General features: G+C 68.3%; 47 protein-coding genes and 2 pseudogenes (2 of these 49 only partly in view). 18 read left to right on the top strand and 31 right to left on the bottom strand.

Annotated features, from left to right (window positions below):
* The 9 genes from BKK81_RS23340 to BKK81_RS23300 form a co-directional block, all read right to left on the bottom strand.
* Window positions 1-1,064, bottom strand: partial view of an MFS transporter gene (locus BKK81_RS23340; protein ID WP_071018094.1) — the 5' portion only. Its footprint begins 262 nt before the window's first position; only the first 1,064 of its 1,326 coding nucleotides appear in the window; the start codon lies at window positions 1,062-1,064; its stop codon lies beyond the left edge, outside the window.
* Window positions 1,065-1,167: 103 nt separating this feature from the next.
* The gene (locus tag BKK81_RS23335) at window positions 1,168-2,181 is read right to left on the bottom strand and encodes an amidohydrolase family protein (protein WP_071018093.1); all 1,014 of its coding nucleotides are present in this window, start codon (window positions 2,179-2,181) and stop codon (window positions 1,168-1,170) included.
* The gene (gene nbaC / locus BKK81_RS23330; protein ID WP_071018091.1) at window positions 2,178-2,756 is read right to left on the bottom strand and encodes a 3-hydroxyanthranilate 3,4-dioxygenase; all 579 of its coding nucleotides are present in this window, start codon (window positions 2,754-2,756) and stop codon (window positions 2,178-2,180) included. Before nbaC ends, BKK81_RS23335 begins: the two co-directional genes overlap by 4 nt.
* Window position 2,757: 1 nt before the next feature.
* A complete protein-coding gene (locus BKK81_RS23325; protein WP_071018089.1) occupies window positions 2,758-3,189 on the bottom strand; it encodes a RidA family protein in 432 nt (143 codons plus the stop codon).
* A 47-nt stretch (window positions 3,190-3,236) separates the two neighbouring features.
* The gene (locus tag BKK81_RS23320; protein WP_071018087.1) at window positions 3,237-4,025 is read right to left on the bottom strand and encodes a 2-keto-4-pentenoate hydratase; all 789 of its coding nucleotides are present in this window, start codon (window positions 4,023-4,025) and stop codon (window positions 3,237-3,239) included.
* Between the two features lie 46 nt (window positions 4,026-4,071).
* Window positions 4,072-4,881 (bottom strand): 2-keto-4-pentenoate hydratase, encoded by an 810-nt coding sequence (locus tag BKK81_RS23315; RefSeq protein WP_071022127.1) that lies wholly within the window; start codon window positions 4,879-4,881, stop codon window positions 4,072-4,074.
* 14 nt (window positions 4,882-4,895) lie between these two features.
* The gene (locus BKK81_RS23310; protein ID WP_071018085.1) at window positions 4,896-5,294 is read right to left on the bottom strand and encodes a RidA family protein; all 399 of its coding nucleotides are present in this window, start codon (window positions 5,292-5,294) and stop codon (window positions 4,896-4,898) included.
* A gap of 6 nt (window positions 5,295-5,300) precedes the next feature.
* Window positions 5,301-6,782 carry a 2-hydroxymuconic semialdehyde dehydrogenase gene (locus tag BKK81_RS23305; RefSeq protein WP_231908203.1) on the bottom strand — a complete coding sequence of 494 codons (1,482 nt, stop codon included), beginning with the start codon at window positions 6,780-6,782 and terminating at the stop codon, window positions 5,301-5,303.
* 183 nt (window positions 6,783-6,965) lie between these two features.
* Window positions 6,966-7,895: a LysR substrate-binding domain-containing protein gene (locus BKK81_RS23300; protein ID WP_071018083.1), complete on the bottom strand. Its 930-nt coding sequence runs from the start codon at window positions 7,893-7,895 to the stop codon at window positions 6,966-6,968.
* 302 nt (window positions 7,896-8,197) lie between these two features.
* Between BKK81_RS23300 and BKK81_RS23295 the strand changes: the two genes are divergently transcribed.
* From BKK81_RS23295 to BKK81_RS23265, 7 genes are all read left to right on the top strand, one after another.
* Window positions 8,198-9,136, top strand: coding sequence for a dioxygenase family protein (locus tag BKK81_RS23295; protein ID WP_071018081.1), 939 nt, complete (start codon window positions 8,198-8,200; stop codon window positions 9,134-9,136).
* Between the two features lie 57 nt (window positions 9,137-9,193).
* On the top strand, window positions 9,194-9,943 hold the full coding sequence (locus BKK81_RS23290) for an SDR family NAD(P)-dependent oxidoreductase (protein ID WP_071018079.1): 750 nt from the start codon (window positions 9,194-9,196) through the stop codon (window positions 9,941-9,943).
* Between the two features lie 38 nt (window positions 9,944-9,981).
* The gene (locus tag BKK81_RS23285) at window positions 9,982-10,866 is read left to right on the top strand and encodes a 3-keto-5-aminohexanoate cleavage protein (protein ID WP_071018078.1); all 885 of its coding nucleotides are present in this window, start codon (window positions 9,982-9,984) and stop codon (window positions 10,864-10,866) included.
* A 61-nt stretch (window positions 10,867-10,927) separates the two neighbouring features.
* Entirely contained in the window at window positions 10,928-11,905 is a 978-nt protein-coding gene (locus BKK81_RS23280; RefSeq protein WP_071018077.1) for a quinone oxidoreductase family protein, read from the top strand.
* Window positions 11,902-12,237, top strand: a complete 336-nt coding sequence (locus BKK81_RS23275; RefSeq protein WP_071018076.1) for a cupin domain-containing protein — start codon at window positions 11,902-11,904, stop codon at window positions 12,235-12,237. The genes BKK81_RS23280 and BKK81_RS23275 overlap by 4 nt, the downstream gene beginning before the upstream one ends.
* Window positions 12,238-12,331: 94 nt before the next feature.
* On the top strand, window positions 12,332-13,375 hold the full coding sequence (locus tag BKK81_RS23270; protein WP_083384377.1) for a tripartite tricarboxylate transporter substrate binding protein: 1,044 nt from the start codon (window positions 12,332-12,334) through the stop codon (window positions 13,373-13,375).
* Window positions 13,376-13,511: 136 nt separating this feature from the next.
* Window positions 13,512-14,546: a LacI family DNA-binding transcriptional regulator gene (locus BKK81_RS23265; RefSeq protein WP_071018075.1), complete on the top strand. Its 1,035-nt coding sequence runs from the start codon at window positions 13,512-13,514 to the stop codon at window positions 14,544-14,546.
* Between the two features lie 12 nt (window positions 14,547-14,558).
* Here the strand turns inward: BKK81_RS23265 and BKK81_RS23260 are convergent.
* From BKK81_RS23260 to BKK81_RS23235, 7 genes and pseudogenes are all read right to left on the bottom strand, one after another.
* A pseudogene (locus BKK81_RS23260) lies at window positions 14,559-15,239 on the bottom strand (LysR substrate-binding domain-containing protein); the annotation flags it as partial.
* Between the two features lie 308 nt (window positions 15,240-15,547).
* A complete protein-coding gene (locus tag BKK81_RS23255; protein ID WP_071018074.1) occupies window positions 15,548-16,567 on the bottom strand; it encodes an IS30 family transposase in 1,020 nt (339 codons plus the stop codon).
* A 389-nt stretch (window positions 16,568-16,956) separates the two neighbouring features.
* Window positions 16,957-17,286 (bottom strand): hypothetical protein, encoded by a 330-nt coding sequence (locus BKK81_RS34590; RefSeq protein WP_083384375.1) that lies wholly within the window; start codon window positions 17,284-17,286, stop codon window positions 16,957-16,959.
* Window positions 17,283-21,983, bottom strand: a complete 4,701-nt coding sequence (locus BKK81_RS23250) for an RHS repeat-associated core domain-containing protein (protein ID WP_071018073.1) — start codon at window positions 21,981-21,983, stop codon at window positions 17,283-17,285. Before BKK81_RS23250 ends, BKK81_RS34590 begins: the two co-directional genes overlap by 4 nt.
* An 82-nt stretch (window positions 21,984-22,065) precedes the next feature.
* The gene (locus BKK81_RS23245; RefSeq protein WP_197524046.1) at window positions 22,066-22,497 is read right to left on the bottom strand and encodes a hypothetical protein; all 432 of its coding nucleotides are present in this window, start codon (window positions 22,495-22,497) and stop codon (window positions 22,066-22,068) included.
* Window positions 22,494-25,526 (bottom strand): type VI secretion system Vgr family protein, encoded by a 3,033-nt coding sequence (locus BKK81_RS36120; protein WP_083384374.1) that lies wholly within the window; start codon window positions 25,524-25,526, stop codon window positions 22,494-22,496. Before BKK81_RS36120 ends, BKK81_RS23245 begins: the two co-directional genes overlap by 4 nt.
* 346 nt (window positions 25,527-25,872) lie before the next feature.
* On the bottom strand, window positions 25,873-26,676 hold the full coding sequence (locus tag BKK81_RS23235) for a tyrosine-type recombinase/integrase (RefSeq protein WP_231908202.1): 804 nt from the start codon (window positions 26,674-26,676) through the stop codon (window positions 25,873-25,875).
* 209 nt (window positions 26,677-26,885) lie between these two features.
* On the opposite strand from BKK81_RS23235, the pseudogene BKK81_RS23230 reads away from it, so the two are divergent.
* Window positions 26,886-27,140 (top strand): annotated as a pseudogene (locus tag BKK81_RS23230) (NAD(P)H-dependent oxidoreductase); the annotation flags it as partial.
* A 260-nt stretch (window positions 27,141-27,400) separates the two neighbouring features.
* Window positions 27,401-28,339, top strand: coding sequence for a LysR family transcriptional regulator (locus tag BKK81_RS23225; protein ID WP_071018067.1), 939 nt, complete (start codon window positions 27,401-27,403; stop codon window positions 28,337-28,339).
* A 105-nt stretch (window positions 28,340-28,444) separates the two neighbouring features.
* Here BKK81_RS23225 and benD read toward each other — a convergent pair whose 3' ends face one another.
* The 7 genes from benD to BKK81_RS23190 all read right to left on the bottom strand — a co-directional run bounded on the left by benD (window position 28,445) and on the right by BKK81_RS23190 (window position 35,866).
* On the bottom strand, window positions 28,445-29,224 hold the full coding sequence (gene benD, locus BKK81_RS23220; RefSeq protein WP_071018065.1) for a benzoate diol dehydrogenase BenD: 780 nt from the start codon (window positions 29,222-29,224) through the stop codon (window positions 28,445-28,447).
* A 2-nt stretch (window positions 29,225-29,226) separates the two neighbouring features.
* Window positions 29,227-30,261: a benzoate 1,2-dioxygenase electron transfer component BenC gene (benC, locus tag BKK81_RS23215; protein WP_071018064.1), complete on the bottom strand. Its 1,035-nt coding sequence runs from the start codon at window positions 30,259-30,261 to the stop codon at window positions 29,227-29,229.
* Window positions 30,262-30,302: 41 nt separating this feature from the next.
* Window positions 30,303-30,791, bottom strand: a complete 489-nt coding sequence (gene benB, locus BKK81_RS23210; protein ID WP_071018062.1) for a benzoate 1,2-dioxygenase small subunit — start codon at window positions 30,789-30,791, stop codon at window positions 30,303-30,305.
* A complete protein-coding gene (locus BKK81_RS23205; protein WP_071018061.1) occupies window positions 30,788-32,146 on the bottom strand; it encodes a Rieske 2Fe-2S domain-containing protein in 1,359 nt (452 codons plus the stop codon). The genes benB and BKK81_RS23205 overlap by 4 nt, the downstream gene beginning before the upstream one ends.
* A 150-nt stretch (window positions 32,147-32,296) precedes the next feature.
* A complete protein-coding gene (catA, locus tag BKK81_RS23200) occupies window positions 32,297-33,232 on the bottom strand; it encodes a catechol 1,2-dioxygenase (RefSeq protein WP_071018059.1) in 936 nt (311 codons plus the stop codon).
* A 155-nt stretch (window positions 33,233-33,387) separates the two neighbouring features.
* Complete coding sequence (locus BKK81_RS23195) at window positions 33,388-34,524, bottom strand: muconate/chloromuconate family cycloisomerase (protein ID WP_071018057.1); 1,137 nt, start codon at window positions 34,522-34,524, stop codon at window positions 33,388-33,390.
* Window positions 34,525-34,942: 418 nt separating this feature from the next.
* Window positions 34,943-35,866 (bottom strand): LysR family transcriptional regulator, encoded by a 924-nt coding sequence (locus BKK81_RS23190; protein WP_071018055.1) that lies wholly within the window; start codon window positions 35,864-35,866, stop codon window positions 34,943-34,945.
* Window positions 35,867-36,054: 188 nt separating this feature from the next.
* On the opposite strand from BKK81_RS23190, the gene BKK81_RS23185 reads away from it, so the two are divergent.
* The 3 genes from BKK81_RS23185 (at window position 36,055) to BKK81_RS23175 (ending at window position 41,221) form a co-directional block, all read left to right on the top strand.
* The gene (locus tag BKK81_RS23185; protein WP_071018053.1) at window positions 36,055-36,798 is read left to right on the top strand and encodes an SDR family oxidoreductase; all 744 of its coding nucleotides are present in this window, start codon (window positions 36,055-36,057) and stop codon (window positions 36,796-36,798) included.
* 121 nt (window positions 36,799-36,919) lie between these two features.
* On the top strand, window positions 36,920-38,824 hold the full coding sequence (locus BKK81_RS23180) for a bifunctional metallophosphatase/5'-nucleotidase (RefSeq protein WP_071018051.1): 1,905 nt from the start codon (window positions 36,920-36,922) through the stop codon (window positions 38,822-38,824).
* Window positions 38,825-39,070: 246 nt separating this feature from the next.
* Entirely contained in the window at window positions 39,071-41,221 is a 2,151-nt protein-coding gene (locus BKK81_RS23175; protein WP_083384373.1) for a LamG-like jellyroll fold domain-containing protein, read from the top strand.
* 116 nt (window positions 41,222-41,337) lie between these two features.
* Here BKK81_RS23175 and BKK81_RS23170 read toward each other — a convergent pair whose 3' ends face one another.
* Entirely contained in the window at window positions 41,338-41,958 is a 621-nt protein-coding gene (locus tag BKK81_RS23170) for a c-type cytochrome (RefSeq protein WP_071018049.1), read from the bottom strand.
* Between the two features lie 42 nt (window positions 41,959-42,000).
* Entirely contained in the window at window positions 42,001-43,230 is a 1,230-nt protein-coding gene (locus tag BKK81_RS23165; RefSeq protein ID WP_156811540.1) for a cytochrome C, read from the bottom strand.
* A 655-nt stretch (window positions 43,231-43,885) separates the two neighbouring features.
* Here BKK81_RS23165 and BKK81_RS23155 point away from each other — a divergent pair.
* The 4 genes from BKK81_RS23155 (at window position 43,886) to BKK81_RS23145 (ending at window position 49,768) form a co-directional block, all read left to right on the top strand.
* Window positions 43,886-44,644: a DeoR/GlpR family DNA-binding transcription regulator gene (locus BKK81_RS23155; RefSeq protein WP_071018044.1), complete on the top strand. Its 759-nt coding sequence runs from the start codon at window positions 43,886-43,888 to the stop codon at window positions 44,642-44,644.
* Window positions 44,645-44,938: 294 nt separating this feature from the next.
* Window positions 44,939-45,094 (top strand): hypothetical protein, encoded by a 156-nt coding sequence (locus tag BKK81_RS36115; RefSeq protein ID WP_167366700.1) that lies wholly within the window; start codon window positions 44,939-44,941, stop codon window positions 45,092-45,094.
* Window positions 45,095-45,143: 49 nt separating this feature from the next.
* Window positions 45,144-47,405, top strand: coding sequence for a phosphocholine-specific phospholipase C (locus tag BKK81_RS23150; protein WP_071018042.1), 2,262 nt, complete (start codon window positions 45,144-45,146; stop codon window positions 47,403-47,405).
* 104 nt (window positions 47,406-47,509) lie between these two features.
* Window positions 47,510-49,768 carry an alkaline phosphatase family protein gene (locus BKK81_RS23145; RefSeq protein ID WP_156811427.1) on the top strand — a complete coding sequence of 753 codons (2,259 nt, stop codon included), beginning with the start codon at window positions 47,510-47,512 and terminating at the stop codon, window positions 49,766-49,768.
* A 61-nt stretch (window positions 49,769-49,829) separates the two neighbouring features.
* Here the strand turns inward: BKK81_RS23145 and BKK81_RS23140 are convergent, their stop codons facing one another.
* The 4 genes from BKK81_RS23140 to BKK81_RS23125 all read right to left on the bottom strand — a co-directional run bounded on the left by BKK81_RS23140 (window position 49,830) and on the right by BKK81_RS23125 (window position 54,806).
* Window positions 49,830-51,530, bottom strand: a complete 1,701-nt coding sequence (locus tag BKK81_RS23140; RefSeq protein WP_071018040.1) for a SulP family inorganic anion transporter — start codon at window positions 51,528-51,530, stop codon at window positions 49,830-49,832.
* A 176-nt stretch (window positions 51,531-51,706) separates the two neighbouring features.
* Window positions 51,707-52,441: a hypothetical protein gene (locus BKK81_RS23135; RefSeq protein WP_071022114.1), complete on the bottom strand. Its 735-nt coding sequence runs from the start codon at window positions 52,439-52,441 to the stop codon at window positions 51,707-51,709.
* A 271-nt stretch (window positions 52,442-52,712) separates the two neighbouring features.
* Window positions 52,713-53,615: a hypothetical protein gene (locus BKK81_RS23130; protein WP_071018038.1), complete on the bottom strand. Its 903-nt coding sequence runs from the start codon at window positions 53,613-53,615 to the stop codon at window positions 52,713-52,715.
* Window positions 53,616-53,918: 303 nt separating this feature from the next.
* Window positions 53,919-54,806: a formyltransferase family protein gene (locus BKK81_RS23125; RefSeq protein WP_231908201.1), complete on the bottom strand. Its 888-nt coding sequence runs from the start codon at window positions 54,804-54,806 to the stop codon at window positions 53,919-53,921.
* A 377-nt stretch (window positions 54,807-55,183) separates the two neighbouring features.
* Here BKK81_RS23125 and alr point away from each other — a divergent pair, with 377 nt between their 5' ends.
* On the top strand, window positions 55,184-56,329 hold the full coding sequence (gene alr, locus BKK81_RS23120; RefSeq protein WP_071018036.1) for an alanine racemase: 1,146 nt from the start codon (window positions 55,184-55,186) through the stop codon (window positions 56,327-56,329).
* 54 nt (window positions 56,330-56,383) lie between these two features.
* On the opposite strand, the gene BKK81_RS23115 is transcribed toward alr, so the two are convergent.
* On the bottom strand, window positions 56,384-56,875 hold the full coding sequence (locus BKK81_RS23115) for a flavodoxin family protein (protein ID WP_071018034.1): 492 nt from the start codon (window positions 56,873-56,875) through the stop codon (window positions 56,384-56,386).
* Window positions 56,876-57,049: 174 nt separating this feature from the next.
* Here BKK81_RS23115 and BKK81_RS23110 point away from each other — a divergent pair, with 174 nt between their 5' ends.
* Window positions 57,050-57,604, top strand: coding sequence for a lipocalin family protein (locus tag BKK81_RS23110; protein ID WP_071018033.1), 555 nt, complete (start codon window positions 57,050-57,052; stop codon window positions 57,602-57,604).
* Between the two features lie 34 nt (window positions 57,605-57,638).
* Here the strand turns inward: BKK81_RS23110 and BKK81_RS23105 are convergent, their stop codons facing one another.
* A protein-coding gene (locus tag BKK81_RS23105) for a GlxA family transcriptional regulator (protein ID WP_071018031.1) crosses the window boundary here: on the bottom strand, window positions 57,639-57,671 show its 3' end. 948 nt of this gene lie beyond the right edge of the window; 33 of the gene's 981 nt are visible here — the last part of the coding sequence; its start codon lies off the right edge, out of view — the gene reads right to left on this strand; its stop codon occupies window positions 57,639-57,641.

The following is a 57,671-nucleotide window of genomic DNA, read 5'->3' as shown; positions in this document are numbered from 1 at the left end:
GTGCAGGCGCCGGCCACGCCGACCAGCACGAACAGGACCCAGGTCGGCATGCCGTGGCCCAGCAGCGCGATCGACACCGCCGCCAGCAGGAACATCGGCACCAGCACGCCCTTGATGTGCAGGCGGTCGGCCAGCCAGCCGCCGCCGATGGCGCCGGCCGTGGCGCCGAGGTTCAGCACCAGCACGAAGGCCAGGGCCGATCCCAGGCTGTAGCCGGCCGAGGCCATCAGCTTGACCAGCCAGGCATTGAGCGCGTACACCATGAACAGGGACATGAAGCAGGTCACCCAGAACATCACGGTGCTGAAGCCTCGCCCCTCGGCGAACAGGGTGCGCAGCGGCGCCTCCTGCGGCTTGTCCTGGCTCGCCACCACGAAGACGTCGTCCGCCTGCGGCGCATACTGCGGCGCCAGGCGCGCGAGGATGGCCTGCAGTTCGCTGGTGCGGCCGCGCTTGTGCAGGAAGGCCATCGACTCGGGCATCTGCCGCCAGATCCATGGCAGCAGCACAGCCGGCGCCGCCGCCGCGAGGAACACGCCCTGCCAGCCGTAGGATTCGATCAGGCCGCGCCCCACCAGCGCCGCCACGATGCCACCCACCGAGTAGCCGGAGAACATCACCGTGATCAGCGTGCTGCGCATGCGCCGCGGCGCGTACTCGGACATCTGCGCGATCACGTTCGGCATGACCCCGCCCATGCCCAGCCCGGCGAGGAAGCGCATCACGCTGAAGGCCACCGGCTCGTGCATCATGCCGGCCGCCGCCGTGCACAGGCTGAACAGCGCGATGCACAGCACGATCACCGCGCGCCGCCCGATGCGGTCGGCGAGCGCGCCGAAGACGATATTGCCGAACATCATGCCGAACAGCGCCGAGCTGACCATGAAGCCGGCCTGGGTCGCGTCCACGCCCATCTCCTTCATGATCGCCGGCAGCGCGATGCCTGCCACGGCGAGGTCGTAGCCGTCGAAGACGATGGCCAGCGCGCACCAGACGAGCACGGTGGCGTGGAAGCGGTTGAAGCTGGCGTCGTCCGCCAGTCGGTTGGCATCGATCTGCCGCATGGTGGTCTCCTCCTTGCCGCGCGCGCCGGCCTCCGGCTCTGTGCGCCCGCCGCGGGTTCTGCTGCTTGATGGTAGATGGCAGGTGACTGGCCGCCGTCGGCCTTCACGCTGCCGGCGCGGCCGCATCCAGCCCGAAGAAGGCGCTTGCGTTGTCGCCCAGGATGCCGCGCCGCTGCGCGGCGTCCAGGCAGGGCGCGCGGCGCACCAGGGCACCGACCTCCTGCTCGCCGAGCGGGAAGGGATAGTCTGACCCCAGCATCACGCGCTCGGCCCCCATCACGTCGACCAGCAGGCGCAGCGCGCCTTCGTCGAACACGATGCTGTCCACGTGCAGGCGCCGCGCATACTCGGACGGCGGCCGCGGGCAGTCCTTGCGCACGATGTCGCGGTGCTTCCACGCGTTGTCGGCACGCCCGAGCTGGAAGGCGAAACTGCCGCCGCCATGGGCGAAGCAGATGCGCAGCGATGCGGGAATCCGTTCCAGCGCGCCCGACAGGATCAGCGACAGCATGCCGAGTTGCGTCTCCGCGGCCATCGCCACCAGCCAGGGCAGCATCCAGCGCTTCATGCGCTGCCCGCCGCCCATCATGTCCCAGGGGTGGACCAGCACCGGGATGCCGTGCTCGGCGCAGTAGACGAGAAAGTCGACCAGGTCCGGATGGTCGAGGTCCTTGTCTCCCACGTGATTGCCGATCTGCACGCCGACGCAACCCGCGGCGAGCGCGCGCGAGGCTTCCGCGCAGGCCAGCCGCGTATCCTGCAGCGGCACTTGCGCCAGCGCCTTGAGCCTGTGGGGATGGCGCGCGCAGAAGCCGATCGCCTTGTCGTTCATGCGCGCCGCCCAGTCGGCGGTGCGGGCGGCCTCCCAGGCATAGCCGAACATCACCGGCGTGGCGCACACCAGCTGCGTGTCGATGCCCTGCGCATCGAGCTCGGCGACACGGAAGTCGGCGTCCCACAGCGCCCGGTAGACCGGGCGGAAGGGCGCGTCCGCGATCATGATCTGGCCGGCCTCGCCACCGGCATCGACGGCCAGCCAGGGCGCGCGCTGCGCATCGACCGCGCTTGCCTCCGCGCGGCTGATGGGGGGCAGGAAATGGGAGTGGATGTCGATCATGGCAAGGCGGGAAAGTGCTCGGCCAGGGTACGGTGCCAGGCCTGGAAATCGCGCCCGGGATGGATCTCGCCGCAGCCGGGGCAGCGGCGCGCCTGCTCCGGGCTCGCGTAGAAGGATTCGTACAAGGGCGGCAGGTCGGCGACGATGCTGCGCAGCGTCACTTCATGCCGCTGCACCGCCGTGCCGCAGGCCGCGCAGCTCCACTGGAAGGCGTCGTTCTCGCCGGCCGGGCGCTGGCGCTCGACCACCAGGCAGCGGCTGCCCGCTTCCGGGCGCTGGGGCGAATGCAGGGTATGCGGCGGCAGCAGGAACATGTCGCCCTCGCGCAGGTCGACGCGCTCGTAGCGGCCGCGCTCCCACAGCAACAGGTAGGCATTGCCCTGGAACTGATAGAACAGTTCCTCCACCGGGTCATCGTGGAAGTCGCTGCGCTCGTTCGGCCCGCCGACCACGGTGACCATGAAGTCGCTGTCCTGCCAGATCTGCTGGTTGCCGACCGGCGGCTTGAGCTGTTGCGCGTGTTCGTCGAGCCAGCGCTGGAAGTTGAGCGGCCGGCCGTATTTCAAGGGAAACATGTCAGTCCTCCTGCGTGGCCAGCGGCTTGTAGGCGGTGGCCTTGATCTCAATCAGCAGGTGCGGGTGCGGCAGCTGGTGCACCGCCACGGTGGTGCGGGTGGGGCCGTCGTAGTCGAAGTACTCGGCCCAGACCTCGTTGAAGCCGCCGAAGTCGTTCATGCTGACGAGAAAGACCTGGGTTTCGACCAGGTCCGACAGGCCCGCGCCCGCGCTGGCCAGGATGTCGCGGATATTGTCGAGCACGGCGCGTGTCTGTGCGCGGATATCGAGCGTGGTGACGCCCATCTCGTCGGCCTGCGCGCCGGCGAAGCTGTGGTCCGGGCGGCGTGAACTGGTGCCCGAGACGAAGAGGAAGTCGCCGGCCCGCTTGCAGTGCGGGAAGCGGCCGCGCGGCCGCGCCTTGCCGGCGACCAGGTGCGCTTCTGAGGTCATGGCTGGAGTCTCCTGTTGTCGTGGATGCCTGTACGGCCGCGCCGCGCTCAATGCCCGCCCGGCTGCGTGGTGAAGGCCACGCAGCCCAGCGCGCTGTCGCCGCAGCCGATGCTGCAGCTCACGTGCAGACCCGGCCGTAACGCCTCGGCCGCGGTGGCGGCGCCGGCCATGATCAGCGAGCCGGCAGGAAGGCTGGCCTGCGCCGCGTGCAGCAGGCGCGCGGCCTGCACCACCGAGCGCAGCGGGTGGCCGAGGATGGCGCCGGTCGAGCCGACCTGCACGTCGCGGCCGTCGAACTGCATGCGCACGCCCTGGTTGCCGAGGCCGTCGAAGCGGCGCGACCAGGCGCCCACCACCAGGCCGGCGGAGGAGCAGTTGTCCGCCACCACGTCCTCGAGACTGAAGCGGAAATCGCGGTAGCGCGAGTCGATGATCTCCATCGCCGGCGCCACCGCCTCGAGATAGTCGGCGGCTTCCAGCGCGGTCAGCGGCGCGTCGATGGTGCGGCGCGTGACAAAGCAGACTTCAGGCTCGACGCGCGGGTGGATGTAGCGCCCGAGATCGACCGGACCGCCATCCTCTTCGATCATGGCGTCGGTCAGGTAGCCCCAGATCAGGCTGTCCACGCCCATCTGCACCATCTTCGCGCGGCTGGTGAAGCCGAGCTTGATGCCCTTGAGGCGCTCGCCCCGTTCGAAGCGGCGGGCGATCGAGGCGTGCTGGATGGCGTAGGCCGCGGGCAGGTCGAAGCTGCCCGGCGCGAACTGGGGAATGGCTTGCGCCTGGCTGGCGGCCGCATCGAGTGCGAGCGCGGCGTCGGCGAGGATCTGGCTCATGTCGGTTCCTGTGCAGGGGTTTCGTGGTGCGGCGGATCGCGCGGCTTCAGTCGCGCCCGCCGAAGACGGCCCGCACCGAGCCCAGCCCTTCGATGCGCGCCTGGAACACATCGCCGGGCGCGGCCGCCACCATCGGCCCCAGCGCCCCCGTCAGCAGCACGTCGCCGGCGCGCAGCGGCGCGCCCAGCCGGGCCATGGTGTCGGCCAGCCATACCGCCGCGTTGAGCGGATTGCCCAGGCAGGCCGCGCCCACGCCGCTCGAGACCGGCTCACCGCGGCGCTCCATCACCATGCCGCAGTCGACCAGGTCGAGCCGGTCCAGCGTGACCGGCCGCGTGCCCAGCACGAACAGGCCGGACGAGGCGTTGTCGGCCACGGTGTCGGCCAGCCGGATGTCCCAGTCGGCGATGCGGCTGCCCACCACTTCCAGCGCAGGCAGCGCGTAGGCCGTGGCGGAAATCACGTCGGCCACCGTATGCGACAGGTGCGGCAGGTCGCGCTGCAGCACCAGCGCGATCTCGGCCTCGACCCTGGGCTGCAGGGTGCGCGACCAGGCGATCTCCTCGCCGTCGCCGGCCGCCATGGTGGCGAACAGCGCGCCGAAGTCGGGCGCGTCGACGCCGAGCTGGCGCTGCACGGCCTTCGACGTCAGGCCGATCTTGCGGCCGACCAGGCGCTCGCCACCGGCCAGGCGGCGCTCGCTCAGCACTTGCTGCACCTGGTAGGCCATCGTCAGCACGTCGCCGCCAGGTCCGGCCGCGGCGGCCAGTTCTTCGCGCACGGGCGGGGTGGGCTGGCGCAGTTCGGCTGCGCGCCAAAGACGCTGCGCCACCTGCTGGACGACTTCATCGATCATGGCTTCCCTCGGCATCATGGGCGCTCCGCTGTGGAGCAGGCAAAGGTGAACTCGATCTCCACCGCGGCGCCCAGCGGCAGCGCGGCGACACCGAGCGTGGTACGGGCCGGCAGCGGCCGGCCGGCGAAGACCGACTCCCAGGCGTGGTTGAATTCGGCGAAGGTGGAGAAATCGCTGAGGTAGGCGCGCGCCAGGCACAGGGCATCGAGATCGAGGCCATAGTCCGGCAGCGCCAGTTGCAGGTTGTCGAAGATGCGCCGGGTCTGCGCGGCCACGCCGCCGTCGACCAGGCAGCCGCTGTCGGGGTCCAGCGCCACCATGCCGGCCACGTAGGCGGTGGCGCCGTGGCGCACGCACGGCGAATAGGCGAACTTCGGCGCGGCCACGCGCGTCGAGAGGATTCTCTGCAGCATGGCGCCTCAGATCTTGATGCTGACGTTGGTGGTCTCGGAGTAGAAGTCCAGCGAGTAGCGGCCTCCCTCGCGCCCCATGCCCGACAGCTTGCTGCCACCGAACGGTGTGCGCAGGTCGCGCGAGAACCAGGTATTGACCCAGGCGATGCCCACGTGCAGGCGCGCCGTCACGCGGTGCGCGCGCGACAGGTTGGTGGTCCACACGCTGCTCGCCAGGCCATAGGCGCTGTCGTTGGCGCGGCGGATCGCCTCGTCCTCGCTGTCGAACGGCGCCAGGTGGCAGACCGGGCCGAACACTTCCTCGCGCATGCAGCGCGCGTCGTCCGCCAGGCCGGTCCAGATGGTCGGCAGCACGAAGGCGCCGTCGTCGCGCGCGTCGCCGAACTGCGGCACACGGCCGCCGGCGACGACGGTGGCGCCCTCCTGCACGGCGAGGTCGAAATAGGACAGCACCTTGTCGCGGTGGCCGTGCGAGATCAAGGAGCCCATGAAGACCCCGGGCTGGTCGGGCCAGCCCACCTGCAGCGCCTCGGTGCGCGCCTTGAGCGCGGCGACGAAGCGCTCGAAGAGGGGACGCTCGACGTAGACGCGCTCCGTGCACAGGCACACCTGGCCGGCGTTGGTGAAGCTGGAGCGCACGATGCCCTCCACGGCGGCATCGAAGTCGGCGTCGGCGAACACGATGGCGGCATTCTTGCCACCCAGCTCGAACGACACCTCCTTCACGCCGTCGGCGACCGCCTTCATGATGTCGGCACCGGTGCGCGACTCGCCGGTGAACGTCACCGCGTCGACACCCCCATGCGTGGTCAGCGCCTCGCCGGCCGAGCCGGGGCCGAAGCCATGGACCACGTTGAACACGCCGGCCGGCGCGCCGGCCTCGTGGAACGCCTCGGCCACCAGCGTGGCGGTCGACGGCGTCTCCTCGGACGGCTTGCAGACGATGGCATTGCCGCAGATCAGCGCCGGCGCCGCCTTCCAGGTCAGCGACAGGATCGGCAGGTTCCACGGCGAGATGCTGGCGACCACGCCGAGCGGCTTGCGCTTGGTGTAGTTGATCAGTTCGGTGCCGTCGCCCAGCCGGGTCTCGAAGAAGTCGGTATGGGCCAGCTTGCCGAGGTCGGCGAAGGTGCGGAAGTTGTGGATGCCGCGGTAGATGTCGAGCTGGCGTGCCTGGCCGAGCGGGCGGCCGGTATCGGCCACCTCGGCGGCAAGGAAGTCCTCGAAGCGGCGCTCGATGATGTCGGCCACGCGATGCAGCAGGCGCGCGCGCTCCTCGACATGGGAGCGGCCCCAGGGCCCTGCCATGGCCGCGCGCGCGCTGCGCACGGCGCGGTCGACCAGCGCGGCGTCGGCTTCGTGCACCTGGGCCAGCTCATGGCCATCCACCGGGCACAGGTTGCTGAAGGTCCGCCCGGTTTCGACGAACTCGCCGCCCACATAGTTGCGCGTCGGCCGCAGCGACGCCGGTAGATTGAATCGCGACAAGATGGTCTCCTCCGATGGCGCCGTCCACGATGGCCGCGCCGGCCTCGCGCGGCCGGGGGCTCCGGCTGACGGGCACGGAAGGATTCTAGGGAGCGGGCCGCGCGCCGGATAATGAAATCCTCGCGCGTTCGTATAAGGAGCAGGAATACCAGCGCTGCGGCGCGCCGGCACGACCCGGCCCGGCTACGGCTCGGCGGCCTCGCGCAGCGCCTGCAGCAGGCGCTCGGCCGCCGGCGACGGCTCGCGCCCCTTGCACAGGGTATAGCCGATGGTGCCGAAGACGCTGCCATGGCCCAGCGGCAGCACGCTCAGCAAGCCACCCTGGACGAACTGCCGGGCCACCGAGAACGGCATCACCCCGATCATCTCGGACTGGATCAGCAGACCGAGATTGGTCAGGATCGAAACCGACTCGATCACCCGCACCGGCCGCTTCATGCCCAACGCCTCGAAGAAGCGCAATGCCGCCGGCATCGCGTCGGACTCCGGTGTCGGCAGGATCCAGTCGTAGTGCTCGAGCTGCGCCAGCGCCGGCGCCACCTCGCTGGCGAGCGGATGGTGGCGCCCCACCACCGCACACAGCTTCTCCTCGAAGAGCGGCACGTGCTCCAGCGCCGGATCGCCCGGCTGCGCCGGCAGCAGGCCCACCATCACGTCCAGCTCGCCGCGCACCAGCGCCTCGAACATCGCCTCGTTGCCGCCCACGCGCACCTCCACCACCACATCCGGCGCCAGCGCGCGCAGCCGCACCAGCGCCTTGGGCAGCAGGCGCGCCGAGGCCACCAGCAGCGAACCGACGATGACCTGCCCCGATACCCCGGCCTTCCAGGCATTGAGGTCGTCGGCCAGCAGGCGCACCCCCGCCAGCAGCGAACGGCAGTGCCCGTGCATCATGCGGCCGAAATCGGTCAGCTCCACGCCGCGCCGGGTGCGCACGAACAGCGCCTGCTCCATGTGTTCCTCCAGTTCCTGCACCGCCTTGGTCAGCGCCGGCTGGGTCATATGCAGCTCGCGCGACGCCGCCAGCAGCGAGCCGGTGGCGACCACGGTGTCGAAGATGGCGAGTTGCTGCAGGCGCAGGCGGCGGGCCAGCGAGAGTTTGGAGAAGGACATGGGAGCTCGCAGGGATCGGGCGCGGCACGGCTTCAGCGGCCGCCGGCGCCGCAGATATTACCGCAAGGCACGCCGGCGGCCTGCCCGCCGTGCCCGCCGATCCTGGCAACGGCCATGCGCCACCCTCCGCTTCCGGCGGGTATCAAGCACACGCCCGCAGATGCGGTAATGGCTTGTTTTCATTGGATTTCCGCGGCTCCTGCCGCAGCCTGCACGGTGCCACGGCACAAGTTTCCCTTGACCATTGCGATTCCCCGGCTATGATTGCAAACGTTTGCAGCAAACGTTTGCAAGGAGCAGTGATGGAGACAGCAGTTCACGACAAGACATCCCGCGCCGACGAAGCGCTCGCGCTGATCGAGGACGAGTTTTCGGTGACGCCCATCGTCGAGGCCGCCATGGCAGGCACGTCCGACCCGCGCCTGCGCTTCGTGATGGCGTCGCTGGTGCGGCACCTGCACGACTTCCTGCGCGAGGTCCGGCCCACCGACGAGGAGTTCGAGCGGGGCCTGGAATTCGTCGCCGCGCTCGGCCATGCCACCCATGCCACCAATAACGAAGTGGTGCTGGCGGCGGACGTGCTGGGGCTGTCGACCCTGGTCACGGTGATGAACAACAGCACCCGCGACGGCCGCACGCCCGGCGCGCTGCTGGGACCGTTCTACCGCGCCAACGCGCCGGCCTACGACTGCGGCGACTGCGTGGTGCAGGACGATGCGCCCGGCCTGCCGCTGTTCGTCAGCGGCACGGTGCGCGCCACCGACGGCACGCCGCTGGCCGGTGCCCTGGTGGAGGTCTGGCAGGCATCGCCGGTGGGCCTGTACGACAACCAGGACCCGTCGCAGCCCGACCGCAACCTGCGCGGGCGCTTCCACACCGATGCCCACGGCCGCTACCACTTCCGCACCGTGCGCCCGGCCGGCTATCCGGTACCGACCGGCGGCCCGGTGGGCACGCTGCTGGCGGCGCAGCAGCGCCATCCGTACCGCCCCGCCCACATCCACTTCATCGTCGCCGCGCCGGGCTACCGCACCCTGGTCACCCAGGTCTTCGCCGACGAGGCGCCGGCGCTGGAAGGCGATGTGACCTTCGGCGTGCACCGTCAGCTGGTGGGCCGGCTCGACCATGTGGAGCAGGGCCGCAGCCCCTGGGGCGAGCTGCCCGCGCCCTACGACACGCTGGACTTCGACTTCGCGCTCGAACCCGGCACGCCGACCTTCCCCAAGCCGCCGATCGACTGAACGGCCGCTGCACGCTTGCCATCCCTTCCCATCCACCCTGTCATCGCGCACCACACCATGAGCCTCTCTCCTCTTTCCGGCAAGGTCGCCGTCATCCTCGGCGGCACCGGCGGCATCGGCTTCGCCGCCGGCGACGCGCTGGCCCGCCTCGGCGCCAGCATCGTGCTGGCCGGGCGCAACCACGACGGCGCGACCAGCGCGGCGGCGGCGCTGCCGGCCGGCAACCACCTGGCCGCCAGCGCCGAGATCCGCGACAGCGCCTCGCTGCGCGAACTGGCCGCCTCGGTCCTGCACCACTACGGCCGCATCGACATCCTGGTCAATGCCGCCGGCTTCACGCGCGCCGTCCCGCATGCCGACCTGGACGCCCTCGACGACGACCTGATCGACGAACTGTTCGCGGTCAACTGGCGCGGCCAGTTCGCCGCCATCCGCGCCTTCGCGCCGCACCTGCGCGCCGGCGGCGACGGACTGGTCGTCAACGTGGGCTCGATCGCCGGCCGCAACGGCCAGGGCAGCAACGTGGCCTACTGCGCCGCCAAGGCCGGGCTCGACGCCATGGCCATGTCGCTGGGCCGGGCGCTGGCACCGGAGATCCGCGTGCTCAACGTCTCGCCCGGCGTGGTCGACACCGATTTCGTGCCGGGCCGCGACGCCGCCTTCAACGAACGCGCGGCCAAGACCACGCCGCTCAAGCGCATCGGCCGCGCCCAGGACGTGGCCGAGGCCATCGCCGCCTGCGCCACCACGCTGCGCTTCGCCACCGGCACCACCCTGGTGATCGACGGCGGCCGCCTGCTCGGCTGAACGCCCCCCGCTCCCCGGACATCACGCACCCACGCCCCATGCATGCACGCAAAACCCTGATCACCTGCGCCGTGACCGGCAACATCGTCACGCCCGAGCAGCACCCCGGCCTGCCGGTCACGCCGGCACAGATCGCCGACGCGGCGCTGGAAGCCGCCGAGGCCGGCGCCGCCGCCGCGCACATCCACGTGCGCGACCCCGAGACCGGCCGGCCCTCGATGTCGCTCGACTACTACGCCGACGTCATCGACCGCATCCGCCGCCGCCACCGCACGCTCATCATCAACCTCACCACCGGCCCCGGCGGACGCTTCGTGCCGAGCGAGGACGAGCCGCGCGTGGCCGCGCCCGGCACCACGCTGCTGCACCCGGCCAAGCGTGTCGAGCACATCGCGGCGCTGCGCCCCGACGTCTGCTCGCTCGACCTGAACACCATGAACTCGGGCGGCGACGTCGTCATCAACACCCCGGCCAACGTCCGCAAGATGGCCAAGGTGATCCGCGCAGCCGGCGTGATGCCCGAGCTGGAGATCTTCGATTCCGGCGACCTCAACCTGGCGCTGGACCTGCAGCGCGAAGGGGTGCTCGACGGCCCCGGCCTGTGGACCTTCGTGCTGGGCGTCAAGTACGGCTTCGCCGCCACGCCGGAGACCGTCTTCTACGCGCGCAACATGCTGCCGCCGGGCGCCCACTGGTCCGCCTTCGGCATCGGCCGCGCCGAGTTCCCGATGGTGGCCCAGGCCTGGCTCGCCGGCGGCCATGTGCGGGTCGGGCTGGAAGACAACCTCTACCTCGAGAAGGGCGTGCTGGCACCCGACAACGCGGCCTTGGTGGCCAAGGCGCGCGGCATCGTCGAATCGCTCGGCGGCGAGATCGCCTCGCCCGCCGAAGCCCGCCGCACCCTCGGCCTGCGCGACGCCTGAAGCGCGCCGCACGCACGCATACGGCACCCACACCCTAAACCCAAGTCCGACAGGAAAGCCCGTGAACACCATCCAAGTCAGCCGCAAGGCTTCCGATATCGACTCCCTGCAGCTCGACCTGCTCGACCTGCCCCGCCCGGCCGCCCAGCACGGCCAGTGCGTGATCGAAGTGGCCAGCGCCGGCGTCAACCCGAGCGACGTCAAGGCCACGCTCGGCCTGATGCCGCACGCGGTGTGGCCGCGCACGCCCGGACGCGACTTCGCCGGCACCGTGGTCGAGGGTCCCGCCGCGCTGCTCGGCCGCGCGGTCTGGGGCAGCGGCGGCGAGCTCGGCATCCGCCGCGACGGCAGCCATGCGCGCTACCTGCGCCTGCCGGTGGAGTCGGTGCGCGAGAAGCCGTCGACGCTCTCGCTGCTGGAGGCCGGCGCCGTCGGCGTGCCCTTCATCACCGCCTACGAGGGGCTGCGCCGTGCCGGCATGCCGGGCGCGGGCAGCACCGTGCTGGTCTGCGGCGGCAATGGCAAGGTCGGCCAGGCAGCGATCCAGATCGCCACCGCGCTGGGCGCGCGCGTGTTCGCCGTCGAGCGCACCGCCGAGGCCTATCGCGGCCATGCCAGCGGGCCGGTGCGGATGATCGACGCCAGCCGCGAGCGCATCGCCGAAGTGGTGCGCGACGAGACCGGCGGCCATGGCGCCGACATCGTCTACAACACAGTCGGCAGCCCCTACTTCGAGCAGGCCAACCAGGCCATGGCGATCGGTGCCGCCCAGGTCTTCATCTCCACCATCGAGCGCGCGGTGCCGTTCGACATCTTCGCCTTCTACCGCGGCCAGCACACCTATGCCGGCGTCGACACGCTGGCGCTGGACAGCGCCGCCGGCGCCTGCATCCTCGACCAGCTGGCGCCGATGTTCGCCAGCGGGGCGTTGCGTCCCTTCCCGGTGCTGCAGGACTACACCTTCGCGCTCGGGCAGGCCAAGGACGCCTATCGCGCGGTGCTGCAGGGCGCGCCCGAACGCGTGGTGCTCAAGCCATGAACGTCACCCGCTTCGCCGAAGCACCGGCCTACTTCCCGCCGCACCACACCGGCATGCACTGCCTGCGCCTGCAGGGGCACGAGGCGGGCCGCTCCGACGCCCTGTGGATGGGCGTGTCGGTGCTGCTGCCGGGCGGGCACACCGCCCTGGACGCCTCTCCCCTGGAGAAGCACTACGTCGTGCTGGAGGGCGAGGTGCGCCTGCGCACGCCGGACGAGACCGTCACGCTGCATCAGTACGACTCGGTGCGGCTGGCGCCGGGCGAGGCACGCGAAGTCTCGAACCCGTGCAACCGGCCCGCCCTGCTGCTGCTGGCCATGCCCTATCCGTGAGGCGGCCGGAGCCCGGCGCAGACCGGGCCCGGCCCTCGCCGGCGCGTCCGCCACCGCGGACGCGCCGCGCCCCACCCCACCAAGGAGACAAGAGATGCTGCAATACCTGTTCCCCAGGCTGCGCGCCGCCGGCACCGCCCTGACCTCGACCCTGACCCTGACCCTGACCCTGACCCTGACCCTGGCCGCGGCCACGACCGCGCTGCTGGCGCCGGCCCCCGCCGCGCGCGCACAGGGCACCTACCCCAACAAACCCATCCGGCTGGTGGTACCGTTCTCGGCCGGCAGCGCCACCGACATCCTGGCCCGCATCCTCAGCAGCAAGATCGGCGAGGGCGGCGGCTACACCGTCATCGTCGAGAACCGGCCCGGCGCCGGCGGCACGCTGGGCGCCGCCATCGTCGCCAAGTCGGCCCCCGACGGCTACACGCTGGCGCTGGTGTCGATCGGCCACGCCATCAATGCCACGCTTTACCCGCGCCTGTCCTACGACACCTTGAAGGACTTCGCCCCGGTATCGATGGTGGCGACGGTGCCCAATGTCCTGGTCGTGAACGCCACCGGCCCCTACCACTCGGTACGCGACATCCTGGCCGCGGCCAAGGCCAGGCCCGGCACGCTCAACTTCGACTCGGCCGGCTCCGGCAGCTCGACCCACCTGAGCGGCGAGCTGTTCAAGCTGCAGGCCGGCATCGACATCCTCCACATTCCCTACAAGGGCACCGGCGAGGCGCTGACCGACATCATGGCCGGCCGCGCGGACTTCATGTTCGCGCCCACCGTCTCGGCCATGCCCTTCGTGCGCCAGGGCAAACTGCGGGCGCTGGCGGTGGCCACCGCCCAGCGCGCCGCCACCCTGCCGGACCTGCCCACCGTGGCCGAGGCCGGCCTGCCCGGCTACGCCTTCGACTCCTGGTTCGGCGTGCTGGCGCCGGCAGGCACGCCCAAGGAGATCGTCGATGCGCTCAATGCGCAGATCGCCAAGGCCCTGGTGGCGCCGGACGTGCGCGAGCGGCTCGCGGCCCAGGGCGCCGAGGCCAGGGGCTCGACCCCGCAGGCCTTCGCCGCCACCCTGCGCAGCGAAGTCGCCCGGCTGGCGCCGGTGGTACGGCAGGCCGGCATCCGCGGCGGGCAGTAAGGCACGGTCAGGCACAGGAGGGGGCTGGCGGCGGGCGGAAAGCGGCCCCCGCGCGTGGCGGCGGCCCGGTGCTGGCTTAGAATGGCGGATCCGCCAACCCGCGCCGCCGCCGCACCGCATCCCCCATCCCGCCGCCATGCCCGAGCGCAAACGCCTGACCCTCAAAGACCTGGCCGCCGAGATCAACGTCCATTACTCGACGGTTTCGCGCGTGATGAATCCGGCCACCCGGCACCTGGTGGCCGACGACGTCGCGGCGCGCATCCTGGAGGTGGCCGAGGCGCGCGGCTTCCGTCCCAACCGGATCGCGGCGGGACTGCGCACGCAGCGCTCCGGCCTGGTGGGCGTGGTGCTGCCCGACATCGCCAACCCGGTGTTCCCGCCCATCCTGGCCGGCATCGAAGCCGTGCTGGCCCAGCAGGGCTATGTGCCGATCGTGGTCAACGCCGGCCTCGACAAGGTGCGCCAGCGCTTCGTCATCGACCAGCTGGTCGGACGCCAGGTCGAGGGCCTGCTGCTGGCCACGGCCGAACGGGAAGACCCGATCCTCGACTACTGCCTCAAGCAGCGCATCCCCGCCGTGATGATCAACCGCGGCGAGGACGCGGGGCGCGCGTCCTGCGTGGTCAGCGACAACCTGCTGGCGATGCGCCTCACGGTGGACCACCTGGTGGCGCTGGGCCACCGCCGCATCGGCCACATCGCCGGGCCGGCCGCGCTCTCCACCGGCTACCAGCGCCGCGAGGGCTTCCTGCAGGCGGTGCGCCGGCATCGCCTGCGCCGCGAGGCGTGGCAGGTGGTGGAAGCCGACAGCTACTCGCGCGAGGCCGGCCGCCAGGCCTGCGCGCGCCTGTTCGCGGACTTTCCCGGCATGACCGCCATCGCCGCCGGCAACGACCTGATCGCCATGGGCTGCTACGACTACCTGCGCGAGCACGGGCTGTGCTGCCCCGCCGACATCTCGGTGGTCGGGCACAACGACATGCCCTTCGTCGACGCGCTGACGCCGCCGCTGACCACCGTGCGCATTCCCGTGCACCAGATGGGCGAAGACGCCGCGCGCCTGCTGCTGCAGCAGATCGGCGCGCCGGCATCGCCGCCCGTCACCGTCGAGCTGGTACCCGAACTGATCGTTCGCGGATCGACCGCGCCGCCGCCCGCGCCGCACTGAACGGCGCGCGCCCTACACCGCCGCCACGATCAGGTCCCGCAGCCACCGGTGGGCCGCGTCGCGGTGCACGCGCTCCGGCCACAACATCGAGATCTCGAAGCCCGGCACCTCCACCGGCGGCTCCACCACCCGCAGCGCCGGCACGCCGCGCACCAGCCGCTCCGGCACCATGGCGACCAGGTCGCTGCCGGCCAGCGCCGACAGCAGGAAGAGGAAATGCGGCACCGACAGCGCCACGCGGCGCGTCAGGCCGCGCGCCGCCAGCACCTCGTCGGTGACACCGCGAAAGCCGCCGCCGTCCTGCGACACGATCACGTGGTCGAGCGCGCAGAACTGCGCCAGCGTGGGCCGGCGCCGCAGGCGCGGATGGCCGGCGCGCCCGGCCAGCACATAGCGCTCGCTGAACAGCGCGCGCCGGTGCAGGGCGGGCGGCGCGCCCTCGGTGGTGTGGAAGGCGAGGTCGATCTCACCCTGCTCCGCCTGCCGCGCCACCTTGGCCGGCACCAGTTCCAGCACAGCGAGCCGCGTCCCGGGCGCCTCCACGCGCAGGCGCGCCAGCACCGGCAGCACCAGGGTGGACTCCATGTAGTCGGTGGCGGCCAGGCGCCAGGTGTGGCCGGCCTGGGCCGGATCGAAGGGGCTGTCCGCCGCCACCGCGCGCTCCAGCGCGGCCAGCGCCTCGCGGTGTTCCTCGTAGTGCGCCTGGCTGTGCTGTGGAGAGCTGAGGGCGTCATAGATAAATAGTCGACCGCCAAGCGCTCGCCCTCAAAGCGGGTGGACGTCGTCTACATCACTAATTAAGCAACGGGCGCGACCCGGGGTCAGCATTTCCTGACTTGCGGACCCCGTGCCCTAAAAACCGGTGCCAGTTCTTGCCACTAGCCAAAGCTGCATCTGTCCAGTAGTAATTCTGGATTGGATTGCCGGCAACATCTATAACGCCTTTGTGGGCATGAGATTTGAGCAGGGCGGTTTCAAGTGCGAAGTGCAACACCCCTCAGTTATTGAACAGGAAGCCGGTCCGTGGGATTGGCCAGAACCTGCGCGAGGACTTGTAGCGGGGAGTGCCAGTTCAGGGTTTTGCGCGGCCGGCCGTTGAGGCTGTCGGCGATGGCGTCAAGTTCTTCCTGCGAGTGGACGGACAGGTCGGTGCCCTTGGGTAAGTACTGGCGCAGCAGGCCATTGGTGTTCTCGCAGGTGCCGCGCTGCCAGGGGCTATGCGGGTCGCAGAAGTACACGCGCACGCCAGTGGCGGCGCTCAGTTCGGCGTGCCGGGCCATCTCTCGGCCCTGGTCATAAGTCAGGGTCTGGCGCAGTGGCGCCACCAAGGATTGCAGCTTCGCGGTAAAGCCGGCCAGAGCCGATGCAGCGGTGGCGTCTGGCATCTTGACCAGCAGTACGGCGCGGCTCATGCGCTCGACCAGTACGCCTACGGCCGATTGGTTGCCCGCTCCCTTGATGAGGTCGCCCTCCCAGTGCCCGGGCATGAGCCGGTCGTTGACCTCGGGCGGGCGCACGTGAATGCTGACCATGTCGGGAATCTGGCCGCGCCGGTCGGTGCCGCGCGAGCGCGGCAGACGCTTGGTGTGGCCTTGTCGCAAGCAGGCGATGAGTTGGCGGCGCAGCTCACCTCGCGGATAGGCGTAGATGGCGTTGTAGATGGTCTCGTGGGACACGTTGAGGTCGGGTTGGTCAGGAAAGGCTCGCTTGAGCGTAGCGGAGATTTCCTGGGGCGACCACTTCTGATCGAGGAAGTGGCGCACCACGCCCCACAGCACGCCATCAGGAGCAAGCTTAGGGGCCGGGCGGCTGGCTTTGAGGCGTTGGGTACGGCAGGCCTGCGCGCTCATTGCGCCATAGCTGCCACGGGCGTTGGCATTGCGACGAAGCTCACGCATCAGTGTCGAGGGCGCGCGACCAAGCCTGCGAGCCATGGCTCGCAGGCTGACATCTTCAGCCTTCCAAATCTCGATGTGCATGCGTTCTTCGGGTTGTAGTTGTTGGTATTTCGTTCTCGTCATTCATCACACCTTACCGAATGGCAAGGTGTTGCACTTCAGATTTGAGGCCGCCCCGGTTATAGTGCAGCCCGGTCTACTTGCCGCTACCCTCGACCTGACTTTTCAGCCGTCACAATCTCCTATTGCGATGCAGATAGCACTCGTCGTCATACTGGTATCGCGCGGTGAATGACACGTCGTTGAGCCTTGCGTAGTAAGGCATCTCGACATTGCACGACGGTTAGCCAGAGCAGATTGGGTGGCAAGTCGTACACATGTCGAACTCTTCGGATTCAAATCCGGAAATGGCGTCGACCTCTCCTTCAACCACACCTTTCGGCAGACCGCCATCATCTCGAATTGCCGCCGACCTCCCTAACAACAAGGACTGCTCACGCGGCCCTTGTCATTTAGTTGTTTGTCTTGATGCGAAACGCTTCCTTCAACGTTACTTCATCGTCCCAATCCCCATCTTCGAAACATCTAACAACCCTGCCGCTCAACGCTCCTTGCACCAGACTGCATAAATTCAGCGACCTAAAATTAACTTCCAACCATAGCGATCGATCGCTCTCTTGAGTCAACCTAGCATCATATTCAGCCAATGTCTGTAGCGCCCAATCCTTCAGACAAACTTCCAGCGCCTGCGCCTTGACGCATGCGTCACTCGACTTCAACGAGTCCATGACATGCTGCGCTGAAGCAGCGTTGTCAAACACCAATCTATATTCGTAGCTCATGATCCGTGTGGCCTCCCACGAACAGCTGGTAGATCAGCAGGATTACGGATACCAATGTGTGTTTCATTTGGATCTAGTGACACCAGTCCTCGATCATTAAGTTGATTCCCAGCAGGATCTTCTTTGTGGACATGCGCGTTATTTCCCGATTTATATGGACAGGGGCACTTGTTTCCGTATTTATGAACCCGGGCCTCCGATCCGTCCGCATGCTTCCAAGTCTCGTTCACGCCATTGTCTTTCGTTTTGGCAAAGCCCGCATCATTCAGCACTGATCTCACACGCGGCACGCTTCGCCCTTTCATCCGAGGCAAATCGGTTGCAGCAGAAAGCCCTAACGGGTCGATCCAGCCCACTGGGTTCGGCGCGTACTGGAAGACGTTGATCCCGCCTGCGAGCCCGATCGGGTCCTTCGACACGAAACGCCCCGATGCCGGATCGTAATACCGATGCCGGTTATAGTGCAGCCCCGTTTCGTGATCATGGTACTGCCCCTGGAAGCGGATGGGGTTGGCTACGGATGCCTTGCCCGACGCTTTCCGAATGGCCTCCTGCGCCACGCCCCACGCGCGATACTCGGCGGCCCACGCGATCTCACTCTGCTCGTCCGTCAACTCCTGCGGCGTGCCCAGGTGGTCGCACTGATACCAGGCCAGGCTGTCGATGGCCGGCGCAGGCGGTGGCGGCAGCCACAGCGGGTCCTCATCCTGCCGGTAGTAGTCACCGTACTCCGGTTGGTCGAGCAGTTCGATGGCGTCCTGCCGCACCGCCTGCGCCACCGGCACGAAGCTGCCCGGCTCGTAGACGTAGTGCGTGGTGCGCGCGCCGAAGCCGTCCTCGTCGGCGATCTTGCTTTCCCACGCCAGCGTGTCACCGTCCCAGCCGTACAGCGTGAAGCCGCATTGCAGTTCGCGGTTGCGCTTGACGCGCTCGCTGCGGTTCCAATGCGGCCCCGCCTCGCGGCGTTCTTCGTAGTGGGCCTTGCTGTACTTCGTCAGGCGCCGGCCGAGGGCGTCATAGCTGTAGTCTGCCTGCAGGCGCTCGTCTTCGTAGTGCGTCAGGCGGTCGAACAGGTCCCAGGTGAAACGACTTTCCCGTCCGTTGTTCCAGCGCTTGCTGAGGTTGCCCCGCGCATCGTACTGGTAGTGGGTACCGGCGTACTGCTTGAGCAGGTTGTCCAGCGCCTTGATGCGCGGCATGCGCTGGCGCTCCGCCTCGCGCTGTTCGGCCGGGTCGATCAGGTTGCTCGCCGGGTCGAACGCGAAGGTTTCATGCCCCAGGCGGCTTTGTGCTTCCAGCAGCCGGCCCACCGGGTCGTAGCGGTAGGCCAGTTGGCCCCGCCGCGTGTCGTTGATATCGGTGAGCTGGCCGCTGGCGTCGTAGCGGTAGCGGCGTACCAACATGCGGCTGCCGCCACCGGTCTGCCCGTGCGGGCCCTTGGCCTCGTGGGCCAGCACCTGCTCGCTCAGCCTACCCATGGTGTCCCACTGCTGCGTCTGTAGCAGGCGGTTGCCCTGGGTGCGGACGATTTCGCGGTGCAGGTCGTCGCGCTCGTAGCTGACGAGTTCGCGCTCGTCGAGCTGCAGCGCCAGCAGGTGGCCGCTGCCGTAGGTGAGCCAGCTTACCCGGTGCCCGTCCGGGCGCACGGTGGCCGTGCGCTGGTTGAGCGCGTCGTATTCGTGCTGCCACACGCCAACCAGCGGCTTGCCGAGGCGGGTGTAGTGCTGGTGCTCGCGCACGAGGTTGCCGGCCTCGTCGTGGAACCATTGCAGGCGGCTGTGGGCGTTGGTCGCCAACGCGAGGTTGCCGTTGCCGTCGTAGGCGAAGGTTTCCACCTGCCAGTCCCGCTCGCCCGGTTCGGCATCGCCGGTTTGCAGCGCCGCGCGGCGTTCTGCCAAACGCCCCATCGGATCAAAGGTGTAGGCCGTGATGCGCTGGCCGTCCACGGCGCGCGCCAGCTTGCCGGTTTCTTCCTCGTACTCGTATCGAGTGGTGGCGCCATCGAAGCCGGTTTCGGCGAGCAGGCGGCCCACCGGGTCATAGTGGAACTCCGCGTCGCGGCCGTTCTCGTTGCGCAGTGCGGTGAGCTGGCCGAGCTTGTCCCACTGGTAGCGCAAGTGCTGGCCGGCCGCGTCGACGCGGCTGGCGAGCAGCCCGGCCTCGGTGTAGTTCCATTCGGTGCGCCGCCCCAGTGCGTCGACGTGGGTCAGCAGGCGGCCTTCGGCATCGCGCTCGAAGTGTTCTTCGCTGTTGTCCGGGTGGCGGATGGCGGCGAGCTGGCCGACCTCGTAGCGGTAGCGGGTGACGTTGCCCGCCGCGTCGGTGAACTGGACGATCTGGCCGCGCTCGTCGTAGGCCCAGGCGCTGGCCTTGGCCGAGCAGTCCACGTAGCGGGTGAGCTGGCCGTTGGCGTTGTACTCGAGCTGCTTGGTCTTGCCGCTGGCATCGGTGATGCCGATGGGCAGGCCCATCAGGTTGTAGACGTACTCGGTCTTGTTGCCCAGCGGGTCGATGGCCTCCGTGAGCCGGCCGCGCGTGTCGTAGTCGCGCAGCCAGAGGCCGCCCTCGGCATCACTGATCTTGATGAGCTGGTTCTTCGTATCCCACGCGTAGTGCACCACCGTGCCATCGGCCCGGATGTGTTCGAGCAGGTTGCCGACCTCATCGTAGGCGTAGCGGTCTTCGCTGCCATCGGGGTGGACATGGCGGATGACGTTCTTGGCATCGTCGCGGAAGAACCACTCGGAGCGTTTGTCCGGGTGGATGATGCGGTAGGTGTAGCCGAGGATGTCGCAGTAGTACCAGGTCTCCTCGCCATGCGCGTCGGTGACGTAGGTGAGGCGGATGCTCTCGTCCCATTCCAGCCGGGTGTCGAAGCTGCCGTCGTCGGCCCACTCGTGCACGGCGCGGGCATCGGGGCCTTCGCCCTGCCATTCGAGGTTCATGCCCCGGCCGGTGCGGTCGGTGTAGCGGGTGATCAGGTGGTGCTGGTAGGCGTAGGTCCAGACTTGCGCGTTCTCATCCTGGGCGATGGTGAGGTCGCCCGCCTCGTCGTAGCGGTAGAGGCTGAGGCGGCGCTGGGGCTCGTCCTCGCCCATCAGCCACAGGCCGATGATGCGGCCGTGCGCGTCCACGTCGGTACCCAGGTGGGTGTGCGGCTGGCTCGGGTCGTCCTGGTAGGTGACGAGGTCGGAGAGCACCACGCGCTCCCCCACGCGGTGGTCGTAGCCGAGCAGCAGGCCGGCGCCGCCGCGCAGTTCGATGCGCGTGAGCAGATAGCGGTCGCCATGGCGCTGGTAAGTTTCGCGGCGCTCGAAGCCACGGCACAGCGCCAAGCTGTTTTCGCCGGTCCGGATCAGCGTGAGGTCTTCGATACGGTCATCGTGCGCTTCGCCCACCCTGGGCAGCGGGTAGTCGTGGCTGCGGCCATCGGCGCCGTGGTAGCGCAGCCCCTCGCCAACCACATCGAAGCGCGTGGTGTACGGGGTGATCCAGCGCGCACCCAATTCTCCTGCATCGTAGGCCCCCAGGCTGGAGCGGTAGGTACGCGTCCAGTCGATGGGGAAAGGCCCGGGAAGCGAGAAGTCGGTATGGCTGAGCGTCTCGCTGCCCATGGCGAAGCTGATGCTGCGCTCGGTCTTGGCGCACGTACAGCCTTCCTTGAGCGGATTGGGGTCCTTCGTAGTGGGGTGCTGCCTGGTTTGGGCCTCCATCATGCCTTCCGAGCCCTGTCTCTCCCCCTTGCTCGTGGTCTTGGGCTTGACGTTGGCGCTCTGGCCGGCGGCACCGCGCGCACGCCAGCGCGCCAAGGCGGTGACCAGGGAGGCGAGCAGATAGCCGATGCTGTTGGCCACTTTCTCGTCGCCCAGGCCGGCGACCTGGCTCTTGAGCTCCGGCGCGAAGTTGCGTAGCGCCTGGGTGTTGCGAAGCACCAGTTCGCGTTGGCGCTCGTCGAGCAGGGCCTTGGCGGCCACGTTGGCGGCGGCCTTGCCAGCGGCTTTATAGACGCCCCACACGGCGCCGAGGAAGTTGCTGATGCTGGCCTTGGGGTCATGCAGCAACTGATCGCCAGCGGCACGCATTTGCTCGGCCGCTGCCTTGGCGTCGCCGGAGGCGTTGAGCTTGCCTGTGGCGAGCGCTTCGAGACCGCCGGCGATGTCAACAATCGCCTTGCCGCCCCAATCGCCAGCATCCTTGAGGATGCCGTTGAGCTTGCCCTGCGCCTCCTTGGCAAACGTGTCGATCTCGCCCACGATGCTGGCGTTGAGGTGGGCCACCAGCACGTTGATGAGAGCATCGCCGAGCAACGACTTGCCGGTCAGCTTCAGTTCCTGGCGCACCAGGAACAGAGTCGGGCGCAGGCTCATGCGCGCCGCCGCCATGGTCGGCGGCGCCGGCAGCACGCCGATGAGGTTGATGCCCAGGCTGACCCAGTCGAGCAGTCGGCGCTCCTTGGCCTGCGACAGGGTGACGATGTCGCCCAGGCTGTCGACCAGGGCGATGATGTTGCCGACCACCGGCAGCGACCCCGCCACGGTGCGGATGCGGTCGAGGGTGACCACGCCATCGCTGACCTTGCGCAGCCATTGGTCGAATTCTTGGGCGCCACGGTTGACGTCGCGCGCATCGATGGTGTTCAGCGGCGCGACCGCCACCTGGGGGGCGCGTTGCTGTTCCTGCGGGTTCGGGGTTGCCATACGTTACTCGTGGTGTAGGTTGGCTTGCACGGCATGACCACGGCCGTGCTCGGTGATGAATGGGGCGGTATTGGGCGCAGCGCTACGCAGCGGGGGCGGCAGGCCCTTTCGCGCGCCCGTGCCGACGCAGGGTGATGACCTTCAGTAGCTCGGATAGCAGCAGCAGCCCGAGGTTGAGCGGCAGGCTCGCCCCCTCGCCCGCGTGCAAGAGCCATGGAATGAATGACAGAGATGGCACCGCCAAGAGCAGGCGCAGCGGTACCTGGGCATAGGCCAGCGGCCGCGCGTAGCGGCTGCCCCGCAGAAACAGGCAGGCCGACACAGCGATGGACACGGTGAGCAGCAGGGACAGGCCGAACCAGACGGCCGCATAGCCGCCCTGCTCGTGCAATTGCCCGAATGCCTGAATGTCGTCGTACAGCGGAACGCGTCCGATGGCGAGGTTGAGCCAGAACAGGCGGATCAGATAGAGCAGATCCAGCCCGCCCCAGAACAGGTAGAGGCGACGCGTCACGACGGCACCTCCCATTGGGAATCTGATGTGGGCCCTGGATTGGCCGCGCTATGCCGTACCAGCGTCGGGGGCCACGCTGGCGCGCCGCGATGATAGCGTTGCTTGATCTTCCGGGTCTCGCCGTAGGCATGGACGGCCGAGTTGTCCTTGAGCCACGGGTCGGCATCCGCGGGGAGCGGCTTCCACTTCTGGATCTTGTCGCGCGTGGTGTTCATGTAGTCCTTGCCGTCGGAGCCGAACAGGCGCCCTTCGTCACCCATGGAGGTCAGGCGATTGATGAACATGACCCCGGTGTTCTTGATGCCGTGGTAGTCGTTGTCCGTGGTGACCCAGCGGCCGGGGCCCGATGCCGGCACCGGCGTGGCGCCAGCGCTCAGGGACTTCGCCATGGCTGGCACCGGCGCGGCGCCCATGGCCTGTGACGGCATGGCGCCAGCGACAAGGGACTGGACCTGGCTGGCGCTGCCACTCGGCGGATTCGCAGGCCACTTGGGCACGCCGACATAGCTGGCTTCCTCCCAAGGGTTAGCCGGGTCCAGCCCAAAACGAATCTTTGCCGGCCCTGGTGCTACGCCGGAGACGACGTTGCGCCCCGCTGAATCGAGCGTGCCCTTGAAGACTTTGCCGAGCGCGTCCTCGACCTCGAAGCCGCCGTTCGCCAGGCCGCGCTGGTTGGCGTAACGATTGAAGAGCTCGAGATTGCCCTGGCTGGGTTTGGGCGGCTCCGGGAAACTGGCCGCGCGGTTTTTCGGACCGGTGTAGCTGAACTTGGCCGCATGACCGGTGTAGCGCCCGCTGGTCTGGTGGGTGATGCCGCCCGCGTTGTACACCGTGGCGCTGCCGCCGCCGTTGATGACCAGCTCGGTCTTGGCATTGAGCGTGATGCGCTCGGCGGTGTGCGTGATGTTGAGCTTGGCCAGCAGGTTGATGCTGTCCTTCAGCGCCCGGATGTCGATGTCTCCCGCCACGGCCACCAGGCGGTAGCCCAGGCTCTGCACGAACAGGCGCATGCCACGGCTGGCGCTGGCGAGCAAACGCTTGCCGCTGGTCAGGCTGATGTGTTCCGTACTGCTGAGCGCGATGTGTTCGCCGCTGGCGATATGGGTCGAGCCGGGCGTGCTGGTGGCAATGCCAACCGGGCTGGCGATGACGACGTACGGCTGCGCGAACTCGGGAAAGTTGTTGCTGGACGGGTCGCCTGGGCCGTTGCCGGCAATGCCCTGGTGTTGCTTCTGCAGCGCCTTGGCGACCGCATCCTGGTCACCCGCTTCCTGCGCCTGTACTTCGCGAGCCTGGGTGCCGAAGCCCTCCTGCTGCTCGCCGGCCACGTGCAGACGGGCGGCGGTTTCCCTGAGGTCCTTGTGGTGCTCGCTGGCGCGCGGACGCGGCTCGGTGGTCAGCAGCAGGCCGGAGCCGGCGCGCACCGCGCCGTGCTCGTCGGTGCGCAGCTCGAAGCCCTTGCCGCGCGCCTTGCCACCGCCCGGGCGCGGGTGGACGAGGTAGCCCAGGTTGAGCGCGCTGGCGCCCTGGTCGCTGCGCAGGGTGGTGCTGATCTCGCCATGGGTGTCGTCGAACAGCAGTTCGTTGTTGCGCCCGGCCTTGTGCTCCTTGCTCTTGATGGTGCTGAGGATGTTGTGCCTGGGCAGTTCATAGGGCGGGCGCTGCAGCGCCATGTAGGTTCTGCCGATCACCAGAGGCTGGTCGCAGTCACCGTCGACGTTGCCTACCAGTACCTCTTGGCCGATACGCGGGATGGCCATGTGCCCCCAGGTGGCGCCGGCCCAGTTCTGCGAAACGCGGATCCAGCAGGAGCTGTGCTCGTCGGACTTGCCCTGCCGGTCCCAGGTGAACTGGACCTTGACCCGGCCCCATTCGTCGCAGTGGATTTCTTCGCCCGGCGGGCCGACGACGATGGCGACCTGCGGGCCATCGATGCGCGGCTTGGCCATGGGTGCGGGACGCCATTCCACATCATCGGGAACCAGCTCGGCGGTGTAGCTGTAGTGGGTGCCCTGCTCCGCGTCGGCGCTTTCCTCGGCCTGGCTGGTGTGCTGCACGCCGCGGTGCCTGATGCGCAGGGGCCGCCAGCCGCGGTTGAGGTCGGCGCGCGGATGGCCGGTGAGGTCGAAGGCCAGGCCGGGCACCAGGCGCGCGTCATCGCCTTCCACTTCGGCGGTACGCGCGTCGCCGCGCAGCCCGCGCAGGCGGGTGCGGGTGAAGGGCTGCCCCGCCGCGTCTTCCTTGTAGCGCCCGGGGAATTGGTAGACCTCGTAGTCCTGCCCCTGGTGGTCGAGCTGCGCGCCGTCGTGTTGATGCTGCTGGTTGTAGGTCGGGTGCTTGAAGGTGTAGTCGCGCTGGGTCTGCCGCGCGGTGCGCACGCGCTCACGGTAACGGAAGCGGCGCAGCGCCGGCGTGGGCTGGTCGCCGCCCGGCGTGGCGTTGTATTCGACCGGGCCGCCGTCGATGGCGCCGAAGATGTAGAGATTGTCCCCATGCACCAGACGGTGGCTGGCATCGGCGAAGGCAAAGGCGTAGTAGAAGCCCTCTTCCGCGGCCAGCCGGGCGAGGAAATGCAGGTCGCTGTCGCCCGCCTGCACGCAGTACTCGCGCGGCAGGTGCGCCTCGGTCACCAACTGTTCGTAGTCGGTGATCCCGTGCTCCTTGAGCACCGCCGAGAGGATGTCGGGCACGCTCTGCCGCTGGAAAATGCGCCAGTCGGCGCACAACCCCGTACGCGCGAGCTTGGGTTCGACCACGGCGCGGTAACGGGTGCGGCGAAAGCCGGTGTCTCCTTGCTCGAAATCACTGACCACGCCGTGGACGTAGCGCACGGGCTGGTCAGCGCGCCAGATGGTGAGCTGCGCGAGCTGGTCGAGCACCGCCCCGAAATCGATCGACGGGTCGGTGCTGGCCAGGTCGACCGACAGCGTGAACGGCTGGCTCAGTCCTTCGTCCAGGTCGAACGAGACCACATCGAACTCGATGCCCCCCGCCTTGAAGGTGAAGCGCATATCGGATTGTCTTGCCATCGATGCTCCAAGTGGCTGAGCACCTGGTTGCTGCCGCTAAGTCAGGGCTGGCAGCAGGCTCTCAGCAGATATGGACGTACATGGACTTCTCTGGACGCCAGCATGGGCATTGATCGACGGCGGGGATAAGAGACGATTCTGAAAATTCATGCCGAAATTCCGCAATTTGTACGAAATTCAATTCGGCTGTTCGGAATACGCACGTCCATCGGACCTCGCTCCCTCAGGAGCCGACCGGCTAGCCCCGTGACCGGAGCCGGCCAAACCGGCCCCGCGCCAACAATAGGCGCCAGGCCAATTCCCATTCCCGCTCGCCCGCCCGCACCGCCTCGGTTGAAATGGGACGCTACCTATTGTGTTCCGCCGGCGTACCGGGCATCCGCGCCTGGCCGGCTTCCCTGGCGGTGATCAGGATGAGTTGCAGGCTGATCTTGAACTGACGACGGATGTTCGACAGGTGCGCGGCTTGGAGGAACTGCTTGATTTCCTCGGCGGGCAATGCACGCTCACGCGAAACAGCTTTGTAGATGTGCCGCATGGGCAGCGCCATGACTGGATTGGCCGAGATCAGCCCGCATTTCACCGCGTAATCCAGCATGCGTTTAAGCAGGCCGCGCACCTGGCCCGCCGCCGCGTCGAAGCCCTGCTCCTTCTTGCGCCAGATAGCTGACCGAACGTCTTCGGCCGTAAGTTCACATACCGGCTTCATGCCGATGTGCGGAAGAATGTCCTTGTCCAGATAGCGGCGCGGCATCGTGTTGTTCTTGCGGTCGCGCTGCTGGATCTCCTTGAAAAAACGCTCGGCGAACTGGCTCAGGGTGGTGTCTTCCGGACCGGCCACCTTGGCCTGCTGTTTCTTCTGCGCGGGAGACTCGCCAATGGCCGCCATTTGCGAGGCGCCATTGCGCACGAGCCTGGCGTTCTTGAGGGTCAATGCCGGGTACTTGCCCAGCGTGAGCTTTTCGTACTTGCCGTTCAGCCGGTAGCGGTAGCGCGAGACCATCCCCCCGGTTGGAAATACCTCCAGGTACAGGCCGCGATCGTCGCTAACGGTGTAGGTCTTGTCCCTGGGCTTGAGTGCCTTGAGGGCGGTGTCGGTGAGTGCCCTCTTCTTCCTCCGTATGTCCAAGTAGAGGAAGGCCCAGGCCAAAACCGCTACTTGGACATAAACTTGGACATAAACTTGGACATAAACTTGGACATAAACTTGGACATAAACTTGGACATAAACTTGGACATAAAAACAGACGGCTTTCAGTGTGCTTCAGCAGAGCTTGATGGGCAAGAAACCTAGTATTCATGCGGGTTTCAAGGCAATTTGTAGACCTTGATGGAGCCCGGTGGAAGTGAGACTATTTGCCGATCCAGCACGGCGTGCTGTTCTACCCCGGCTTCGACGTGCTGCCGCCCTTCGTCATCCACCGCAGCAGCCGCGTCGACGCGGCCGGCTTCGATGCCGCCAGCGCGGCGCTGGGCGAACGGCTCGACACCCTGTTCGAGACGCAGCCGATTCCCTTCCGGCGGCAGAATGGCGGGGACTACGAGATTCCGGCGCTGACCCTGCGCGAGGAGATCGCGCCGGGGCGCAGCGGCTTCGGCGTGCACCTGGCGTAGTGGGCGGCGAGGCGAGGGACGGCGGCGGAGCCAGGCGGCGACGTTGCCGGTGTTGCCGCGCAACGGACCCGACCGGTCCCGACATGACCGCGGCGAGACATTGCGTCCGATGGGCCACGAAAGGCCGCCGCAGCGCCCACCGATCGTCAAGTAGAATGTGCCGGCGATCGGCAATCGGCATTCGGCAATCGGTTCAGCGGCACCCGCTCACTGCTCTGCACGCCGGCCTGGCATCGCGTCCCCATTGAACGGCAAGGAACATGGAGCTACGCCACCTGCGCTATTTCGTTGCGGTCGCCGAAGAGCGCAGCTTCACCCGCGCGGCGCAACGCCTGCATATCGCCCAGCCACCGTTGAGCCGGCAGATCCAGCAGCTCGAGCAGTTGCTCGGCGCACAGCTGTTCGAGCGCAATTCGCGCCCGCTGAAGCTGACCGAGACCGGGCGCTTCTTCTACCAGCACGCGGCGCAGCTGCTGGCGCAGATGGACGAACTCGAATCGATGGCGCGCCGTGTCGGCAAGATCGAGCGGAGCCTGTCGGTCGGGTTCGTCGGTTCGACCCTCTACGGCATGCTGCCGAAGATCATCCGCCGCTACCGCCAGCTGCATGCCGAGGTCGAGTTGAGCCTGCACGAGATGTCGACGATGGACCAGATCGCGGCGCTCAAGGAGGGCCGCATCGATGTCGGCTTCGGGCGCATCCGCCTGGACGATCCGGGCATCCGCCGCGTGGTGCTGCGCGAGGAGCGCATGATCGTGGCGCTGCCGCTCGGCCATCCGCTGTGCGAGGCGAAGGCGGCACTGTCGCTGCGCGACCTGCTCAAGGAGACCCTGATCATCTTTCCGAAGTCCCCGCGCCCGAGCTATGCGGACCAGGTGCTGGCCGCCTTTCACGACCGCGCGCTCAAGCCCTCGCGCGTGCTGGAGACCCGTGAACTGCAGATCGCGCTCGGGCTGGTCGCCGCCGGCGAAGGTGTATCGATCGTGCCGAAGAGCGTGTACGGCCTGAAACGCGACGACATTGCCTACAAGGACCTCGACGACGACAAGCTGGTGTCGCCGATCATCATGAGCATGCGCATGCTCGACGAATCCGAGGACATCGAACGCATGCTGCGCCTGATCTACGATCTCTACGACGAAGGCGCGATGGAGTACCAGGCGCCCGGCGACCGCGCCGGCAAGCCGCCGCAAGCGTAGGCGGGGCGGGGCCGGCCGCAGCGGCGCGAGCGCGCCTGCAGTGCCACCGCGGCGGCGACTTCGCCGTTGTGGCGGAGCGCGCGGCCAAAGCCGCACGCCCGCCGTTCAGCCGGTGTCGCCGCCCGCGACTGGCAGCACGCTGCCGGTGATGTAGCTGGCCTCGTCGGAAGCAAGGAACAGGATGGGCGCGACCTGCTCGTCGAGGCTGCCGTAGCGCTTGAGGAAGGTCGACCCGATCACCTGCTGCACGGCCTCGTTCATCCACGCTTTTTCCTGCTCGCTGTCGCCGGCGGCATTGCGCGGGATCCGCCGCGGCGGCGCCTGGGTGCCGCCCGGCGCGGTCGCGACGACGCGGATATTGTGTTCCGCGTACTCCATCGCCAGCGCCTGTGTGAGCGCGTTGACGCCACCTTTCGCGGCCGAGTACGGCACGCGCCGGATCCCGCGCGTGGCGTTCGACGAGATGTTGACGATGGTCCCGCCGCCGCCCTGAAGCAGGTACGGCAGCACTGCGTGGCAGCTGTACAGCGTCGGCATCAGCGAGCGGCGCACCTCCGCGTCGATCTGCGCCGGCTCGAACTCGGCGAACGGGCGCATGCGGATCGCACCGCCGACGCCATTGATCAGGATGTCGATGCCGCCGAAGCGCTGCCCGGCGAATGCCATCGCGGCCCGCGCGCCTTCATAGGTTTCGAGGTCGGCCACGAATCCAGCCGTGCGCCCGCCGACGGCCTCGGCCGCCTCGGCCGCCACGTCGGCTACGAACTCGGCGCGATCGACGAACAGCACCGAGGCGCCCTCGGCGGCGGCGCGCAGCGCGACACCGCGGCCGATGCCCTGGGCCGCTCCGGTGACCACCATGGTCTTGCCTGAAAAGCGCTGCATGATCAAGCCGCCTTGGAAGACACGCCGGGTGCCGCGTTGGGCGTGAACTTCTCGTAGTGGAAGCTGTTCGGCTTCACGCCGTTGTCGTCGAAGTGCTTGCGCACCGCATCGACCATCGGCGGCGGCCCGCACAGGTAGACATCGACATCGCCGTCGTTCAGTGCGTCGGCCGGGATATGCTGCGTGACCCAGCCCTTGCGCGGGTGGCGGGAGGCTTCCTCGGCGACCACCGTCGCGTAGCTGAAGTTCGGCAGCCTGGCGACGAACGCGTCGATCGCACCGACCTGCACGAGATCGAGATCCCGCGTCACGCCATAGATCAGGTGGACCTTCTGCTGCGAACCGGCGCGCGCCAGCACTTCCAGCATCGACAGGAAGGGCGCGAGGCCGGTGCCGCCGGCAAGGAACAGCAGCGGCCGGCGCACGTCGCGCAGGTAGAAGCTGCCGAGCGGCCCGTGCAGATCGAGCTTTTGGCCCGGCTGCGCGGCTTCCAGCCACGTGCTCATCACGCCGCCGGGGATCTTCTTGATCAGGAAGCTGACCTTCGCTTCGCCCGGCGCCGACGAGAAGGAGTACGAACGGTGCTGGCCGCTCCCCGGCACGTCGATGTTGACGTACTGCCCCGGCAGGAACTCGGGCGCGCCCGCGTCCATGTCGAGCTCGAGCACGATCGCCGCATCGTGGTGCGGCTCGACCTTCGACACCGTCGCGCTGAAGCGGCCGTGCGCGGTCTTGCATGCGGTCGATGAGGTCGGCACAGCGATCACGCAATCGCTGTGCGGCACCATCTGGCACGTCAGCACCAGGCCGCCGTGCTTCTCATCCTCGCTCAGCGCGTCGTCGATGTAGTCATCGCCAAGGTCATAGCTGCCGCTTTCGGCACGGCACTTGCAAGTGCCGCACACACCGTCGGAGCAATCCATCGGCAGGTTGATACGGGCGCGGAAGGCGGCATCGAGCACCTTCTCGCCGGCCTTGCATTCGATGAAGCGGGTAACGCCGTCCTCGAAGTTCAATGCAATGTTGTAGCTGGACATGGAAGCTCCTCCATTTCCTTTCAGTACGGAATCGATCGGCGTCAGACGTGATAGACGTCGAGCACCTGGCGGATGTAGTCGTTCTTCAGCACGATCTTCTTGTACGAGATCAGCAGGTCGTCGCCGACCCTGCGCAGCGTGACGAACATCGTGCCGAAGAAGTGATCGGTGACCCGGTAGCGGTGGTTGAGTGTGTGGAAGTTGTAGCGCACGTCGACCTCGTCGCCGCGCTCGGCCAGCACCTCCACATTGGTGACGTTGTGGCCGGTGCGCGGCTCCGGCGTCGAAGCGCTGCTGCGCTCGGTCTTGATGCGGAACACGCGATCCTCCAGACCGCCCCGGTCGGGGTAGTACATCAGCGAGATCTGGCGCTCGTGATCGTCGGTCAAGCGGTCGTCGTCGTCCCAGGCCGGCATCCAGTAGGTGACGTCCTCGGTATAGCAGGCCAGCCATGCGTCCCACTCGCGATCGTCGAGCAGGCGTGCCTCGCGGTACAGCGCGGCGCAGATGGTGCGGTAGTCGAAGCTCATGACAAGGCCTCCTCGCGTTCCGTCTTCAGGGCGTTGCGCATGACCCGCACCCAGTATTCGTGCTGGCACACGAACAGCCCTTCGTCCTCGCTGCGTTCGCCCGAGATGAGCGGCTTCAGCCCCATCTTCCTGGCATTCTCGTCCGGCCCCTCGACCCACAGCGGGGCACCGCGCGACAGGTCGTTCCACATCGCCGTGGTGCCCGCGTAGCCGGCCTGGCAGGCCCGGAACTCTTCGAGGTCGTCCGCGGTGCCCATGCCGGACACGTTGAAGAAGTCCTCGTACTGGCGGATGCGGGTGGCGCGGTCGGCTTCGCTTTCCCCCTTCGGCGCGAAGCAGAAAATCGTGACTTCCGTCTTGTCCACGCTGAGCGGGCGCACGACGCGGATCTGCGTGCTGAACTGGTCCATCAGGAACACGTTCGGATACAGGCACAGATTGCGCGTCTGGTTGACGATGAATTCCGCGCTGACCTCGCCCACGCGCGCCCGGATCTCCTCCCGTTGCCGGTAGACCGGCCGCACCTCCGGGTTCATCGTCCGGGTCCACAGCAGGATGTGGCCGTGCTCGAAGCCGTAGACGCCGGCGACCGACTTGCTCCAGCTGTTCGCATCGACAGCCTTGGTGCCCTCTTCCTTGCGCCGCCCCATCGTCGCCGCATAGTTCCAGTGCACGGTGCTGACGTGATAGCCGTCGCAACCGTTTTCCATCTGCATCTTCCAGTTTCCCTCGTAGATATACGAGGAGCTGCCGCGCAGCACTTCGAGACCCTGCGGCGCCTGGTCGACGATCTGGTCGATGATCACGCGTGCTTCGCCGAGGTATTCCTCGAGCGGCTGCACGTCGTCGCTGAGGCTGCCGAACAGGAAGCCGCGGTAATTCTGGAAGCGGGCGACCTTCTTGAGGTCGTGCGAGCCGTGCGTGTTGAACTGCACCGGATACTCGGTCGTCTTCTCGTCCTTCACCTTCAGCAGCTTGCCGGTGTTGGAGAAGGTCCAGCCGTGGAACGGGCAGGTGAAGCTGCCCTTGTTGCCGTGCTTGCGGCGGCACAGCATCGCGCCCTTGTGCGCGCAGGCATTGATGACCGCGTGCAGCTCGCCGGTCTTGTCGCGCGTGATGACGATCGGCTGCCGGCCGATCCACGTCGTGTAGTAGTCGTTGTTGTCCGGGACCTGGCTCTCATGCGCCAGGTACACCCAGTTGCGCTCGAAGATGTGCTTCATCTCCAGTTCGAACAGGTCCGGGTGGGTGAAGATGTCGCGGCGGCAGCGGAATACACCGGCCTGCCTGTCGTCCTGCACGGCGGCAGACAGCAGATGCTCCAGTTGCTTGGCTTTTTCGATGATGGCGGACATGGTTCCTCCTCCTATGCGCACCCCAAGCCCTGCATGGAGTTCCTGCATCGGTGTCGAATGATTCTCGCGGGGGGATCCGGACGGCGGCGCCAGCGCGCCGCCCGGCCTGGCCGTATCGCGCGCCAGCGGCGATACGGTGGGTCGCAGCGGTCAGGCCGCTGCGGATGCGCGCAGGCGATGGACGATCTGGTTGTCCTTGCCCTCGAGCAGCGGCGTCAGGACGATGTCGAACTCGATGTCCTGGTAGGCATCGGCCTTCATGCCCAGCGCTGTGCCACCGGTCTTGCCGACCACGTGCGGGATCAGCTCTTCGCGGGTGGCGTAGGCGAAGTCGTCCCAGATCAGCGGGTCGCCCTCGATGTTGAACTGCGTCGTCAGCTTGCGGTGCGCCTCGCTGGTGACGAAGAAGTGCACGTGTGCCGGACGGCTGCCATGCCGGCCGAGGCCGTCCAGCAGCTGCTGCGTGGCACCTTGCGGCGGGCAGCCGTAGCCCACCGGCATCAGCGTGCGGAATTCGTACTTGCCGTCAGCGCCCGTGCGGACCGCGCCGCGCAGGTTGAAGTCAGTCTGCGCGCCGGTCGGGTCGAAGTGCGAATAGAAGCCCTTCGAGTTCGCGTGCCAGCATTCGACCACCGCACCGGCGACCGGCTTGCCGTCGGTGCCGGTGACGGTGCCGCGGATGACGAGCGGGCCCGCGTCCGCGTCGGCATCGAGGTCGATGCGCGACACGCCTTCGCGCACCGGCGCGCCGGCCACGTACAGCGGGCCCTCGATGGTGCGCGGGGTGCCGCCATCGAGGCCGGCCGCCTTGTCGGCGGCGTCCATGCGGATGTCGAGGTACTTCTCGAGGCCGAGGCCGGCCGCGAGCAGCGCCGCTTCCCCGTCCTGGCCCAGCTTGTTCAGGTAGTTGACACCGGCCCAGACTTCATCGGGCGTGATGTCGAGATCGTCGATGGCCTTGAACAGGTCGCTCAGCAGGCGGTGGACGATCTGCTGGCAGCGGGCGCTGCCCTTGTCGCCGCCGAGATTGGACGCCGCTTTCAGCAGATCCTGCACTTCCTGGGTATCGAATACTTTGACGCTCATGGTCGGTGTCTCCACTTGTGTTGGGGGAAAACATGGCTCGGGGCATGCTCCTCCCCGAACGAGCCGCCTTTCGCCGGCTCAAGGCCCGTCGCCGCGGGCCGGCGACGGCTGGCGACACCACGGTGTCACCGGAATCTTCTTGCGCGCGAACGGGATCAGCGGGTCACCTTGGTCAGCCCGTCGCGGGTGAATCGCCGGACCTTGTCTTCGTCCAGCTCGATGCCGAGGCCGGGGCCGTCAGGCACGGTCAGTTCGAAGTCGCTGTAGTCCAGCGGCTTCGCCAGGATCTCTTCGGTGATCAGCAACGGCCCGAACAGTTCGGTGCCCCACTGCAGGTTGGCGAAGCTCGCGAACAGGTGCGCGGAGGCGACCGTGCTGAACGCCCCTTCGAGCATGGTGCCGCCATACAGCTCGATGCCGGCCGCATCGGCGATCGCGGCGACGCGCTGCGCGGCGAAGAGCCCGCCGTTCTGTTCGATCTTGATCGCGAAGACATCGGCGCCATGGTGCCGCGCGATGTCGAAGGCACTCTCCGGTCCCTGCAGGATCTCGTCGGCCATCAGCGCGACGGGGTAGCGGCGCATCAGGCGCGCCAGTGCCGCGGCGGAGGCGACCGGCTGCTCGACCAGCTCGCAGCCGGCGTCGGCCAGGGCCGGAATCGCCTGCGCCGCCTGCGTCTCGCTCCAGGCCATGTTCACGTCCACGCGCACCGCCGCGCGCTCGCCGAGCGCCTGCTTGATGGCGGCGACATGGCGGATATCCGCATCGATCGCCTTGGCGCCGATCTTCAGCTTGAAGACCTTGTGCCGGCGCTCCGCCAGCATGCGCTCGGCCTCGTCGATATCGCGCGCGGTATCTCCGGAGGCCAGCGTCCATGCCACCGGCAGGCGCTCACGGCGGCGGCCGCCGAGCAGTTCGCTCACCGGCACGCCCAGCCGCTTGCCATGCGCATCGAGCAGCGCCGTCTCGAGCGCGCTCTTGGCGAAGTGATTGACCTTCACCAGCTTGCCGACGAAGTCCATCAGCGCCTGGATGCGCGTCGCGTCCCGGCCGATCATGGCCGGCGCGAAGTAGGTGTCGATCGCGAGCTTCATCGCCTCGGGACTTTCCGGGCCATACGCCATGCCGGCGATGGTGGTGCCTTCGCCGATACCCGTCACGCCGTCGCTGCACACCACCGTCACCAGCATCAGCGTCTGGCCGTGCATGGTCGCCACCGAAAGCTTGTGCGGGCGGATCGTCGGCAGGTCGACGAGCCGGGTTTCGATGCGTTCGATGGTGATCGGAGTCATGGGGCACGCTGCATGGGGAAGGTTCATGGAATGGTTTTATACGCGCCGGCCGGATCGAGCGTCCAATACTTTTGGACACCCGTTTTCATACCTGCCGAGCATAAAGTCCGGAGCAGATCCCCGAGAATTGCCGGGTTTCGATACCCGTCATGACAGTCGTACCCGGCTGAGAGCCATGCAGGCTCTAGGAAAGCCGTGCCACGTGGCAAGGCTTGCGGAAGGCCGGGACGCCAGCGGCCGCGCGCGCGCCAACGGCGGCCGATCGAGCCATCGATAGCCGGTACTCAGGGTTTTCCTGATGGCGATGTGACGCATCGCGGCAGGCGTCAGGCCGCCCTTCCGCCGCCCTTCCGCCGCCCCTTCTCCGCCCTTCCGCCCGGCCTGCCTCGCCAGCGCGGAAACGAGCCGCCTGCCTCACTCAGCGCGCATCGAAGCGCGCCGCCAGCCGCTGCTCGCGGAAGGCCTGCACGATGTACTCGATGAACACCTGCGTGCTGCGCGGCAGCAGCTTCTTGTGCGGGTAGTAGAGCGACAGCGGACCGAAGTCCGTGTACCAGCCCGGCAGCAGCCGCACCAGGCGGCCTTCCTGCAGCCAGCGCGCGGCATGGGGCAGCGGCAGCAGCGCCACGCCGTAGCCCAGCATGGCCGCGTGGGCCATGGCGTCCGGGTCGTCGAAGACCAGGCGTGTGCGGCATTCGGCCTGCACCTGCCGGCCGGCCCGGTCGTGCAGCACCCAGGCGCGCAAGCGGCCGGTGGAGCCGGAGCGGCGCACGATGCCGTCGTGCTGTGCCAGCTCGGCGGGATGCGACGGGGCGGCATGGGTCGACAGGTAGGCGGGCGAGGCGGCGACCACGCCGTGCACCTGGGCCAGCTGGCGGGCGATCACCCCCTGCGTGAGTTCGATGCCGCCGCCGATGGCGGCGTCGAAGCCACCCTGGATCAGGTCGGCCGGCCGGTTGTCGAACTGCCAGTCCGGCACGATGGCCGGATAGCGCTGCAGGAAGCCGCCCAGCATCGGCACCAGGTAATCGCGCCCGAAAGCCACCGCCACGCTGACGCGCAGCGTGCCGGAGGGCTCGCCGTCCTGCTGCGCGGCATGGGCGATGGCGTCCTGCAGGTCGGCGAACGGTTCGCCCACGCTCTGCAGGAACTGCCTGCCGCCCTCGGTCAGGGTCAGGCTGCGCGTGCTGCGCTGGAACAAGCGCAGGCCGAGCTGGGATTCCAGCCGCGCCACGTTCTTGCTGACCGCGGCCGGCGTCAGGCCGAGACGGCGCGCCGCTTCCGAGAAGCTGCCGGCATGCGCGGACTGGATGAAGGACTCGAGCAGGTTGAGGGCTTCCATGGGTAGACCGCGGCTCCGGCCAGGCCGGTTCGGACCGGCTCCGGCCTGATACCAGCAGTTGAAAGTAATGATCCGGATTATCGCCTACCGCACAGGGAATCGGCCGGACATACTGGCTCTACACCGGAACCACGCCGGAACCTCATCGGCAACCAAAACCGCAACCGCAACCGCAAGGAGCCCACATCATGTCAACTCCCTTCCAAGCCAAGATCGCCTTCGTCACCGGCGGCGCCCGCGGCATCGGCGCCGCCATCGTGCGCCGCCTGGCGCGCGACGGCGCCACCGTCGCCTTCACTTACCGCGAATCCGGCGCCGCTGCCCGCGCGCTGGCCGCGGAGATCGAAGCGCAGGGCGGCCGCGCGCTGGCCATCCAGGCCGATGCCGGCGACGCCGCCGCGCTCGCGCAGGCCATCGACGACACCGCCGCGCGCTTCGGCCGCATCGACATCCTGGTCAACAACGCCGGCGTGCTGCGCCTGGGTGCGCTCGACAGCTTCACGCTGGAAGACTTCGACCGCACGCTGGAAGTGAACGTGCGCGCCGTCTTCGTCGCCGCCAAGGCGGTGCTGCCGCACATGGGCCAGGGCGGCCGCATCATCAACATCGGCAGCTGCAACGCCGACCGCATGCCCTTCGCCGGCGGCGGCGCCTATGCCATGAGCAAGTCGGCGCTGAAAGGCCTGGTGCAGGGCCTGGCGCGCGACCTGGGCCCCAGGGGCATCACCATCAACAACGTGCAGCCCGGCCCGACCGACACCGATATGAATCCGCAGACGGGCGACTTCGCCGAGTCCCTGCACGGCCTGATGGCGCTGCCGCGCCATGCGCATGCCGACGAGATCGCCGGCATGGTGGCCTACGTGGCCAGCGCGGAGGCGGGCTTCGTCACTGGCGCCAGCCTGACCATCGACGGCGGCTTCAACGCCTGAACCCGGGGCGGAAGGCCGCCGGGCAGCCGGCGATGCCGCAGGGCATCGCCGGTGCCATGTCATCAGCACGTCATTTGCATCACGGAAGATACATTGAGACACATATCAGACACATTCGACCGTGACACGCACTCTTCCCCGCCAGGCCGGCGCCTACTCGCTGGCCCTGCTCTCGACCCTGTTCACCCTGGCCGCCTGCGGCGGCGATGACAACGGCCAGCCGGCCACCCCGCAGGCCACCGCGCCGCAGCCGGCCGCCGAGGCCAAGCCGCTGTCGCTGACCATCCTGCACGTCAACGACCACCACTCCCACCTCGATCCGGAGTCGGTCAAGCTCAACCTGCTGACCGCCAACGGCAAGCGCGAGGCCATCGACGTGGAATACGGCGGCTTCGCCCGCGTGACCGCCGCCATCCAGTCGCTGGCCGGCGCCTCGCGCAATGTATTGAAGATCCACGCCGGCGATGCCGTGACCGGCGACCTGTACTTCAACCTCAGCAACGGCAAGGCCGATGCCGAGATGATGAACACCGTCTGTTTCGATTCGTTCACGCTGGGCAACCACGAGTTCGACAACACCGACAGCGGCCTCAAGACCTTCATCAACTACCTGCACGCCGGCAGCTGCAAGACGCCGGTGCTGAGCGCCAACGTCAAGTTCGCGTCGAGTTCGGCACTGGCCGGCGGCCCGGTCAAGGCCTCGACGGTGGTGGAGCGCGACGGCCAGAAGATCGGCATCGTCGGCCTGACCATCGCCGACAAGACCAAGAACTCGTCCCGTCCCGATGCCGGCACCACCTTCGACAACGAAGCGGTGGCGGCCCAGGCCGAGATCAACCGCCTGCGCGCCCAGGGCATCAACAAGATCGTGGTGGCCTCGCACGTCGGCTACACCGGCGAGCTGGCACTGGCCAAGCAGCTCAGCGGCGTGGACGTGATCGTCGGCGCCGATTCGCACACCCTGCTCGGCCCCAAGGAGCGCATGCAGACAGTGGGCCTGACGCCGGAGGGAGACTACCCCACGCGCGTGACCGACAAGGACGGCAAGCCCGTCTGCGTGGTGCAGGCCTGGCAGTACAGCTACGTGGTGGGCGAACTGAAGGTGGACTTCGACAAGAACGGCGACGTCAGCAATTGCCAGGGCACGCCGCATGTGCTGATCGGCAGCACCTTCAAGCGCGGCGCCACTCCGGTGAGCGACGCCGAAGCCGCGCTGATCCGCCAGGACATCGCCGCCAGCGGCGTGCTGCGCATGACCACGCCCGATGCCGCCGCGGCCGCGAAGCTGGCCACCTACAAGACGGAGAAGGACGCGCTCGGCCAGAAGGTGGTCGCGCTGGCGCCGGCCAACCTGTGCCTGCGCCGCGTGCCCGGCAGCAAGCGCGATGCCACCCGCTCGACGCTGGGCGACGTCTGCAACAAGGACGCCAACGTGATCGCCCACGGCGGCGACGTGCAGCAGCTCGTGGCCCAGGCCTTCCTGGAACGCGGCAAGGCCTTCTTCAATGCCGACATCTCGATCCAGAACGGCGGCGGCGTGCGCATCGACCTGCCGGCCGGCAATGTCACCGTGGGCAATATCTACAGCGTGCTGCCGTTCAAGAACACGCTGGTGCAGCTCAAGATGACCGGCGCCGAGGTCAAGGCCACGCTGGAAGACGCGATCGCGGCGGTGGTCGCCAACAACACCGGCTCCTACCCCTACACCGGTGGCCTGCGCTGGAACGCAGACCTGAACCAGCCGGCCGGCTCGCGCCTGAGCCAGCTCGAGGTCAAGACCGCCTCCGGCTACGTGCCGCTGGACCCGGCCAAGACCTACAGCGTGGTCACCATCAACTTCCTCGCCGACGGCCAGGACGGCTACACCACGATGAAGAGCGTGACCGGCGCGCGCCGCACCGAGGTGGGCCTCGACTACGCCGAAGCCTTCCTGACCTATGTGGACGGCCTGCCCGGCACCAGCAAGCAGCTCAACAAGCTGCCGGTGGCGGACTACAGCACGCAGGTATTCACCGATACGCCCTGATCCGGGATCCGCGCGGCAGTGCGCGGACTGCGGCGGCATGCCAGTGCCGCCGCCTGGCCCTGGCTCTGGCCAGGGTCTTTTTTTGCCTGATTCTTGCCTGATTCTTGCCTGATTCTTGCCTGATTCTTGCCTGATTCTTGCCTGATTCTTGCCTGATTCTTGCCTGATTCTTGCCTGATTTTTGCCTGATCCCGGCGGAGACCGCGCCCCGCGGCGCCTCCGCGCCAACCCGCGAAACCTGCAGTCATGGAAAAAACCACCCCCAAGCGTCCCGACCTCGTCGCCGTCGACGGCACTGTCGCGCCAGGCCTCCCCGCCGCGCCCGACGCGCGCCGCCGCAACCTGCTCAAGGCCGGGCTGAGCGCCTCCCTGCTGCCGGTCGGCGGCAGCGCGCTGCTGGCCGCCTGCGCCGGCGGCGATGACAACGCCACCACGGCAGCGCCCGCAGGCGGTGCCGGCACCACGCCGCAGGGACCACAAACGCCGCAGGCGATCTCCAGCTTCGCGCTGGCGGTGCTGCCGGACACGCAGTTCTATGCACGCTATGCCACCGTGGCCGAGAACCGCCAGTTCTCGCGCAAGTTCGGCAGCGAACCCTTCCGCGCCCAGACCCAGTGGGTGGCCGACAACGCCGCCGGCCTCAACATCCCCTTCCTGGTCCACCTGGGCGACGTGGTCGACCAGCAGGGCAAGGAAGCGCAGTGGATGGTGGCCGACGCGGCCATGCAGATCCTCGAGAACGCCAAGGTGCCGTACTCCATCCTGGCCGGCAACCACGATGTGATCTCCGACCAGGACTATGTCACCCCCGCCAGCCAGGACAGCGGCACCGACCAGCAGCGCGACCTGTCGCGCGAGCCCTACCTGCAATGGTTCGGCACCGCGCGCGCGAAGCGGCAGGCCACTTTCGGCGGGCGCGATCCCAGCGGCTTCCACGAGTACCACGTGTTCACCGCCGAGGGCCAGCAGTTCCTGGTGCTGTCGCTGTCCTGGCGCATCTCCGACGCGGGGCTGGCCTGGGCCAACCAGGTGCTCCGGGACCATCCCACGCTGCCGGCGATCCTGGTCAACCACCAGTTGCTCAATATCGACAAGGACGGCGTCAGCCCGCTCGAAGTGCCCTACGGGAACATGCTGTGGGACAAGCTGATCCAGAACAACGACCAGATCTTCATGACGCTGAACGGCCACTACCACGGTGCCGCGCGCCTGACCAAGACCAATGCCTACGGCAATGCGGTGGAGCAGATGGTGGTCGATTACCAGATGGCCTACCAGGGCGGCAACGGCCTGATGCGGCTGTACGAGTTCGACCTGAGCAACAACCAGATCCGGGTGCTGTCGTTCTCGCCCTGGGTGCCGCAGAAGCCCAAGGACACGCTGAACGCCTTCGACCAGGCCGTGCTGACCGCGCCCAATGAGCAGTTCACCATCCGGATGGACTTCGCCAAGCGCTTCGCGCGCTTCAACCAGGGCTTCCAGGCCGGCAAGCCGCGCCATACCTCCCTGGTCGACAAAGCGCGCGCACTGGTGCTGGCGGGCTACACCGACCCGGCCGTGGCGGCACAGAAGCCGGCCGCCGATAGCGAAGACTATCCGCACGTGGCCGGCACGCTGGCGCATTGGCGCTTCTTCGGCGGCACCGACGGCCAGGTCGTCAAGGTCGGCGAAGTGGTGGCCGACCAGGCCGGCGCCAACCCGGTCCGCCGCGCGCCGCTCAACGTCGACGGCGTGGCCGGCGCGCAGCTCGACGACCTGGTCTGGTCCAGCGACCGCCATCACCTGTCGGCGGCGCCGGGCTCGGTGCAGTTCCGCAATACCGACAAGAACACACCGCGCCTGAGCTACTTCCTCACCGATGCCGCCGCGCCCATCAACGCCGAGACGCTGGCCAACGGCTACACCGTGGAGGCCTTCGTCAAGCTCGACAAGAGCTGGAGCGCCGGCAAGCACGCCTGGATGAACATCATGACCCGCGACGGCAAGCGCGGCGACCTGCCGGGCTTCGTCGGCGGCGACCCGGAATCGCCGCCGATGCTGTTCGCCGTCTCCAGCCTGCGCGAGATCCAGTGGGAAGTGGTGCCGGTGCAGGCCGGCAACCGCGACGCCAGGACCAACTGGTCCGGCGAGATCATCGCGGACAAGTGGGTGCACGTCGCCATCGTCAGCGACAACAGCAGCAAGGAGACGCTGCTCTACATCGAAGGCGCGCCGGTGCTGCGCAACACCAGCAACGCCACCGGTGTCGACACGCTCGGCGCGGCCATGCCCTGGGTCATCGGCGGCGGCTCGTGGGACGGCAGCCGCGCGGACGGCTTCTTCGGCAACATCGGCGAGATCCGCGTGGTCGGCAAGCCGCTGAAGCCGGCCGAATGGCTCACGGCGCGGCGCGGCTGAGTACGAAGCGGGCGGGCTGCAGAACAGGCTATGCAGCCCCTCGTCCGCCAGCTCGCGCCGGCGCCGCACCGCTTGCAGGCGTCCGCTGCCGGTGGCGGACTACCCCGACTCGCGCGTCACTGTGCCTGCAAATAGGCTGCGACGGCTTGTGCCTGCTCGACGCTGAGTTGATGTGCTACCGCGCTCATTACTGGCGCGTTACCCCGGGCACCGCTGCGGAATACCTCGATCTGGCGAACGAGATAGGACTGATGCTGTCCGGCCAGTCGTGGAAACAAGCTATTGCCCTGGGCCTGGGCACCGTGGCAAGTAGCGCAGGGGGGGACCCCCTTGTCCGGCAGGCCCTGTTCGAAAATGGCTTTCCCTTTGGCCATGATCTCAGTCTCGCCCGCACCACCCGGCGGCGCCTTCTGGCTGGCGTAGTAGTCACCTAGAGCACGAATAGTGTCGTCATCCAGTTGCGAGGCGATTCCCCACATATAGGAGCGAGCATCGGTCTCGCCTCGCTCATGGTGGCGGAATCCCTTGAGCTGCGCCTGGATATACTCGGATGTTTGCCCGTCGAGCCGCGGGAACATGGGCGATTCGCTGTGACCGTGCACGCCATGGCAAGCTGCGCATAACTGCGAGGCAAGCTTCGCGCCATCTGCCGCGCACGTCACCGGGATCGTCAGCACGGCAGTGGCCACGCCGAGCACGACAGCTCTTGACAGGCGAACGACGCAGATATGGCTCATGCTCTCCTCATCGTCAGGAAGAATCGCCTTCGCGCTAATCGGTTAGAACGCGAACCAGGCCAGTAAATAGAGGGTGTTGTTGTCCTGGGCATTCCTGCCATTGCCGTCATAGTTGGCATGCGCCCCATTGAATTTGAGAAACCAGGTGTACTGCAATGCCAGTTTGACCTGCGGGTGGGGCAGATAGTCCAGCTCAAAGATCAGCCCGCGCGAATCCGGATAGCCATTGGCGCTGCCTGTCACCGGCGCTGGTGCGTAAAGACCGGGGTCGGCGTTTCCAGTCGTGGAAAAGTACGCCAGGGTACCCCCGTACTTGCGCTGGTACATATAGGAAGCCCTGGCCTTGAACGTCGTGAGATGGTCTGTCGGATTGGCCGGGGTCGGACCGGCACCGATACCACCACTGGGGAAACTCGCGCGCCAGTTTTGTTTTTCGTAGATCCATGCGGCCTGCGCTGTAAAGGCGTGCGGCAGGGTCAGGTACTGATACTGCGCGTCGAGTGCGTAATCGCTGAAGCGGTCTGTCGGCGTACCCGGCAAGGTGTTATCCGGATAGCGATCCGCGATCATGCCAAAGGTGCCGAGCATCAGGGAATTGGCGCCCCATTCGTGGTTGTAGGCGAGACGCCAATACGGGCTTGCGCCGCTCAGGCGCGCCACCCCTCCGGGGGTGTTGATGTCCTGCCCGGTCCGGAAGACGGAGAGCGCTCCGTCAGCCGTGCGGTAGAAGCCGAATTCGGCATAGACGCTGCGTTGCCAGAAGGCATAGGCGGCAAGACCCGCAACCTGCTGTGCCAGCCCGCCATCAATCAGCGTACTCGCGGCGGGCGTGACGGAGACGCTGCTCGACGCGAATGGAAAGCCAAACGCCGGCGTGCTGTTCCACACGTCTGACACGGTGGGGTTGTTATTGACTGTGACGCCGTAAATGAAATCAATATCGTTTTCAGCCAGGTGCCATGCCGCCCGGATATCGGTATTGTCAAGCGCGGCGCGGTGGGCGATGCCATCATAAGTCCATTGTGTGAATGTGCCCACGTGATCGAAGATGCGGCCTGCCAGGAAAACGCTTGCCTGCTGCAGCGCGAGATCGTCATTGCGAACGAAGTCGAAATTAGCCTGATCGACAGTTCGGGACGATGTTCTTGAAACCTGAACCATCGCGGAGAGCGGGATAGTCCGATTGTTCGACAGGGTATAGCCGGTCAGCTTGAAGAACCGCCCGAATGGCGTGAGCTCCGGGAAGTTGACGTGGCAAGCGACGCAGGCCATGCCGGTCTGGCGGGCGAAGGCCGGTACTGCCATGCCGCTCTGAGGAAGCGCGGCGATCAGGAGTGCAAATGCAGCGCCGAAGGCAATCCAATACCTCGCACGAGCTTTCATCCCGGGCCTCCCGACCAATCCGATCCCCAGCCTGCAATTTTTTTAACTATATCGGATCGGACTTGGATGGGATGGTCATCCATGCGGCTTAGTTCAAATTGCTGGCGGGGTCCTGCGAAGGGTATTCCCGAAACCACGAAGCTATCCGATCACTTGCAAGGGTGGCTAGTCGTGCTTCATGGATGTCGCGGAAAGAAGAGTCTTCTCTGGCCGGAACGGCCACTGAAGATCCGCCGCGAGCGCGGGAGTTCACCAAGCATGCCACCGCTGCGCAGCGCACAGGACAGCGGTATCCATGCGCCTGCCCCGGACCGGAACGCAGCGCTCGATCATCGTCCCCCCGACCATCCCGCCAGGCATCTGCGCGGTCACGTCGGCCTTGTCATGCGCAAGGCGCTCCAGCTCGACCGCAACGCATGCCAACGCTTGCCCATGGCATGTGCAGGTTACGTAAGCTGCCCACGCCTTCTCGGCAGATATCATTTCTTCGTCACATTTGGCAGGTAGATTTTCATTCGAACACAAATCATGAGCGAATGAACAAATGGGCCTGAACCGACGACAGCGAGACATCCTCGACTGGCTGCACGAAGTGGACCGGCTGACCACGGAGCAACTGGCCGACCGCTTCAACGTGAGCAGCCAGACGATCCGTCGCGACATCAACGACCTCGATGAGCAAGGCCTGGTCAGGCGCGTGCATGGCGGGCTGAGCCTGCCGACCCACCAGCACAACCAGAGCTTCCTGCAGCGAAGCAATGTCCAGGTCGAACGCAAGCGCCGTATCGCGCAGGCGGCTGCCGGTCTCATGCAGGACGACGCGACCGTCTTTCTCGGCTATGGCACCACGGTGGCGGAGTTCGCGCGAGCCCTGCCTCCGGACCGGCCGCTGCGCGTGGTGACGAACAACATGGATGCGGTACGGGTTCTGGCCGACAAGCCTGGGATAGAGACCTGGGTGACCGGCGGCAGGCTGCGGCCCGCCGACCGCGATGTGATGGGGAGCGCCACGCTCGATTTCCTGCGCAAGTTCCGCGCGCATTTCGCCGTCTTCGGCGTAGGCGCCGTCAGCGCCGACGGCACCCTCTACGAATTCCAGCCCGACGAAGCGGAACTGTCGCAGGTCCTCCTCACGCATAGCCACCGCAGGCTGCTGCTTGCCGATAGCGGCAAGTTCCTGCGTGACGCGCCCTGCAGGGTGGCGAGCCTCGAACAGGTCGACCACTTCTTCACGGACGCCGACGCCCCCGCCGACCTGCAAGCGCTGTGCGAGCGCGCGGGCGTGGAGATGCACCTCTGCTGAGCGCCATGGCATGCCGGGCGAGATCGACGACTCGCGTCACGACATGCCCGCGTAGCCCGACATAGCCGATGCAAACGCCCTCGCGCGGCATCGGCAAGAACTCCTGAAGCGTACCGGAACAGTCTTTCCCTCGCAGCCGAGCCTGCTCCAGGGACGCCCCGCTGTTGTCGCAAGACCCGTGCATGGCGACAACTCGATTGACCACGAAGCCCATCGCAACGATCCGCGCTCGGACTGCAACTGACCCATCTCATGACTAGACCGATCCCTACACATCAAGAAACAGGCCGATCCATGCTGGGCATTGGTGCGCTGTGCATCGTGCTGCTGCTGGGCGGCTGCGGCGGCGGCGACAACCCGACGGCGCCCCCTTCCCCGGGCAACCCCGGAAACACCGGCGACGTGACTCCGGCGGCCTGCACCACGACGCACTGCGCGCCGGTACCTTGACCGCGGTACGCCCAGCCTTGTCCGAGCCACCCACCATCGTTCATCCGGTATGACCTTCAATCCTTCCAAGCGCAAGTTCCTGCGCTCCTCCCTCGGCACCGCCGCCGCCATCGCGACGCTCTCTTCCTTCCCGCCAAGCATCCGGCGCGCGCTGGCCATCGAGGCCAACAACGCCACCGGCACCATCCAGGACGTCAAGTACGTGGTGATGGTGATGCTGGAGAACCGCTCGTTCGACAGCTATTTCGGCACGCACAAGGGCATGCGCGGCTACGGAGACCGCTTCCCGGTTCCCTCGGCGAATGCCCCCAGCATCTTCTACCAGTCCTACGGGGCCAGCACGCTCATCCCCTATCACCTCGACGGGAACGCAGGCAACGCACAGCGTGCCGGCGGCACGCCGCACACGTGGAACGATGCGCAGGCCGCCTGGGACCATGGCCGGATGGCGGCCTGGCCGAACGCAAAGACGCCGCTCTCGATGGGCTACTACGACACCGCGGAAGTGCCGTTCCAGCGCGCGCTCGCCGATGCCTTCACGGCATGCGATGCCTATCACTGCGGCATGCACACCGGCACGATCCCCAACCGCCTGTTCTACTGGACCGGCACCAATGGTCCGAGCGGACTGGACCCGGACACCAACGCGCCCGTGGGGGTCGCCGCGCTGGTCAATGAGTTCAACGGCGGCAACGACATCGGAGCCTCCACCTCCGGCTGGACATGGACCACCTACGCCGATCGCCTGGAACGCGCGGGCGTCAGCTGGAAGGTCTATCAAAGCCTGATCGACAACTTCGGCTGCAATGAAATGATGGGCTTCCGCCATTGGCGCAAGGCCATCGAGCAGATGCCCTCGACGCGCCGGCCGGTGTATGTAGCGACAGAAAGCCTGGCGCAGTCGCCGACGGCCGCCGGACCCGCCTACAACCCCGATATCGACGATGCACTGAGCCCGCTGGCCAAGGGTTTCGGCAACACCATGCCGGAAGGCCTGCTCGAGACGTTCCGCAACGACATCCAGAACGGCACGCTCCCGTCGGTCTCCTGGATCATTCCTCCGTCGCAATACAGCGAGCACCCGGGGCCCTCCAGCCCGGCGCAGGGCGGCTGGTACGTGCAACAGATCCTGGACGCCCTGACCGCGAATCCGGAAATCTGGAGCCAGACCGTGCTGCTGGTCAACTATGACGAGAACGACGGCTTCTTCGACCACCTGCCTCCGCCGAGCGCGCCGTCGCGCAATCCGGATGGCACGCTCGCGGGCGGCAGCACGCTGTCGGACAGCGATATGGCGCCCGAGTACCACACGTACACGCCCGCCACGAGCAAGCAGCCGGCGGCAGACGGCCGCCCGTATGGCCCGGGTCCGCGCGTGCCGATGCTCGTGATTTCTCCGTGGAGCCGCGGCGGGTTCGTCAACTCGCAGATCTGCGATCACACATCGACGCTGATGTTCCTCGAGAAACGCTTTGGCGTCATCGAGCCCCAGATCAGCAATTACCGCCGCGCCGTCTGCGGCGACCTCACCTCGTGCTTCGACTTCGTCAACCCGAATGCCGCCCTGGTGCCGGATCTGCCGGGCCGCACCACCAAGGTCGGCGTCGACGCCCTGGCGATCGCGCAGAGCGCGAAGTCCGCCATTGCCGTGCCTGGCGCCACGCCCGATTCCGCCCTGCCCGCCCAGGCAGCCGGCACGCGGCCGTCGCGCGCGCTGCCCTACGAGCTGCACACCACCATGCATCCGAATGCACAGGCGGGTGCTGTCACGCTGGAATTCGTCAACGCCAGCACCGGCGGCGTGGGCGCGCTGTTCCATGTCTATGACAAGCTGCACCTGGACCTCATCCCGCGCCGCTACCTGGTCGAAGCCAACAAGTCGCTGAGCGGCAGCTGGACACTTCCCGTCGCCGACCACGGCAGGTACCACCTCTGGGTGCTTGGACCCAATGGCTACCACCGCGAGTTCGTCGGCGACCTGAGCGAGACGACGGGCGCGGTGAATCCGGAGATCCAGGTCTGCTACCAACCGTGCGACAACGCCTCGGTGAGCGTCAAGCTGCACAACCGGGGCAACCAGCCCTGCACCTTCACCGTCGCCGCGAACGCGTATCACACGGACGGCCCGTGGTCGCTCTCGGTGGCACCGAACTCGGTGGGCGAACTGAGCTGGCCGGTGGCCAACAGCGGCAACTGGTACGACTTCAGCGTGAGCACCAGCGTATCGCCGACGTTCAAGCGCCGCTTCGCCGGCCGGATCGAAACCGGCAAGGACTCCGTCTCGGACCCGGCCATGGGCATGGGCGCATAGCGACGATGCCCGGCCGGCCCGCCGCCCATGCCGCGGCGGGCCGGCCTTGCGCCCCACGACGGACTCCAAGGTCTCCCATCTTCCCCTATTGGCTATTCCACGACATGACCATCCACAGCAATGCATTGCGCGCGGGCGCCGGCCCGCAGACGCCGGCCGCGGCGCACGGGTGCGCCGACCACGCCGCCACCGCGCGCCAACGCCCGGCACCCCGTCGCCGGCCGCTGGCCCGGCTCGCCGGTTCCCTGGCCCTGGCCGGGCTGATCGGCGGCGCCCTGACGGCTTGCGGCAGCAGCGACGACAAGACCGCCTCCGCCGAGTTGCCTGTGCCCGGCACCGGCACTCCCTCGGCGTCCACGACCACCTTGGCCAGGCGCACGCTGCTCGTCGATCTTGACGGTGTCACTTACGACGCCTTGCGCCAGGGCATCGCCTCGGGCCAGTTGCCGAATCTCGCCAGACTCCGGCCGCAGCTCGCCTACAGCGGCGGCGTACTCAACGACGTGAGCCAGCAGCCGAACCTGGATGCACCCGGATGGGCGACGCTGCTGACGGGCACCTGGGCGAGCCGGCATCGGATCTTCGCGATCGCGCCCGGCCAGAAGCCCGCCGTGCCGACCCTGTTCAGCCTGGCCAAGGCATCCGGCACGAGCCGGACAGGGGCGGCGGTCGCCTCGGCACCGCTGGCGACCCTGCTGGCGCCCGATCATGCCGCGGGCGCGCTGGACACGCTGGCCAGCTGCGCCCAGGACGCCAACCCGGACGACTGCGTCACGCGCAATGCCATCCAGATGATAGGCAGGGGCGACTACGCGACCGTCGTCGCCCAGTACCATTCCGCCGAGGACGTGGCGCTGAACGATGGCCTGGCTTCGTCTCAATACGCGCAGGCGCTTGCCCGACTGGACGCGGCGGTCGGCACGCTCCTGTCGGAAACGGCGAAGCATGCCGACAGCCAGTGGCTGGTGGTCGTGGCCTCGAGCCACGGCCTGAATGCCAATGGCCGCGCCGACGGGTTGCCCGAGGTGCCGCAGTCGGCCGCGTTCATCGCCGTCAACCAGGACGAGAACAATGGCCAGCGGGGATCGACCCCGGCGCTGCCGGCAACCGTCGCGGGGTTGTATCGGTACGCCAGCATCGCGGACGTGACCCCCACGATCCTCGCCCATCTGAACAAGACGCCGGCCAATCCGGACTACGCGATGGACGGCGCCCAGTTGATCGGCGCGCAACCCCCGACGCTTGCCGTCCAGATTGCCGAGGACAACACGACGCGGGCCCGGGCCGTGCTGGCCTGGAGCGCGCCCGCGAGCGCGGCCATCACGCTCATGCGCGATGGCAAGGAGATCGCCAAGCTGCCCGCAGGCACGACGACGTACACCGACCCGCTCGCCGACCGGGCCGAACTGCAGACCGGCAAATACCGCTTCAGCTATGCCGTGATCGCTGGCACGGCGGCCCGCGCCGTGCTCACGCCTCAGATTTCGTACATCAAGGCGCAACCCCCTGTCCCCCTCGCCGCCACCCTGGTCAACGGGCTGACGGTCTACTACCCCTTCGGTCAGGACCCGCAACTGACGGCGCCGGTCGATGCGCTCGGCCACAGCACGATGGGACCGTGGGCGGCCGATGCCAATGGCGGCGCCATGACCGCCGACCCGCTGGGCGGCCATGGCCTGTTCATCGATACCAATATCGCGAATGCCGCCGGCTACGACGGTTACCGGCTGACACCGCAATCCTCTTCGCAGGACGTGGTGAACAGCGCGGTGGCCAGCGGTGGCGCCTTCTCCATCGGCTTCTGGTACAAGGCTCCGGCGTGCAGCACCAACACGGTCGGCGAGCCCATCTTCAGCAACAAGACGGGCTACGCTACCAGCGGCGGCACCGCGGGCATCATCATCAGCATGTTCGGATGCGGCGCGGAGTTCAACGTCGCGGACGGCTCCCACCGCACCGACACCAACAGCCCGTACATCCCCTTCAGCGAGAACCAGTGGGTGTACTTCGCGCTGGTGGTCGATGTCGGCGGCAAGACCATGTCGGGCTATGTGTTCGATCCCATCCTGGGCAGCCAATCGCAGACCCATGCATTCGCCGCCGGCATGGTTGCCGCGGCACTGGCCGGCGTGAACCAGTCGAGCGAAGTCGGCTTCGGCCTGGGCGAGGATGGAACCGGCAAGTTCTACATGGCCAAGAACGGGCAGAAGGCCGGCTCCTACAATCCCAGCCTCGCCACGACAGACAAGCCCATGCAGATGGCCTTCTCTGACCTGGCGATGTGGAACCGCGCCTTGACGCAGGATGAGCTGAGCTCGATCTTCCTGTCGCAGAAGCCGCTGTCCGGCTTGCTGGCGAAGTAGGCGGAATCCGGCGCACGCGGGCGGACCTGGCCTTCCAGGCCGCCCGTTCGCACGGCGGCGCCTAAGCGGATGCCGCCCCCAGCGAGCGCACGCACTCGTCCACGCTGAGGTCGTGCAGCGACTCGCGCGGCAGGGCCGGAGAGGCGGCACGGATCAGCACGTCGAGCACGGGCGGCTTCAGGCGCACCAGCAGCAGGCGCTGGCCGTCGGCGGCCACCTGCGCCGCGAACACTTCCAGCGCCTCGATGGTCGAGCCGTCGATGTCGGGCGACTCCTCCAGGCTGAAGATCAGCGTATGCAGCCCCTCGTCGGCCGCCTGGCGCAGGTGCCGCACCGCGGCCAGCATGCGCTCGACGTTGGCGAAGAACATCGGTGCCTCCGGCCGCACGATCAGCACGCCGGGCAGGCGCTGCGCCTCCGGGTGGGCGGCGATATCGACATAGTCGTGGCCGCCGTCGAGCCGCCCGAGCTGGCTCACGCGCGGCTCGGAGAAGCTGCGCAGCGTCAGCGCCAGGCTGACGCCGATCGCCACCAGCAGCCCGTCCAGCACGCCCAGCAGCAGTACCGCGGCGCAGGCCGCGATCACCAGCAGGCGGTCGCGCCGCCAGGCCCAGTAGGGCCGGAACACGGCCGGCCGCAGCGTATGGCTGACGGCATGGATGACGATGGCGGCCAGCACGGCCTCGGGCGTCAGCGCGAGTTGCGGCAGCAGCAGCGCGACGATCAGCGCGATGACGGCGGCCGCGCACCAGCCGGCCAGGCGAGACTGCGCGCCGGCGGCTTCGTTGGCGGAAGTGGCGGAGAAACCCGCGCCGACCGGCGCGCCGTGCAGCACGCCCGAGCCGAGGTTGGCCAGGCCGAGCGCGACCAGGTCGCGGTCGGGCTGGGTGCTGTCGCCGTGCTTGAGCGCGAAGCTGCGGATGGAACTGTAGGACTCGGCGTACAGGATCAGCACCAGCGCGATCGCCAGCTCGCCCAGGCGCAGCCACTGCGCGCGCGGCAGGTCGGGCAGGCCGAGGCGGAGGTCGGCCAGGTCGATGGCGCCGACCTGGCCGATGCCGAAGTGCTTCAGGTCGGTGGCATAAGCCGCGGCGACGCCGAGCACGATCACCACCATCGGCCCCGGCACCCGGCGCCAGCGCGCCAGCGCGAACAGCACCAGCAGCGCCGCCAGGCAGGCGGCGAGGGCGTTGAGGTTCCACGCCGGCAGTACCTGCAGGAATTCGTAGCAGAAGCGCGGCAGGTCATTGTGCGCCGGGTGGACGCCGGCCACCCCGGCGACCTGCTTCAGGATGATGGTGATGGCCAGCCCGAAGGTGAAACCGCGCAGCACTGGCTTGGCGATGAAATCGGTGATGCCGCCCAGGCGCGCCAGCCCGGCCAGTATCAGGAACACGCCGGCCAGCGCCACCAGCGCGGCGCCCAGCGCGAGCCGCTGGCCGGCATCGGCGCCGCTCATGGACAAGGTCGCCGCGGCCAGCACCGCCGCCGAGGACGAGGTGGCCGAGACCACCGCGAAGCGGCTGGTGCCGACGATGCCGTAGGCCACCAGGCCGACCAGCAGCCCGATCAGGCCGGCTTGCGCCGGCAGGTTGGCGATGCCGGCATAGGCCACCGCCTCGGGCAGCAGCAGGCCGGCGATCGAACAGCCCGCCACCACGTCGCGGCCGATGCGCTGGCCGCGCGTCAGCGCGCCATCATCGGCCGGCCCGGAGCTGTCGGGCGGGCGGCTGGAAGCAGGGGCGGCGGGTGCATGGTCCATGGCAGCAAAGAGCGTAGCGTCGTCGATCCGCCCATTCTGCCAACAACCGGCGCCGCGAGAAAGCCGCGCACGGCGGCGCCGGCGCACGCTGCGCGCGTGCCGCCACGCAGGCCTCCCCGCTCCAGGCATGATGCGGCGCGGCATGCCGCCCGCCGGCGCCGGCCTGGCCGCTTACCTCAGCCGAGCGGAATCTCGAAGATCCACTTGAAGGTCCAGCGGTCGGTCGCGCGCGTCAGGCCACGGCCGATGCCGAAATTGAAGACGAAGGGCTTGCGATCGACGTCGAAGGCCAGGTAGACGCTGTGCTGCTCCTGGTGCAGCGGCAGCGGATGGTTGACCGGCCCGAGGTCGGCGTAGTACTCGACCCCCGCAGCCAGTCCGCGCGCCACGGTGCGCGCCACCTTGACGCCCGGCGCGGCGTCCGGCACACCGCTGCGGGCGGTGCCGGACAGGTTCCAGTCCAGCACCGGATTGACCGCCCACAGCCAGCGCGCGTCCTGGTGGCCATAGATGGGGCGCAGTTCGAGTGCGTTCTGCGAGGCCTCGAAACGCGGGCCCACATGGGCCAGTTCGACGTTGATGCCGCCGAAGCTGCCGACACCGTCCTGCGGCTGCAGCGGCATCCACTTGACGCGCAGCTTGGGGCCGGTGACATAGAAGGTGTTGTCGCGCGTCAGCGTGGTGGGGATGTAGAAACCGAACTCCACGGTACGCGTCAGGCCGTAGGAAAACTCGGCGGTATAGCGCCAGCCATGCGGCGTGGTGACCTCGCCCGGATAGCTGGGCGTGCCGATGCCGCTGGGCGTGGTATTGACGTGCAACTCCAGGCCGAGCTGGCCTGGGGCATTGATGTCGCCGGTGTAGACCTGGATCTCGTCGGGCAGCACTGCGCGGGCCGATGGCGGGAACATCGCCAGCGCCAGCACGATCGCGATGACCAGCGCCGCCTGCGGAGGCGGCAAGCGTCGGCGCAATCCTGGCTGCGGGCATGTCGGCGGCATCGTGCGTCCCCTGTCTCTTTCATCGCAGCATAAGACAGGACGGCGCGCCGCCACGCAATAACCCCGTGCGGCGAATCCGAACGCGCGTGACTCGCATTCGCATTCTTGCGCGCCCCGGCTACCGCAGGTGGCGACAGCCGGGGCACCGGCGGGACGCCCGCGCGGGCGTCCCGCATCCCGCTTACAGCGCGCGGGCCACCAGCGTGGTGCTGCCGGCGCCGCCGGTCACGGTGCCGACCACACCGTTGACCAGGCCCGTGACCGGCGCCAGGGTGCTGCCCAGCACGGGCACGTTGCCCAGTGCACCGGTCGCGGTCTTCACCACGCCGCCGACTGCCGCCAGCGGGTTGCCGGCATTGCTGCCTGCCGCGCCGGCCACGGTACCCACCACGCCGTTGACCACATTGGTCACCGGAGCGATGGCGCTGCCCAGCACCGGCACATTGCCCAGCGCGCCGGTGGCGGTGCCGAGCAGGCCCGTCACCGCGGCCAGCGGGTTGCCGGCATTGCCGCCGGCGGCGCCGGCCACGGTGCCGAGCACGCCATTGACCGCGCCATTGACCGCGCCCGTCACCGGCGCCAGCGCGCTGCCCAGCACCGGCACATTGCCCAGTGCGCCGGTGGCGGTGCCGACCAGGCCCGTCACCGCGGCCAGCGGGTTGCCCGCATTGCCGCCGGCCGTGCCGGCCACGGTGCCGAGCACGCCATTGACCGCGCCATTGACCGCGCCCGTCACCGGCGCCAGCGCGCTGCCCGCCACGGGTACGTTGCCGAGTGCGCCGGTCGCGGTGCTCAGCACGCTGGTGATCGGCGTGATAGGCAGGCCGCCGGAGCCGCTGGCGGCGCCGCTGACGGCGCTGACCACGGAGGCGACCGCGCCGGTGACCGGGGCCGCCGCGCTGCCCAGCACCGGTACGCTGCCCAGCGCGCCGGTGGCAGTGCCGACCACGCCCGTCACCGGCGCCAGCACGTCGCCGACCGGCAGCGCCGGCAGCGAGACGGACTGCGCTTGTGCCGCATTGACCCAAACCGATGCTGCGAAGGCGAGGCCGGCCACCTTCCAGCACGATTGCAGCTTGTTCATGTACTAGTCCTTTTTCGATGAGTTGTCGTCGCGCGGCGGCACCATGCCGCTGCGTCTCCGAGATGCCGGCGGCCGGTCCGCAGCGGGTAGCGGGCCGGGCCGGTCGGCGTGCGGACAGCGCAGGAGACGTGCCAGCCCATGCCCGCGTGCCGGCCGCCGGTGGGCGGCGACGCGCGCACGGCATCCGGCCGAGGCCGACGGCCGAAAAATCAAGGACTTGGCGCGGGAAGGCGGCGGCGGGGCAGGCGACGCCACGGGCGGCGTGCGCGCCCCGGCAGGGCGGAATCGATGTGGCGTGTAACGTTACGCAGAAACATTTTCGTTACGGCGCACGCCAGGATTGGCGCTGCGGCCGGCGGCACCGGAGCGGGCCGCAGCGTGCGCGGACGGACGGCGCGAGCGGAGTGTGCAGAACGCGCCCCGCGCCCTACGTGCCCAGCCCGTGGCGCGCGGCGGCCGGCAGCGCGCTCCATTCGAGCAGGGCGACGAAGCCGTCGCGCGCCGCCACCACCAGCTTGCGCCGGTAGTGATGCACGATCGTGCCGGGCTCGAAGGCATGGGGCTCGGCCCAGCCGGCGGCGCGCCGCACATAGAGCGGCGCTCCGCCGAGGACCGGCGCGATGCATTCGTGCGGCCCGCAGGCGCGCGCCGGGCCTGCCAGAGGCCGGCGAAGTCGCGCGCGACGCGGCCGGCCAGGCGTGCGGCGGCGAGCTGGAGCTTGAGCTGGAAGGTCTCGTGGCACTCCTCCGCGGACAGCGCCACCGGTTCCGCCGCCAGGATCTCGCCGGCGTCGAATTCGGGGGCCAGGCAGTGGCAGCTGACGGCCCAGGCGCGGCGCGCTTCCAGCAGGGCACGGAACAGCGGATAAGGCCCGCGCCCCTCCGGCAGCGGCGAGGGGTGGAAGTTGACGGCATGGCGCAGGTACGCGCGCCAGTCCGGCACGCGCCAGGCATGGCCGGCCACCACCAGCACTTCGCAGCCTTGCTCGGCCAGGACACGCAGATCGTCGGCACGGATGGCGGACATGCGCACCGGCACGCCGTGCCCCTGCGCGCGCGCCACCACTTCCTCGTTGAAATCCTGGCGGTTGTCGACCGGCATGGTGAACACGGCCAGCGGCTGCCAGCCCGCGGCGACGAAGGCGTCGAACACGCCGCACCATAGATCGAAGCCGGCAAAGGCGAAACGCATCCGGCCCTCCTTCCTTGTCACGATTGCGCCGTTGCCGGCCCAGGCAGGCATGCTAGCCAGCCGGGGCGCGGCGCAAGGGCCGAACTGGACGGCACTCCGTGCCTATTTAAGCGGCCGTAACCGAGCGGTAACGGCGCGTAAGACAGCGCCGCGCCGGACTGCCGCATGGCGCACAGGCAGGTACATGGCGGATACAAAGGCGGGCGTCCGCCCGATCCCGGCTGCCGGCGCACAGGCGGCAGGTTGGCGGCGCCCGGGGGCGCAGCAAGCTTTCCTGTTTTTCCAGATCAAATTGGAAACAATGCCTGCCTGGTTGCTCATACGATAGCGTGGTTTGCTGGAAACAGCCCCACCGCCATCGACCCGCCCCTGCCCCCATGCCGCGCCCGATCACCGCCACCATCCACCTCCCCGCCCTCGCCTCCAACCTCGCTGCCGCCCGCCGCGCGGCGCCCGCCTCGCGCGTCTGGGCGGTGGTCAAGGCCGACGCCTACGGGCACGGCATCGAGCGCGCCTATCCGGCGCTGCGCGCGGCCGACGGCTTCGCCCTGCTCGAACCCGCCGAGGCGGCGCGGCTGCGCGCGCTGGGCTGGAACAAACCCATCCTGCTGCTGGAAGGCTTCTTCGACGCCGCCGACGTGGACCGGCTGGGCGAGCTCGGCCTGAGCACGACGGTGCATGACGAGGCCCAGTTGCGCCTGCTGGAGGACGCTTCGCGCGCGCGCCGCCTTGCCCCGCGCTCGCTCGACGTCTGCCTGAAGCTGAACACCGGCATGAACCGCCTGGGCTTCGACCCGGCCGGCTACGGTGCCGCCTGGCGGCGCCTGCAGGCCATCGAGGCGGTGCGCTCGGTCACGCACATGACCCACTTCTCGGACGCCGACGGCGACAAGGGCATCGCCGCGCAGATGGCGGTCTTCCACGCGGCCACGCACGGGCTGCCGGGCGCCGCCTGCGTGGCGAACTCGGCCGGCACGCTGTGGCATGCCGGCAGCCGCATGGACTGGGTGCGCGCCGGCATCATGCTCTACGGCGCCTCGCCCGCCGGGCGCTGGGAGGACGTGGCCGCGCAGGGCCTGCAGCCCGCCATGACCCTGAGCAGCCGCATCCTGGCCGTGCGCGACGTGCCGGCCGGCGAGGCGGTCGGCTACGGCTCGCACTACGTCGCGCCCGCGCGGCGCCGCATCGGCGTGGTGGCCTGCGGCTATGCCGACGGCTACCCGCGCACGGCGTCCTCGCACGCCGGGCACTTCGCCCCGGTATGGGTCGACGGGGTCGAGAGCCGCACGGTCGGGCGCGTCTCCATGGACATGCTCGCGGTCGACCTGAGCGACTGCCCGGCGGCCGGCGTCGGCACGCCGGTGGAACTGTGGGGACGGCACGTGCCGATCGACCGCGTGGCGGCGGCCGCCGGCACGCTCGGCTACGAGCTGATGTGCGCGGTCGCCCCGCGCGTGCCGGTGATGGTGGAAGCCCTGCCGGCACCGGCCGAAGAGAACGCCGGGATGGCCCTGGCCGGCTGAATCCGGCTGGCCGCGCCCGTCCGGCGCAGGGAGTGGCGGGCGCGGCGGGCGCGGCTAGAACACGCCCAGCGCCAGGCCCGCCGCCAGGCCCGCGCCCAGCTCCGCGCAGCGCGCCAGGTCATCGGCCTCGACGGTCTTGGGCGCGAGGATGCGCTCGGGCGTCTGCGCATGGGTGCAGACGATGAGCCCGGCAGCGACGCTCTTGAGACGCCAGCCGGTGGCGATGCGGTCGATCTGGCGCAGCGCGTTCTGGCCGTCGCTGCCGGCGCAGATCATGGCGGCGTAGGGCCGCCCGTTGACGCGGTCGAGCGCCGCGTAATAGCAGCGGTCGAAAAAATCCTTCATCAGGCCCGACATGGCGGCGAGGTTCTCCGGCGTGGCGAACAGGTAGCCGTCGGCCGCCAGCACATCCTCGGCGACGGTGTCCTGCGCGCGCTGCAGCCTGACCTCGACACCGGCCTGCGCGCGCGCCGCCGCGGCCGCCGCCTCGGCCATCTGCCGGGTGCCTCCCGTCATCGTGTGGTAGATGATCAGCAGCGTCTTCATGTGCGCCCGCCTGTGCCGTCATGCATCCGTCATGCACCCGTCGTGGTTCCTGCGCAGACTCTAGCACGCCGCCACCGGCGCGGTGCCCGCCCGCGGCGACTGGTGCTATCGTTGCGGCGGCGCACGGCACCGGCCCCCGGTGCCGTGCGCCTGTCCCGCCCAAGGAGCCTCTACATGTCGTCTTTCCGGATCCCGCTGCTCGCCTGCGCCGCGCTGCTGTGGCTGGGCCCCGCGCACGCCGCCGAGCAGGCCGCGGCGCCGCTGCAGCCGGTACCGGCACTCGCGGTCGAGCGCTATCTCGGCACCTGGTATGAGATCGCCAGGTATCCGAACCCCTTCCAGCGCGAGTGCATCGGCCACGCCACCGCGACCTACGCGCTGGCCGCCGGCGGCAAGCTCGCCATCACCAACCGCTGCAGCAACCGCAGCGGTGGCACCAGCGAAGCCGACGGCGTGGCGCGCCAGGTCGGCGGCGCCGCCTCGGCGCGCCTGCAGGTCCGCTTCGCGCCGGCATGGCTGGGCTTCCTGCCCTTCGTCTGGGGCGACTACTGGGTGATCGACCTCGACCCCGACTACACGCTGGCCGCCGTCAGCGAACCGAAACGCCAGTACCTGTGGATCCTGTCGCGCACCCCGCACGTGGACTCGGCGCGGCTGCAGGCCCTGGTGGAACGGCTGGCCGCCCAGGGCTTCGATATCGACGGTCTGGAGTCCACGCCGCAGGACTGAGCCGGCGCCCCACGCCGCCACCACGACTCAACCACTACGCCGCTACCCCCGCCTGGCGGAAGCGGCC

This window comes from Cupriavidus sp. USMAHM13 (assembly GCF_001854285.1).
Classification (GTDB): Bacteria; Pseudomonadota; Gammaproteobacteria; order Burkholderiales; family Burkholderiaceae; genus Cupriavidus; species Cupriavidus malaysiensis.
Note: the sequence above shows the minus strand (reverse complement) of the source record. Positions and strands in the feature narration are given on the sequence as shown.

Bases quoted from the DNA above. Each gene is read 5' to 3' on its own strand.
- nbaC (WP_071018091.1), bottom strand. From the start codon at position 2,756: ATGTTTCCCTTGAAATACGGCCGGCCGCTCAACTTCCAGCGCTGGCTC.
- BKK81_RS23185 (WP_071018053.1), top strand. From the start codon at position 36,055: ATGTCAACTCCCTTCCAAGCCAAGATCGCCTTCGTCACCGGCGGCGCC.
- BKK81_RS23285 (WP_071018078.1), top strand. From the start codon at position 9,982: ATGCATGCACGCAAAACCCTGATCACCTGCGCCGTGACCGGCAACATC.
- BKK81_RS23145 (WP_156811427.1), top strand. From the start codon at position 47,510: ATGACCATCCACAGCAATGCATTGCGCGCGGGCGCCGGCCCGCAGACG.
- BKK81_RS23190 (WP_071018055.1), bottom strand. From the start codon at position 35,866: ATGGAAGCCCTCAACCTGCTCGAGTCCTTCATCCAGTCCGCGCATGCC.
- BKK81_RS23125 (WP_231908201.1), bottom strand. From the start codon at position 54,806: ATGCGTTTCGCCTTTGCCGGCTTCGATCTATGGTGCGGCGTGTTCGAC.
- BKK81_RS23320 (WP_071018087.1), bottom strand. From the start codon at position 4,025: ATGAGCCAGATCCTCGCCGACGCCGCGCTCGCACTCGATGCGGCCGCC.
- BKK81_RS23275 (WP_071018076.1), top strand. From the start codon at position 11,902: ATGAACGTCACCCGCTTCGCCGAAGCACCGGCCTACTTCCCGCCGCAC.
- benB (WP_071018062.1), bottom strand. From the start codon at position 30,791: ATGAGCTTCGACTACCGCACCATCTGCGCCGCGCTGTACCGCGAGGCA.
- BKK81_RS23225 (WP_071018067.1), top strand. From the start codon at position 27,401: ATGGAGCTACGCCACCTGCGCTATTTCGTTGCGGTCGCCGAAGAGCGC.
- BKK81_RS23140 (WP_071018040.1), bottom strand. From the start codon at position 51,530: ATGGACCATGCACCCGCCGCCCCTGCTTCCAGCCGCCCGCCCGACAGC.
- BKK81_RS23325 (WP_071018089.1), bottom strand. From the start codon at position 3,189: ATGACCTCAGAAGCGCACCTGGTCGCCGGCAAGGCGCGGCCGCGCGGC.
- benC (WP_071018064.1), bottom strand. From the start codon at position 30,261: ATGTCCAGCTACAACATTGCATTGAACTTCGAGGACGGCGTTACCCGC.
- BKK81_RS23270 (WP_083384377.1), top strand. From the start codon at position 12,332: ATGCTGCAATACCTGTTCCCCAGGCTGCGCGCCGCCGGCACCGCCCTG.
- BKK81_RS23255 (WP_071018074.1), bottom strand. From the start codon at position 16,567: ATGACGAGAACGAAATACCAACAACTACAACCCGAAGAACGCATGCAC.
- BKK81_RS23310 (WP_071018085.1), bottom strand. From the start codon at position 5,294: ATGCTGCAGAGAATCCTCTCGACGCGCGTGGCCGCGCCGAAGTTCGCC.
- BKK81_RS23110 (WP_071018033.1), top strand. From the start codon at position 57,050: ATGTCGTCTTTCCGGATCCCGCTGCTCGCCTGCGCCGCGCTGCTGTGG.
- benD (WP_071018065.1), bottom strand. From the start codon at position 29,224: ATGCAGCGCTTTTCAGGCAAGACCATGGTGGTCACCGGAGCGGCCCAG.
- BKK81_RS23115 (WP_071018034.1), bottom strand. From the start codon at position 56,875: ATGAAGACGCTGCTGATCATCTACCACACGATGACGGGAGGCACCCGG.
- BKK81_RS23335 (WP_071018093.1), bottom strand. From the start codon at position 2,181: ATGATCGACATCCACTCCCATTTCCTGCCCCCCATCAGCCGCGCGGAG.
- BKK81_RS23315 (WP_071022127.1), bottom strand. From the start codon at position 4,881: ATGATCGATGAAGTCGTCCAGCAGGTGGCGCAGCGTCTTTGGCGCGCA.
- BKK81_RS23300 (WP_071018083.1), bottom strand. From the start codon at position 7,895: ATGTCCTTCTCCAAACTCTCGCTGGCCCGCCGCCTGCGCCTGCAGCAA.
- BKK81_RS36120 (WP_083384374.1), bottom strand. From the start codon at position 25,526: ATGGCAAGACAATCCGATATGCGCTTCACCTTCAAGGCGGGGGGCATC.
- BKK81_RS23165 (WP_156811540.1), bottom strand. From the start codon at position 43,230: ATGGCCTGCGTCGCTTGCCACGTCAACTTCCCGGAGCTCACGCCATTC.
- alr (WP_071018036.1), top strand. From the start codon at position 55,184: ATGCCGCGCCCGATCACCGCCACCATCCACCTCCCCGCCCTCGCCTCC.
- BKK81_RS23265 (WP_071018075.1), top strand. From the start codon at position 13,512: ATGCCCGAGCGCAAACGCCTGACCCTCAAAGACCTGGCCGCCGAGATC.
- BKK81_RS23205 (WP_071018061.1), bottom strand. From the start codon at position 32,146: ATGTCCGCCATCATCGAAAAAGCCAAGCAACTGGAGCATCTGCTGTCT.
- BKK81_RS34590 (WP_083384375.1), bottom strand. From the start codon at position 17,286: ATGAGCTACGAATATAGATTGGTGTTTGACAACGCTGCTTCAGCGCAG.
- catA (WP_071018059.1), bottom strand. From the start codon at position 33,232: ATGAGCGTCAAAGTATTCGATACCCAGGAAGTGCAGGATCTGCTGAAA.
- BKK81_RS23195 (WP_071018057.1), bottom strand. From the start codon at position 34,524: ATGACTCCGATCACCATCGAACGCATCGAAACCCGGCTCGTCGACCTG.
- BKK81_RS23175 (WP_083384373.1), top strand. From the start codon at position 39,071: ATGGAAAAAACCACCCCCAAGCGTCCCGACCTCGTCGCCGTCGACGGC.
- BKK81_RS23295 (WP_071018081.1), top strand. From the start codon at position 8,198: ATGGAGACAGCAGTTCACGACAAGACATCCCGCGCCGACGAAGCGCTC.
- BKK81_RS23170 (WP_071018049.1), bottom strand. From the start codon at position 41,958: ATGAGCCATATCTGCGTCGTTCGCCTGTCAAGAGCTGTCGTGCTCGGC.
- BKK81_RS23155 (WP_071018044.1), top strand. From the start codon at position 43,886: ATGGGCCTGAACCGACGACAGCGAGACATCCTCGACTGGCTGCACGAA.
- BKK81_RS23130 (WP_071018038.1), bottom strand. From the start codon at position 53,615: ATGAACAAGCTGCAATCGTGCTGGAAGGTGGCCGGCCTCGCCTTCGCA.
- BKK81_RS23250 (WP_071018073.1), bottom strand. From the start codon at position 21,983: ATGGCAACCCCGAACCCGCAGGAACAGCAACGCGCCCCCCAGGTGGCG.
- BKK81_RS23290 (WP_071018079.1), top strand. From the start codon at position 9,194: ATGAGCCTCTCTCCTCTTTCCGGCAAGGTCGCCGTCATCCTCGGCGGC.
- BKK81_RS36115 (WP_167366700.1), top strand. From the start codon at position 44,939: ATGCTGGGCATTGGTGCGCTGTGCATCGTGCTGCTGCTGGGCGGCTGC.
- BKK81_RS23150 (WP_071018042.1), top strand. From the start codon at position 45,144: ATGACCTTCAATCCTTCCAAGCGCAAGTTCCTGCGCTCCTCCCTCGGC.
- BKK81_RS23135 (WP_071022114.1), bottom strand. From the start codon at position 52,441: ATGTTCCCGCCATCGGCCCGCGCAGTGCTGCCCGACGAGATCCAGGTC.